We start from the raw sequence: 57,671 nt of genomic DNA, 5'->3' as shown, positions 1-57,671 counted from the left end.
TCAGGGTGGCGCTGCTGTCGCGTTCACTGTTCCCGGTCAGGGTGGCGCTGCTGTCGCGTTCACTGTTCCCGGTCAGGGCGGCCCGGTCGAAGGCCTCCTGCGTGTGGGACAGCATGCCCAGCAGGTCATCGGCCCGCAGCCGGTCGCGTCCTGGTGCGGGTACCGCCCGGATCGGCATCGCCCCCGTGGCGTGCCACTGCAGGCTGCCGCGCGCGTCGATGTAACTGCGCGACCGCTGGGCGTTGTCGGCGTGCAGGCAGTACGGGACGTCGAGGATGCCCCGGCTGAACGCCTCCGTCAGGGCCCGTCCCGTGTCCGGGTGGATCTCCAGGACCGCTTCGACCAGCGCCCGGGCCTCGGCCAGCACTCCGAACTCCTCACCGGCCGCCGCCCGCTGCCCCTGGTGTGCGGCAGCTGTCCGGGCGGCCTCCTCCAGGGCGTGGATGTTGTCCTCGATGGTCGGGATGCGGTGTGCCTCCGCCGGCGTCTTGACGATCATCCGTTCGGTCCCGGTGAGCGCGGCCAGCCGTGCACTGTCGCGCAGCAGACCGAGCGCGCCGCCGGTGGTGCGGGGGAAGACTCCCATGTAGGTGTAGAGGACCACGTGCCAGTCCAGTCCGGCCAGATGCTCCTCCGCCAGGGTGCGCAGGGCCGCCAGGGCCTCCACGTCCTGGCCGTGATGGGTCTGCTGGGCGTAGCTGAGGGAGACGCTCGCCAGTCCGTGCTGCCGGAAGAAGATGCCCTCCAGTACCGACAGCGCGACGAGCAGGCCCGGAGGGCAGAGCTGGCCGAGCATGCAGCCGCCGAAGCTCTCCAGATGGGTGCCCGGCCGGGAGGCCAGCAGTTCGCAGCTGCGTGCCCAGGCGTCGACCGATTCCCTGACGGGAGTCCTGGAGTAGGGCAGGCAGTAGGAGACGGGGCCGCCCTCGGTGGCGTCCAGCCCGGCGTCCAGCAGCGCGCGGATGATGCCAAGCGGGTTGGCCGAGCCGTGCCGTACCTGGACCGCGAAGCGGCCGTCGGCCAGCCCGGAGACCAGGTCCCGGGTGGTGTCGGCGCCGTGGGCGACGATGGGGTAGCCGTTGAGGTCGGCGCCCTCGGCCAGCGCCAGGCGTGCGGAGTCGTTGTCTCCGACCCGGGTGTAGCTGTCGATGGTGAGGGTGCCGACCGTGCGTGCCCGGGCCTGCTTGACGGCGTGCAGCCCGTCCCGCATCCGGGGGAGGTCGGCGAAGCCCATCCGGGGCTGCACGACGAGTTCCCCGGCACGGCCGGCGGCGGCGACCGCGGACGCGAACGAGCCCAGCGGAACCAGCGCGGTCACCGGGCACCCGACGGGGCGATGGCGCGGGCGGGGGCCTGGGCGAGGTACTGGCGGAACTCCGTGACACCGGCGGCGTCCTCGAAGACGGCGTCGAACCCGGCGGCGAGCAGCTCCGGCCCGTAGGTGCCCGCTTCGGCGCCCCGTACCCCCAGCTTGCCGCCGATGACGACCCGCAGGCCGGCCAGGTCCGGCTGGTCCCGCAGACGGCGCACGGCCCGCGCCCCGTCCAGTGCGCCGTGACCGTTGACGCTGCTGATGACGACCAGGTCGGGCCGCACCCGCCGGCACTCCTCGATGAGCAGGTCGTCCGGCACGCACGAACCGATGTTGGTCACCTCGTGCCCCATCTCCTCCAGCAGAAGCTGCAGGAACACCAGGTTCCAGGTGTGGGAGTCGGAGGACACGCTCGAGACGAGCACACGGTGACCGTGACGTTCCACAACGCCCCCGGCGTCGCGTTCGGCAGCTGCCTGCTGCCGGCGGTGGAGGGGCTGGACATGCTGAGTGGACAAGGCAGGGCTCTTTCGGTCGGCGCTCGGGTGCGGGCACGGCGGGACGGGAACAGACGGCGACGCCGCGCTGGGGGCGCAGCCGTCGTCCGGCCGGGGGAGAAGAAGACGCAGACGTGCACGGACCGGGGCGGGGCGGCAGGTCAGGGCATGGACAACTGCCCCGCCCCGGCCGGTCAGGGGGCGGCGGTGACGCCGACGGGACGCACCGGCTTCTGCGGCGTACGGGCAGAGGCCGGACGGGTCCGGATGGCCAGCACGGTGCACCCGGTACGGCTCGACATCTGGTGCTCGGTGCCCGGCCCCTCCACGACGAGGTCGCCCTTGACGTAGGACATCCCGTCGCTGTGGTCCAGCACCCCGTCCAGCACCAGCATCAGCTCATAGCCGAGGTGTTCGTGGAAGTCCCCGTGCGCGCCCGGGGGGAAGCGCAGCAGCAGACCGACCGAGTCCTCGTCCTTGGACTCGTCCGGCGCCCACAGGACATGGTGCTCCACGCCCACCCGGCCGGGCTCGGCCCACGTCACCCAGTCCAGGCCGTCGAGTTCGAACCCGCTGCGAAACGCGTTGGGGATGTAAGCGATGTCGGACACTGAATTCGCCTCTCGTCTGCGGACGTGTCGGGATCCGGCCAACCCGCCGCTCAAATTTCTTATTTCCTGTGAGAAGACTACGGAGACCGAATAGGCTCCGTTGCATGTATCCGCCGATGGTGGGTATCACTGTTTCCGATGGGCCCCGCCGCAACCGGCCGATGCCCCCCGTTCGTCCCGGGGCGGAAAAAGGCGGAGGCAGGCCGCCCGGAAAGCCGCAGAACCGCTTCCCGGACGCCTGCCTCTTATTTCTTCCCCTGCCTCTTCCGCCCCGCAGCAGCGGGCGGAAGGGTCAGACCAGCTCGCCCACTTTCTCCCGGCCCACCCGGGTCGCCACATCACACACCGCGCCGACCGCCGACATCGCCAGCTCCCGCCCGGCCCACAGCGCCCGCACCCCCAGCCGCACCCGCGGCAGCCCCGGCAGCACCGCAAGACCACTGCCCGCCTCGGCCGACCCGACCGACTCCGCCGGCAGCATCGCGATGCCGTAGCCCGCACGCGACAACTCCCGCGCACCGCCCATCGAACCCGCCTCGATGACCGCCGGCTCGATCCCGTACGCCTCCCGCAGCACCGTCACCAGCACCTGGTGCGACGCACAGTCCGGATCCACCGCCAGCACCCGCACCGAGGCCAGCGCCGCCGCCAGATCGGGCGCCTGAAGAAGAGCCGCCGAACCCACCGGCACCACCTCCAGATCCGGCAGCTCCTCCACCACGATCCCCGCCCCCGACAGCTCACCGGCCGCGAAGTCCCCGTGCACCAGCGCCAGATCCACCTCACCCGAGCGCACCGCCTCCTGCGCACGGCTGATCGACAGCTGCCGCGGCGAGACCTGCACCTTCGGATACCGGTACCGGCAGTCACGGATCAGCGGACCGATCCGCGTCTCCAGCAAAAGCGCCGAAGCGCCGACCGTGGTACGCCCCTCCGTCTCACCCGACGGATGAAGAGCGGTCGCCATCTCATCGACGATGTGAAAAATACGCTGCGTGTATTCCTGGAAAATCTCCCCCGACGCGGTCAGGCGGACTCCGTGCGGTAACCGCTGCACCAGCTGCATTCCCACCCGGGACTCCAGGGCACGAATGTGTGACGTCACGCTGGATTGTGCGTATCCAAGGCTGCGAGCCGCCTTCGTGAAACTGCCCAGCCGGGCCACTTCACGAAAGGTCCTGAGCTGATAGAGAGCAATGTCGAACGTCACGTTCTCCCCCAAGAAAAACTGAAACGCTTTCACCCCGGGCGAGCCGGCGGCGGCCTGAAGCCCCCGCGGCCGGTCCCCTGGGATGGTCGACCCCCCGACATCGACGGCGCCTTCCCCAAGGGCCTGCGTGCCGGACCGCCACCAGACTAACGGTACTGAAAGCGGTAATACGTTAGGTTGAGGATCCTGCCACGTGGCCTGCGCCTGCGACAAGCCCCGGCCGGCGCCTCCCATGTCCCCCCAACCACCGTCCCCAGCTCACCGGATGAGGATCGACATGTCCCACGACGCACCCACCCCGGCGCCCGCCGACGTCCCCCCGCTCCACGGCGAGCCGCTGCCGCTGGAGTTCGCCAACACCGTCTTCCCCGTACGCGGCGTCCTCAGGGACGGCATCGGCACCCCCGACCAGCTCGCGTGGTGGCTGGGCGCCTGCCGCAGCCGCCTGGCCACCCAGCTGCCCGACAGCGCCCTGCGCGCGATCGGCCCCTCCGACGTCCAGTGCTACGTGATGCTCCGCGACGCCGCCCGCCGCCTGATCGAGGCCTACGTCCACCACCGCGCCCCCGACCCCTGGGACGTCGCCCAGATCAACCGCGCCTCCAGCCTGGGCCGGCCCTGGCCGCTGCTGCGCTGGAACGACGACGCACGGCCCGCCTCCCTGCAGATCTGCACGGCACCGCCCGTCGTGGCGGTCCAGACCGAGATCGTCCACGCCCTCATCGGGCTGCTCGCCGGCGCCTCCGGCACCGAACCGCGCGCCTGCAAGGCCCCGGGCTGCGTCTTCTTCTTCGACCACGCACGCTCCCGGCGCGAGTGGTGCTCCACCGGCTGCGGCAACCGTGCCAGAGTCGCCCGGCACTACGCCCGCCGGCAGGGCGTCAGCCTGCCGGCCGAACACCTCCCCTCTAACGAGCAGACGTTGAATCTCCATTAGGAACAGGTGGACGGCCTGTGAATCCGGCCGGCGGATCGGGCTCATCGGACTTTCCGATCGCTGCCATCTGCGAAGCCACAGGTGACAAGCCACGGCGGCGCAATACGTTCCATGGCGAGAACGCACCGCCGTGGCGTCAGCCCCCGCTCCCGGGAGGCCGCCAGGGCCCCGACAGACAGGGATCACCCCATGCTCCGCACAGCCCGTCCGCGCAGCACCGCACTGAGGTACGCCGTGGCCACCGTGGCCCTGGCCTCCCTCGCCACCATGGCCCCCGCCCAGGCCATGGCCGTCGAGGACCCCTACCCCGAGGCCGCCGAACTCGACCACGCCCGGGGAGCCAACGACCACGTCCTGTACTGGAACAACGCCCTGCTGGACATCTTCCGCCACAAGGGCGGCACCCCCGGCCCGCTCAGCCGCGGCGGCGCGATGATGGACCTGGCCATCTACGACGCCGTCAACTCCATCCGCGCCATAGGCAAGCCGTACCTGACCAAGGACACCTCGGCCGCCGGCAACATCGGCGCGCTCAACTCCGCGATCGACTACGCCGCCTACACCGCGCTCAAGGACGCCTTCCCCGCCTTCCCCGTCATGCACCTGGACGAGAAGCTCGCGGCCGCCCAGGCGATGCCCGACCGCTCGACCCCCGAAGAGCGCGAGCAGGGCCGCGCCCTCGGCGTCAAGACCGCGCAGGCGATCATCGCCAACCGCACCGGCGACGGCTCCGCCGACGCCACCCCCTACGTGCCGACCGAGGCCCCCGGCCACTGGCGGCCCGCCGAGGGCAAGCCGGCGGGCGCCCCGAACTGGGGCAAGGTCAAGCCCTTCGCCCTGAAGTCCGGTTCCCAGTTCCGGCCCGGGAACATCGGCGGCTTCTCCAGCGCCGAGCAGATGCTCAAGAGCCCCGAATACGCCCAGCAGGTCAACGAGATCAAGCGGATCGGCGGCCGGGACTCCACCGCACGGACCGCCGAGCAGACCCAGATCGCCCACTACTGGGCCAACGACCTGGACGGCACCTACAAGCCGGTCGGCCAGCAGTACGACCACACCACGGCCATCTTCCGCAAGCACCGGCCCAACGGCACCTCCTTCCAGAGCGCCAAGCTCTTCGCCCTGACCTCGGTCGCCCTCGCCGACGGCGCGATCGCCGTCTGGGACTCCAAGTACGGCTCGGACTGGGACGTCTGGCGCCCCGCGGACGCCATCACGCGTGCCGACGAGGCCCCCAACCCCGGCATCGTCGCCGACCCGGCCTGGCGGCCGGAGGAACAGGACACCGCGGGCAACAGCTTCAGCCCCAACTTCCCCACCTACGTCTCCGGCCACTCCGGCATCGCCGCCGCCTGGGCCGGCGCCGTCCGCCGCTACTTCGGCACCGACTACATCGCCTTCACCGCCGGCACCGACGACCCGCTGGCCAAGGGCGTCACCCGCTCCTTCAAGACCCTCAGCGGCGCCGCCAAGGAGAAGGCCGACAGCCGCAAGTACATCGGCGTGCACTTCGAGTGGGACAACCAGGCCGCGCTCGACCTCGGCTACAAGGTCGCCGACAAGGTCGCCGGCACCATCATCTACTGACCCGCGCGCACCCCACGGGCCGCGCCGGCCTGCCGGACACCGTCTCCGGCAGGCCGGCCTCCGGCACGGCAGGACCGGACCCCGCCCGCACGGCAGGACGTCCTCGGCGAAGTCCAGCTGTCCGCTTCCTCCGCGAAACCGGTGGGCTGCGCGGGCGGCCGGCAGGGCGCCACGGGTGAGGAACAGGGTCTTGTGGCTGAAAGACGGTTCCTTCTGGTTGCGGCCCCGGGCAGGGACGGGCAGGCCGCTGCGCGACCCGGCGACGGCCGCCGGCTCCCGGCCGCCGGGCCGGTACTCCAGGGTGCCGTCGGCACGGGTGCGGAACGAGCCGCCGCGGCCCACGGTCAGGGAGGGCATCACATCGCAGAAGGAGAGCCCCATACCCCGGACTGCCACCGCGCCGTGTGCGGGAACGCAGTCCTCGTCCGGCGGCATGCCGGCCGCGGAGTCCCCGGACACATGGCAGGTACCCGGCGTACGGGCGGCGACGCCGGGCATCTCGCGCTCGAAGCCGTCGGGGGCGTTGGACGGATGGCCGGTGACCAGTACGACACGGTCGGCCTCCGGCGGGTGCGGGGCCGTGTCGAGGCCGAGCGGACAGCCGCTGTCCGCGCCGGTCCGCAGCGTGGTGACGCGTCCCCTCACGGGCCCGAGTCCGGCGTGGTCCGGCAGGCTGCGGGCGAGGGTCCGGTGGACGTCGGCGAGGTACTGGCCGTACCGGACCCGCGGTGCGCAGTCGTCGGGGCCGGGCGGTTCCTCGCCCGACCGGGCCCGCCCGGTGATCCACTGGCCGGGGCAGGGGCCGGCACCGGGGCCGCCGGAGTACATCGTCACCTGGCTGATGACCGTGTTCATGGTGAACCAGTCGTCCCGGCCGGTGCGCCGCACCCGGCCGGCGCCGACTTCCGCCGTGTCGATGAGAGGGATACGTACCGGCCGGGGCGCGGTACCGCCTGCCGCTGCGTCGGCTCCGCGGGCCGTACGGACGGCGAGGCGCTCCAGGACGGAGATACCGCGCGGACCGCTGCCGATGATGGCCACAACGAGTGGAGGCGGGCCGGATATGTGTCCGGGCACGGGAGCTTCCTGATGGGTGTGAAGGAACACCGTAAGGCGGAGGGCACGGGACAGCGGAGGGCACGGGCCGTTCGGCGGCATGTGCCGGATCGTCGGCGGCGTACGTCAGCCGGGCAGCGAGTGTTTCCGCCGCGACGCTCGGCGCTCCCGGCCGGGGCGGCCCGGTCGAGGGCCTCCTGGGTGTGCGACAGCATGCCGGGCAGGTCGTCGGCCCTGAGCCGGTCACGTCCCGGCACGGGCGCGGCACGGATCGGCATGGCGCCGGTCGCGTGCCACTGCAGGCCGCCGCGTGTGCCGAGGCAACTGCGCGAGCGCTGGGCGTTGTCGGCGTGGAGGCAGTAGGGGACGTCGGGGATCCCGCGGCGGAAGGCTTCGGTGAGGGCCCGTCCGGTGTCCGGGTGGGGCTCCAGCACGGCTTCGACGAGCGTCCGTGCCTCGGCCGGGACGCCGGACTCCCCGGTCGCGACGGCGGTGAGGTCCCGGTGGGCGACCGCTGCCCGCGCGGCCTCCTCCAGGGCGTGGATGCTGTCCTGGACGGTGGGGATCCGGTGCGCCTCGGCCGGCGTCCTGACGATCAGGCGCTCGGTCCCGGTGAGCGCGGCCAGCCGTGCGCTGCCCCTGCGCAGTCGCAGCGCGCCGCCCGTGGTGCGGGGGAAGACACCTATGCAGGCGTAGAGCACCACGTGCCAGTCGAGCCCGGCCGGTTGCTCCGCCGCGAGGGTAGGCAGCGCCAGGAGGGCTTCCACGTCCTGCTGGTGGTGGGTCTGCCGGGCGTAGCCGAGTGAGATGCTGCGCAGCCCGTGCTGCTTGAAGAAGACGCCCTCGAGGACGGACAGGGCGACGAGCAGACCGGGCGGGCAGAACTGGCCGAGCATGCAGCCGCCGAAGCTCTCCAGATGAGTTCCGGGACGCTCGGCCGGCATGGCGCAACTGCGTGCCCAGGCGTCGACCGGCTTCCCGGAGGGTGTTCTGCCGTACGGGAGGCAGTACGAGACGGGACCGCCTTCGGTGGCGTCGAGTCCGGCGTCGAGGAGCGTGCGGATGACGGCGAGCGGATCGGCCGGGCCGTGACGCACCTGGACGGCAAAGCCGTTGTCCACGAGCCCGGAGACGAGGTCGCGGGTGGTCTCGGCGCCGTGGGCGACGATGGGACAGCCGCTGAGGCCGGTGCCCGCGGCCAGTGCGAGGCGGGCGGACTCGTCGTCGCCCGTGCGGCTGCGGCTGTCGATCGTGAACGTACCGACGGAGCGGGCCCGGGCGCGTCTGACGGCGTGCACTGCGTCCCGCATCCGGGGTAGGCCGGGGAAGCCCATACGGGGCTGTACGACGAGCTCCTCGGCCCGGCCGGCGGCGACCGCCGAGGCGACGGCCGGCGTGGCGGCCCGGGCGAGGTGCCGGGTGCCGGGAGCCTCCACGACGAGGCCGCCCCTGGCGCGGCCGGCTCCGTCGCGGTGAGCCGGGGTGCCCTCGAGCACCGGCATCGGCTCGAAGCCGAGGTGCTCGTGGTGGTCGCCACGGGCGCCGGGCGGGAAGCGCAGCAGCAGGCCGGCCGAGTCCTCACCCTGCGTGCTGCCGGGAGCCCACGGCACACGGGGCTCCACGCCCATGCGCCCCGGCCCCCGCCACGGCACCCGGTCCGCCTCGTCGATTTCGAAACCGCTGCGCAACACATTCCGGATACAGTGAATGCCGGTCATGTCAGGTCTCCCGTTTCCGGAACGCGCCGGTCGTGTTATTGCGCACATCACCCTAGGGCGGTCACCGGCACCGGTTTCCGCGGGGAACCGATGACAGGAATCGGTATCTCCGAGAACACCGGTCCGGGTCGGCGCAGATCTACGGGGACGGAAATAGCGGCGGCCGGTGCGCCGCCCTTGACAGGGGTGGTGCACCGGCCGGAGGCCCGGAAGAGGCCGGGGTCAGACGCAGACCGCCTGCCGGGCGGCCGCGCCCGGGGCCTTGCGGACCATCTCCAGGAAGGCGGACACGGCGGGCGGCAGCCAGGTGGTGCCGGCCCACAGGGCCTGGACGTACGCGTCCGTGGACGGCAGGTCCTCGGCCACGGCCAGGCAGTCCCGGTCCAGGTCCTGCTCGACGGCCACCCGCGGGACCATGGCGACGCCCAGGCCCGCCCGGGCGAGGCTGATGGCACTGCGGGTCGACCCGGCCTCCAGGACCTGCGGGCTGATGCCGCGCTCGGCCGTGAGGTGGCGGAGCAGGACGTCCTGGGAGACGCAGTCGGGGTCGACGACCAGCACCCGGTCGATCTCCGAGGCCGGACCGGGCACCGGGGAGGCGCCCCCGATCGGCACGAGCGGGACCTTGAACAGCGTCTGCCGGCTGACGCCGGGGACGCGCGGGACCTCGTCGTCGGGGTCGATGGTGAGGGTCAGGCCGATGTCGACCTCGCCGGCCGCCACGGCACTCTCCACGCGGGTGGCCGTCATGACCTTCGGGGAGACCTGGACACCGGGGTAGCGGTACCGGCATTCGCGCACCAGGTCACCCATCTCGTACTCCATGAGGAGTGCCGTCGAACCCACGACGACCCGGCCCGTGGCCTCCCCGTTGGCCGTGAGCGCGGCGGACATCTCGTCCATGACCGAGAGCACGCGTCCCACGTAATCGCGGAAGACTTCCCCGGCCGCCGTGAGACGTACTCCGTGGGGCAGGCGCTGGAATAACGAGACGCCGACCCGGTTCTCAATAACACGTATATGCGTCGTAATGCTCGACTGCGCGTATCCCAGATTTCTGGCGCTCTTGGTGAAGCTCCTCGTCCGGGCGACTTCCCAGAAAGTTCTGAGCTGGTACATCGTAAAATCCATGTATCCCCCCATGGCAAAGGCCTCAAGTCTCCAATCTAATGATTGGAACAACTTCTTGCCGTTAGGAATGCTGGCATGGTGGGGCGTTCCTTGGCAACACGCGACGCGCCGGACGCCCTGGGGCGGAACGGTTCCGGATCGACTACCTTCGGTGAGCGGTGCCGGGCGGGTGACGGTCCCCGCGGGGCGGGGCGCGGACGGATTCGAAGGTTCCGTGCTTGTCAAGGCCGTTCTCGGGTGACGGCCGAAATGTGTGCCTGCCGGCCCGTCACACTTCACGGAGCGTCAGGAGACGCCCGGGCCCGGGGGGTCGGGTACCCTGCGTGGCCGAAAAGAGTTCATGAAGACGTCGTATTCCCGCCATCGGCGGCAGGTGGCCGCGCGGAGCCGCAAATCGGCCTGTCCGATGTCAGCCATCTGAGATACGGGCGGTGGTGCTCGCGGCGGCTGGCTAGCGTCCGAGGGGGGAGGGCGCAGCCTGTCCCGGCGGGACCACCCGGCTTCCCCGTCCGGCGGATCGGCGAAGCGGCCTGTCGGTGTGCCGCCCCGCGGGCGTGTCGGCGTGTCCCTCCGTTCCGTCCAGGTGCGCACACGCGGCCGGGGGCCGCGCGGTCCGGCCGGCGCCAAGCCGTCCTCCCGGCTCCCGGTTCACATCCAACGACCGAAGGACGGGTCTTATGAACTCTGCCCTGGAACGTTTCCGCCGGCGCGTGGTGGAAGGGGCTCTCGATCTGGGTGCGCGGTACCGCCCCCACAGCGACTCCGCCCTGCGGATCAGCGTGGGGATCGTCTTCGCCTGGTTCGGCGTACTGAAGTTCCTCCCCGGCATGAGCCCGGCCGAGGACATAGCCACCCGGTGCATGGACGTGCTCGCGTTCGGGCTGGTCCCCGCCGACGTCACCCGGCCCCTGCTGGCGTGCATGGAGGTGGCGATCGGCCTGGGGCTGATCACCGGCTGGCTGCTGCGGACGGCGCTGACGGTGTTCTTCGTCCACATGACGGGTGTCTTCGCCGCCCTGCTCATCGCGCCCGACGTGGTGTGGACCAATGGTTCACCGCTGCTGCCGACGATGGAGGGGCAGTACATCATCAAGAACATCGTGCTGGTCGCCGCCTGCCTCACGGTCGCCACCCGGCTCCCGTCGGTGCCCGTGTCCCGGCACCCCTCGCCGCCGGCGGCACCGGACTCCAGGCCGGCGGGACCCGCTCACGAGCACCCGGCCGCCGCCTCCGTGCCCGCTCCGCGCGCCCGGGCGGACAAGGCCGTGTCGGGTCACGAGGCCTTGCGGTTCCGTTCGTAGTGCCGTGCTGCTCGGGCCCGGTTCCCGCAGCCGGCCGAGCACCACTCCCGCCGCGGATGGTCCTTGAGGAAGTAGAGCACGCACCCCGGCGCATGGCAGGCCCTCAGCTGCGTGATCTCGGTGCCCCCGAACAGGTCGACGGCCTGCTGCGCGATCTCCGCGCGGGCCGTCGCCAGGCCGCCGGCCGCAGTGCTGGCCAGTGATCGCGGACCATCGTCCCAGGACAGCTCACGCCAGCGCGGAGCCCTCCGCACCTGCTCGTTGATCGTTTCCACCGCATCCCGGGGCGCGCCGCCGCCCCTGACCGCCACCTCGTTCAGGGCGCGGACGGCGTCCCGGAGGGCGCGGGTGGCGGCCAGGTCCCGCTCGCCGGTGAGCATCAGGTCCTTGTCGGTGAGCGGCACGGCGAACCGGTCCCTGTTGTCGCGGAACCACGCGGTCACGTGCTCGACCGTCTGCAGACCGTCGACCAGCTGGCCGCGCACCGCGTACGTCGCGTTCCCCAGCTCGATCGGGAGGGGCTCGCCCAGCAGGGGGGCGCCACCGCCCTGCAGATCTTCCAGTTTCATCTCTTGATGGTAAGGCGAGCTTGCAACCGTGAGAAGTGTGTGCCATCGTTCTAACGCAAAGGACGCTCAGCAACCAATAGAAAATCGGGTTGCCTACCTCTGGAGGACTGCATGTCCCGCCTGCCGATCATCGAGCCCGACACCGCCCAGGGCTCCGCCGCTGAGCTGCTCGCCGCAGTCCAGAAGGCACTCGGCGTCACGCCGAACATGACCAAGGTCATGGCCAACAGCCCGGCCGTCCTCAAGGGCTACCTCGAGTTCTCCGGCGCTCTCGGCGCCGGCTCGCTGCCGGTCGGAATCCGTGAGGCCATCGCCCTTGCCGTCGCCCAGGAGAACTCCTGCGACTACTGCCTCTCGGCGCACACCTACATCGCCACCAACCTCGCGGGCCTGAGCGAGACGGAGGCGAACGGCGCGCGCCACGCCCAGTCGGCCGACCCCAAGACCGCCGCCGTCCTCAAGTTCGCCACCTCCCTCGTCCGCAGCCGCGGCAGCGTGGAGGAGGGTGACATCAAGACCGCCCGCGAGGCGGGCCTGAGCGACGCGGAGATCACCGAGGTGATCGGCAACGTGGCCCTCAACGTCTTCACCAACTACATCAACAAGGCGGCCGACGTCGACATCGACTGGGCGGTCGTCAGCCACCTCGACTGAGTGGACCACCGGTACGGATCCGGCCCGCCCGACTCCGTGCCCTTCCGGGCGGCCGGCCTTCCCCCGAGGCCGACCGCCCCCTCGTCGTCCGACCCGCCCGCCGGAGAAGAGTCATGCCCGATCGGACCGCCGTGGCCACCGAGGCGACAACCCTCGGCCAACGCCTGCTGAGCCGGGCACCCAAGCGCCCGCAATCCGCCGTCATCGCCGTCGCCACGACAGGCTCCACGCTCGCCCTGATCGCACTCGTCGCGGTGGGCGCCCTGCTGGACCAGGTGTGGCTGATCCCCCCGCTCGCCGCCAGCGCCGCACTGGTCTTCGGCGCCCCCGCACTTCCCCTCGCCCAGCCGCGCAGCGTCATCGGGGGCCAACTGCTGTCGGCCCTCACCGGGTTCGCGGTGGCCCCCCTGGCCGGACACTCCGCGTGGGCCGCGGCCCTGGCCGGCGGTCTCGCCCTCGGCGTGATGACCCTGTGCCGGACACCCCACTCACCCGCCGCCGCCACGGCGGTCATCGTCGTCGCCGCACAGGCACCCCTGCTGCCCTTCCTGCCGATCCTCGCCGCCGCGACCGTGCTCCTCGTCGCAGTCGGGGTGCTGGCCGGACGCACCGGAGTGACACCGCGCTATCCCACCTACTGGTGGTGACCGTCACCACCTGCGCGTTCCAGCCCAGGAGGACACAGTGACCAGCCGCTACGCCCAACTCGCCTTCACCCCCGCGGTCCGCGACCGGCAACGGGTGCACGGCAGCCGCACCGCCTACGCCAGGATCGAGCAAGGCCCTGCGCGCGCCGACCGGCTCACGCCCGACGAAGTCGGCTTCATCACCACACGCGACAGCTTCTACCTCGCCAGCATCGGTGAGAACGGCTGGCCCTACGTGCAGCACCGCGGCGGTCCGCCCGGATTCCTGCACGCCCTGGACGACAGCACACTCGCGTTCGCCGACTTCCGCGGCAACCGGCAGTACATCACCACCGGCAACCTCCAGGGCAACGACCGGGTGGCACTGCTGCTCATGGACTACCCGCAGCAGGTACGGCTGAAGATCCTCGGCACCGCCGGCTTCGACGAGGACCCCGACCCCGAACTGCTCCGGGCCCTGACACCGGCCGGCTACCGGGCCGTCGTCGAACGGGTGGTCCTCATCAGACTGGAGGCCTACGACTGGAACTGCCCCCAGCACATCACCCCCCGCTACACCGTGCGGGAGATAGAGGAGACCCACGCAGAACTCCACCGGCGCCTCGCCCGGCTCGAACAGGAGAACGCCGCACTGCGCGCCGCGCGGTGACACCGTACGCACCCGAAGGGCCCCGCGCCGACGCGCGGGGCCCTTCGGCATGTCCGCCGCGTCCGTGTACGCCCGGCCGCAGGCGGCACACCGACGGGACGTCCATCAAGAGTGCCGATTCCTCGCATCGAGGAGGCCCCCGCCGTCCCCCCTGGCGGGCAACTAGCTTCGTTCACGGGACGGCGGCCGACGTTCATCCCGGCCCAGCCTCAGCCTCCTCTCCGCCCGCGCCGAACAGACACGTCCGCGGGCCCACCCTGTTCAGATCTTGGAAAGGAACCGGTATGCCCAAGCCCAGTGGCTCCCGCCGACACGGCAAGGTCGCCCTGATCGCGGCGATCGCCATCGGCAGCCTCGCCGCCCTCGTGCCCGGACAGGCCGCCACCGCCGTGGAGACGACACCGGAGGGCTACGACAGGATCAACTCGGTCGAGTCCGTCCCTGCCGCCGTCGCCAACAAGCGGGGACCGGACCACGTCCTGTTCTGGGAGCGGGCCATGCTCCAGGCCACCCGTGAGGCGGGCGGCATCGCCGGCCCGATCACCCGTGGCGGTGCACTCCTGAACATCGCGGTGTACGACACCGCCAACTCCATCTACCCGGTGGGCAAGCCCTACCTCAGCCGCTCCCGTGAACTGTACGGCCGCTACGGCGCCCTTGACCCGGCGATCGACTACGCCGCCTACACGGCACTGAAGAGTGCGTTCCCGACCGTCAACCTCGAGGACGACCTCGCCGCAGCCCTGGCACTCCCCAGCTCCGCCTCGGCCAGGGACCGGGAACTCGGCAAGACCCAGGGCACGAAGATCGCCAACGCGCTGATCGCGCACCGGGCGAACGACGGCTCGGCCGACGCCACCCCGTACACGCCGGTCATGGCCCCCGGCCACTGGCGGCCGACCACCCCGGGCGTGGCCGCGGGCGGCCCCAACTGGGGCAAGGTAAAGCCCTGGGTGATCAGCTCCGGTGACAAGTACCGCCCGGCAAAGCCCGGCGGCTTCGAGACCCCCGAGACGCTGCTGGCGAGCGACCTGTACGCCACCGCGCTCAACGAGGTGAAGACCCTCGGCGCCGCGAACTCCACCGCCCGCACCGCCGACCAGACGCAGATCGCACGGTTCTGGGCCAATGACGTCAACGGCACCTACAAGCCGACCGGCCAGCAGTACGACCACACCATGGTGGTCCTGCAGAAGTACAAGCCGAAGGCCAGCTCCTTCTACACCGCCAAGCTCTTCGGCATCCTGTCCGTGGCCCTGGCCGACGCCGCCATCTCGGCGTGGGACACCAAGTGGAACACCGACTTCGACCTGTGGCGCCCCCAGACGGCGATCCGCGAGGCCGACACCGACTACAACGACAAGACCGTGGCCGACCCGGCCTGGGTGCCCACCTCCATGGACGCCAACGGCGTCCACTTCTCGCCCCCCTTCCCGGCCTACCAGTCCGGCCACTCCACCTTCGGTGCCACGTGGGCCGGCATCATGAAGAACTGGTTCGGCACCGACAGCATGCCCTACGAGGGCACGACCGACGACCCGAACGCCCGCGGCGTCACCCGGCACGTGAGCTCCTTCAGCGCCGGCGCCGCCGAGAACGCCATCAGCCGCCTCTACAACGGCGTGCACTACCGCTTCGACACCGTCGCGGGTGTCGCCGGTGGCCAGAAGATCTCCGCCGACGTCTGGAACGCCCGCCCGCTGGGCTGAACCTGAGACACCGGTTTGCCCCCGTCCCCCGCCGGACGGGGGCGGACCGCGTCACAGACCCGTACCCAGAGGCCTGACACCTCTCGTCCACGTGACGCGGAGGGCCCGGGCCGGCCCGACCACCACCAGCAGCCTCGCCCACGCGGCCGCGGTGCCGGTGCCGACGACCCGCTCGCCCGCACGAGCGCGACGGCCGTCTCCTCGCAGGCGCGCACAGCGGGCAACAGAACCAGGGCAGCCACGACGAGGCGGAACCGACGGGGTGCACGGCATACGGCCACGCCCCGCACCTGCGTACCGGAGGCACACGGCATCGGCTGCGTGACGGCCGTCGCCTCCTCCACCCGGGTCCGGATCAACCAAGGCCGCACTGCCATCCGCAACGATGCCACCGCCCACCCACCGCCTGCCCACCGCGCCCCGGCAACGGTACAGCGCCGGTAACAGCACAACGGCCCACGCCACTGCGGCCGGGCCTTTGACCCGCAACGGCACCGGTCACCACCGCCATCTGCTGATCCGCCGCACCCCGACCACCGGCGAGCTCAGCCTTCCACCAGTACCGGTCGCCCACGGCGGTGACACCCGCCGAGCCGGTCTGCGTCGCGGCAGCGACCCGATCGCGTCGACCGTCCCGGAGATCCGCCACCTGCCCGGGGCCGTCTTCAACCCACCGGCCGTGACTGCCGCCAGGCTCCCGTACGCGTCCATCCGGCGCAGACACCACCGGACAACAGCCCGAGGCAGCCTCTACCGACGGCGATCCGCCGACGAACCCGCCGGATCGATCACGAAACCGCACCGGAGCGCTCGTCCGTGCGGGCACGGCGGCTGTGCCGGGCGACCCGCACCCGGTTCCCGCAGCCCTTGGTGCACCACTCCCGGCGCGCATGGCTCCTGACGAAGTACAGGATGCAGCCGGGCGCCGCACAGGCCCGCAGCCGGTCCGCCTGCTCCCCGGAGAACAGTGTCACCGCCGCCGCCGCGACCTCCCCGAGCGCCAGCCGCCGCGGATCACCCTCCAGCCACCGCGGGACCGCACCGAAGGACGGACCGAGCTCCTGCCACTGCGCGGCCAGCCGGGCCGCCGCATTGACCACCGCCAGGTGCTCCGGCTCCGGCCCCCGGCCCGCGGTCCGGGCGGCGGCCAGCTCCCGCAGCACGCCCCGCAGCTCCACGAACGCCGCCACATGCGCGTCCCCGGCCGCCCCCGGGCCCTCAAGGGCCCGCGCCACCGCCGGACCGAACTGCTCCCGGTGAGCGGCCAGCCACCGGTCCAGATCCTCCGCACCGGTGAGCGCGTCCACCAGGTGACCGCGCACCCCGCCCTTGATGTACGTGGTGTTCACCAGCTCCAGGGGCAGCGGCTCGCCGGCCAGAGGGGAGGGCTCCACGGCAGGCCGGAGCTGCTCCCGGTTCGTGCTGTCGTTCATCACCCCATCCTGCCGTCCCGGGGGAACCTTCCCCCAACTAATGCTTGAATACCCTCTGCATGCGTTAGTATTCTTTCAGCGGAAGGAACCCCTGTGTCCGACTCCCCGGTGACCGGGCTCACCCCCCCGCGGCGCCTCGCCGCCGTCCTGGCAGGCAAAGCCCCGGCCCGCGCGGCAACATCCGCGATCAGCGTGGCCACCCTCGGCGGGGTCACATCGCTCGTCCTCCTGGTCCTCATCGGCGTCCTGATCGACCAGACCGTGCTCATCCCCCCGCTCGCCGCCAGCGCCGCCCTCGTCTTCGCCGCCCCCGCCCTGCCCCTGGCCCAGCCCCGCAGCGTCATCGGCGGCCAGCTCGTCTCCGCCCTCGTCGGATTCCTCGTGCTGGCCCTCGCCGGCAGCTCCACCTGGGCCGCCGCAGTGGCCGGCGGACTCGCCATCGGCGCCATGGCCCTGGCCCGCGCACCCCACTCGCCCGCCGCCGCGACCGCGGTGATCGTCGTCCTCGCCAAGCCGTCACCCGCCGGCTTCCTGCTCCTGCTGTTCCTGGCCACCCTCGTCCTGGTCGGGGTGGGCGTCATCGCCGGACGCGCCGGCAAGACCGCCCGCTACCCCAGCTACTGGTGGTAGGCCGCCACCGATGACCAGCAGATACGGGCAACTGCTCTTCACCCCACCCGTCCAGCAGCACCAGGAACGGCACGGCAGCCGCCGCAACTACGCCCACATGACCCAAGGGCCCGCCGAACCCGACCGGCTCACCACGGACGAAGCCGCCTTCGCCGCCACCCGGACCAGCTTCTACCTGGCCAGCACAAGCTCCACCGGCTGGCCCTACGTCCAGCACCGCGGAGGACCCCCCGGCTTCCTCAAAGCCCTCGACGACACCACCCTCGCCTTCGCCGACTACCGGGGGAACAAGCAGTACATCACCACCGGAAACCTCGACACCGACAGCAGAGTCGCCCTGCTGCTGATGGACTACCCCTCCCGGTCACGGCTGAAGATCCTCGGCCGCGCCCGCACCGCCACCCCGCAGGAGTGGCCCGAAACCGCCGGCCCCCTGGTACCCGGCGACTACCGGGCATCCGTCGAACGGATCGTCCTCATCGACGTCGAGGCATACGACTGGAACTGCCCCCAGCACATCGAACCGCGCTACACCGCGGCCGAGCTGGAGGAGGCACTCGGCCCGCTGCACCGGCGCATGGCCGAACTGGAACGCGAGAACGCCCGGTTGAGGGAGAGCATCCGCGACGGCCGCCGGCCGCCGCGGCAGCCCGGCACCCACCCCTAGGACCGCCGGTCCAGCCGGTCGGCCGCCGCACACACCGGGCCCCGGCCGACGAACCGAGGTACCGCCATGAAACCCATCCGATTCCCGCGCCACGGATACCCCGCCTGGCTCTCCGCCCTCTCCCGGGGCCACCAGCGCCGCGAGACGACCGCCTCACGGGTCAGCGTCGGCATCCTGTACGTGTGGTTCGGCGTCCTGAGGTTCATCCCCTCCCTCAGCCCCGCGGAGGACGTCGCCACCCACGTCATGGGCATGATCACCTTCGGCGCCGTCCCGAGAACAAGCCCCGCACCGAAAAGCCAAAACCCCTCACACGAACGGCACATTCCCGCCCCTCGCACCCGACCCGCCTCGTACCGGGCCGCAGCCGGGAGGACGACATCCGAGCCCCACCACCCCCGGCGGCCCACCCGACAGGTGCGGGCAGCACCCCAGGCGTCATCCGACGCACGGCAGCATCCCGTCCGGCCCCTGGCAGCCGCCCGCGACAGCCGCTAGCGTCCAGCCCGTGACCGCAAGCCGGCCCGACCCGCAGGAGGCCGCCATGCCGGCCGGACCCCGGACCAGGACACCACAGCTCCCGCCACGCTGGTTCATCCGCCTGGCCTGGTCCGCGCACCGCGGCGCATACCGGCTCCTCGGCCGCCGGATCGGCCTGTGGCGACCGCGCGCCAATGGCTGGGGCACGCTGCGGCTGACCACCACCGGACGCCGCACCGGCCGCCCGCGCAGCGTCATCATCGCCTACGTCGAGGACGGCCCGAACCTGGTCTGCCTGGCCATGAACGGGTGGGGCGAAGGCGAACCCGTCTGGTGGCTCAACCTCCAGGCACACCCGGACGCCACCGCCGACCTCACCGACGGACGACGACTGGTACACGGCCACGCCGCAACAGGCGACGAGCGGTCCCGGCTATGGGCCCGCTGGCGCGCGACCGACACCAGCCTCGACGCCTACGCGGCCCTCAGGCCAACCCCGACCACGGTCGTCGTCCTGCAGCCCAGACCCGGCACCCCGGACCCGGGCCGGCCGGCCCACTGACCCCCACCACCCCACGACCCCCACTCCACGGCCGCCGCCTCGGCACGCGACGCCGCCCCGGGCACCGGCCCGCCGACACCACGAGACCCCCGGGACACGCATCCCCCCGGGGGCCTCGCCGTTCCTTCGCTTGACCACCCGGTACAACGACCAGCCGGCCCCGGTGTCACGCCCCCACCACAACCGGCTCCCCGAGCTGCCCCCCGGACCCGGCCCACACGGCCTGCGCTAGGCGTCCGCGACACGGAGGGCCCGGGCCCGCCGGACCACCACCATCAGCCTCGCCAGCGCAGCCGCGGTTCCGGCGCCGACGGGAACGAGCGGCCAGAACACGACACGATTCCCGAAAGCCGCCCACACAAGGAGCACGAAGACCGCCGCCACCCCGACCAGGAGCCCGAGCCCGAAGGGCCCGGTCCGGTCCTGTCGCTCCAGCCGCACCACACCGCCGAGACCGGTCAGATACGCGGCAGCCGCCAGGGCGAGGGCAATCAGATACCCCATGATCAGCGGATACAGCACGAACAGCGTGGTATCCGACGCCCCCGGATGCCAGCCGGGCCACACATCACGCCCGTCGATCTCCACGACCCGCCCGTGCCACAGACCCGCCACGACCCGCCGGCCCTCCTGGAGGCCGCGCGCGGAATCATCCGGGACGCCCTCCACCGTCTTCGGCTCGTCGCCGACGCGCAGCCCGACCGTGTACTCGGTATGGACGAACCATTCGCCGCCGCCGCCGTCCTGGCCCCCGCCGTCCCTCCCGGACTCCGTGTGGGACGTCAGCCGTGTAACGGTGGCCTCGGCCCTGTCCAGCGACCCGTTCGACCGCGCGAACGCGACAGCCGTCTCCTCATAGGTGCGCACCGCGAGCAGCAGCACCAGGGCAGCCATCACGAGACGGAACACCACACGCCCCACCCGGGCTCCCACTGCCGCCGCCCGTCTCGTGCCCGGTCGCGACCGCGACGTCCCGTCCCCCGCCGGCTGCTGCATCATCAGGCCCCCCAGCCATCCGACCGGGACAGCCCAAGCGCTGCCCTACCGGATCACACGCCGCACACCCGACGATGGTTGCGGGCCTCCCTCCTCGAAGACCACACGGCCCGGAAGACGCGACGGCCACGGCCCGGCAGCCCGAACCGACGCCAGGTAGATCCCGCACCTGGGCGCCGGGCGTGCACGTGACGGTCTGTCATGACATGGCCACGGATCGCTGATCCGGCTGGTGAGCCTTTCGGCCGGGGAAGCAGAAGGCAGCCGGGTTTGTCCGTCCCGGCCGGCCGGCACCCGCCGGCCACGGCTGCGGCGGCTACGCCCGGCGCCGCTGGTGCTGCCAGGTCGCGGCCGCCTCGATCTGGATCACGGTGAGCCCGGTCCCCCCGCAGAGGCCCTCGATGCTGACCCCGTACGGGTGCCGGCGCATCACACGGTCGATCTTCGCCGCCCAGAGTTCCGTTTCGACGAACGGCCGGCTGCTGTAGCGCATCTGGAGATCGGCGAGGTGCGCCGGGGTGCAGGCGAGCAGTGGCCGCTGCCCGTCCCGGGCGGGGTCGAGGGGATGGACGAAGGAAGAGTCGGCGGCGGCCCCGTACACCGCGGTGCCGGCCGGAACGGCCGCCCGGCACAGGTCGCACACGTCCGGCAGCAAGCCCTCGGCCGGCGGCGGGTGGCGGCCGGGGCCCTTGGGGCGAGGTGCTTCCTCGAACCGTTCCTCAGGCATGGAGGCCGCCCCGTACGGTGCGGGCGGGGTCTGCTCGCCGGTCGTCGGCGGGTCGGACTCGGTGTGGGGATGGTCACGGATGGTGAAGAGCCGTTGGGCATCGGTCACCTTGAGCAAGCGCGCGAGGGGACGACTGGGGGCGGTCAGTACGAGGGCTTTGCCGGTCTCCGCAGCCAGCCGGTTCAGATCCAGCAGGATGTGCAGGCCCGAGCTGTCGCAGAAGCCGACGCCGCTGAGGTCCACGTCAAGGCCGGTGTGGCTGGCCCTCAGAGCCGCGGTGAGGTCTTCACGCAGACCAGGGGCGTCGTCCATGTCTATCTCTCCGCACACCTTGGCCAGCACCCGCTGCGGGCCGGGCTCGAAGACGACGGCGACGCTGGAGGGCCCCAGGGGGGCGCTGGCCTTGTCCGCGGGAGGTGCGGGTGGGCGGGGCGCGTCAGGCGCTGGTGGCTTGTCCATCGTGGTTCCCGTCGGGGTGGGATGGGGCGGCCGCCGGGCCCGACGGGCCGAGGTCGGCCAGGAGTTCCAGGAGGTCCGCGACCTGGTGGCGCCCCTCGGCCGGATGGCGGAAGAGGGTACCCGGGGTGACCTCGTAATGGTTGCGGCGGCCGCGGCGTGCCCGGGTGAGGTAGCCGGCGCTCTCCAGGTCGGTAACGATGGCCTGGGCAGCGCGTTCGGTCAGCTGGCAGGCAGCGGCCATGTCCCGCAGCCGCATCTCCGGATCACGCAGGATCATCGCGAGGATCCGGGCGTGGTTGGTGACGAACGTCCAGCTGGTCCGAGGCTCGACCGGTTCCATGTCCGAAATTATATGATCTGCGATTCCTGTTTCGCCAGACTGGAATGCGGGATCGTCACAGACGGGCCCACAGTCACTCCACGTGGCGCCCCGGGCACTCAGGGGCCCGCGACCCCGGCAGGGCGCCTCTCGCAAACCTTCCTTTGCGCGAGCAAGATCGATCACGGCTGCCGGACCCCTGCTGATCCCGGATTCGCCTGCATAACCCGTTCTCACTCAAAAGCGGGACGGACCCCCTTCCGGGACTTGCATCGTGCGAAAACCCGGCCCATGACGGACCCTCAGCAGCTGTCCCCGACCGGCCGGTCGGACGCCGACGACGTCGAACAGCACACCTGTCCGAAGTGTGACGCCCGGCCCGGCTCACCCTGCCGCTCACGCGGCGGCGCGGTCGGCGTACAGCACAGCTGTCATGCCACACAAGTCACCAGGGCGAAACGGAAGTCGACGCATCGGCACACGACCCCACCGGACACCGGCGAACCCTGCCACGACACGTCTGCCCCGAGCGGGATGAACAGGACCGCCTCGCGCACGAGGCCAGGACCGCCCTGTGCACAGGGACAGTTGGGGCGCCGGCACTCCTCTCAGCGCGATCGGCGTCGCGGCAGGCGGAGGCCGCCTGTCCGACTTCGCCACTGCGATGGAACGTCAGTGGGACGGACTGGCAGGGTGGGGGATGTGCGTGAGTCCGAAGAACAGACGGCCCAGGTCACGGTCGGTGAGCTTGTCCGGCGACGCTGGGGGACCGTCCTCGACGAGAAGGACGTCCTGGCCCGTTTCCGGGAACCGGGATGGTCCTACCAGGAACAGGTGCTCCGCACATGCCCCGCCTGCCGGACACCCCTGCATTCGCTGCGCCGCCCGTACGAGTCAGCAGGTCGTCAGTATCGCTACGTTGCCGTGGTCTGCCCGGCCTGCCCGCGCGCATACACCCTCGCCGACCTGGGCGTGAAGACCTACGACAAGCTGACAGCCCTCCCCAGGGCCCGTGCCGCCGTGACCGCTGCGGCGATGCCCATGCCACCAACGCGCGCCACCTCCACCCCGGCAGCAGGCCTTCCCCCAGGCCCCTGCCCGTCCGGCCCCAGTGTGACGGTGACCGCGACCGGACCCCTCCCACCGGGCACACCCCCCACCAGCCGGCCCGCTCCCGTCTGGCCGCCCGATCTTCTTCTCCCCGCGGCGGCCGAGAAGCGTGCCCTGCTGTGGTGCAAGGTGACCGACCCCGGATGGCGGCCGTCCGAGCAAGCCCTGGCCGCAGCCCAGGACATCCGCGTCATCACCCCTGCAGAGCCGGAATTCGACGCGCTGCGTACCTTCCTGACCGACCACGGCGGCCAGATCCGCTGCGCCGCGCACTGGGTCGAGGCCGAGCAGATCAGCACAGTCGGAGACCTGGGCAATCCCACCGACCTGATCACCCGCCCCCTCAACGCCGGCACGCCGGCGGCAGGCCCGGCCGCATATGCCGCCCGGGACGCCTTCGCCGCGCAGTGGGACGCCCTGGCCGACCTGCCCTCCAACGAGGCGGCCCCCTACGTGCCCGTCACCGACCTCGTCCCCGCGCACTGGCAGCAACTGCTGCCGCACCCCACCTTCAACCCCGTCCAGGCCGCCGCCGTCCCCGCCGTCCTGGAGGACGACCAGCACACGGTCATCGTCGCTCCCACCGGCGCGGGCAAGACCGCCATCGGCATGGTCGCAGCCCTGCGGACCCACACCCGCGGCCGCAAAACAGCCTGGCTGGTACCCCAGCGCTCCCTGACCGACGAACTCGACCGCGAACTGGAGACCTGGCGCAGCGCCGGCCGCACCGTCGTACGCCTGACCGGCGAGTACGCCGTCGACGCCGACCTCATCCGCACCGCCGACCTGTGGGTGGCGACCACCGAGAAGTTCGAGGCGATCAGCCGCACCGGCTCCCTGCGAGCCGCGCTGGCCGAGGTGGGCTGCCTGATCGTCGACGAGATCCACCTGCTGGGCGACCCCACTCGCGGCCCCGTCCTCGAAGCACTCCTCGCCCGCGTCCGGGAAGACAGCACCCAGGTCCGGATCGTCGGCCTGTCCGCCACGGTCGCCAACGCCGAGCAGGTCGCCGACTGGCTCGGCGCCCGCCTCATCCGCTCGCCCTGGCGCCCCACCCGCCTGACCTGGCAACTGCCCGTACTGCCCGAACCCGCCGACGACCCGGACTGGAACACCCGCGCCCAGACCCGCACCGCGCACGCCGTACGTCTCGCGCGCCGGTTCACCGAGACCGACGGCAGCGTCCTGGTCTTCTGCGGCAGCAAACGAGGCGTGCGTGCCACCGCTCTCGCCCTGGCGGCCGACCGCGGCGCGCAGGTCAAAGGAGCCGACGCCGACGACAGCGAACTCGTCGAGCGCCTGTGCACCCGCGCCGGTGTACGCCTCCACTACCGCGACTGGCCCTACAAACGCGAAGCCGAACAAGCCTTCCGCTCCCGTCAGGCCGACATCCTCGTCGCCACCTCCACCGTCGCAGCCGGCGTCAACCTCCCCGCCCGGGCCGTCATCATCCGCGACACCCAGGTCGGCATGGACCGCATCGAGGTCTCCATGGTCCAGCAGATGTTCGGCCGGGCCGGCCGCGTCGGAGCCGGTGAACGCGAGGGCTTCGCCTACCTGCTGACCGGCCCCGCCCAGCGAGCCGAATGGCAGGCCCGCCTCGCCGCCGGATACACCGTCACCTCACGCATCCGCGACCACCTGCCCGACCACGTCCTGGCCGAGGCCGTCCAGGGACGGCTGGCCGGCCTGGACCAGGCCGAGATCTGGTGGACCAAGACCTTCGCCCACCACCAGGGACACCACCACCTCGACCCTCTCCACGACGCCCTCGACTTCCTCCACGACGCCGGATACCTCCACCGCACCCCCGACCCCGGCGGCAACGACGGGCTGACCATCACCGAGACCGGCAAACTCACCAGCCGCTTCATGGTCGAATCCGACATCGCCGCCACCCTCACCGACGCCCTGCACCTCCTCCCCGCCCCCCAAAGCCCCGACGACGCCGAGAACACCCTCATCACCCTGCTCGGCACCCGCCTGCCCGTTCTCGAACAGGCCCCGTTCACCGACCGTGCCAAAGCCGCCCTCCACCAGGTCCTGCGCACAGGCGGACACACCGACGCGCCCGACACACCGCCCACCCCGGAAGACGAGGAAGAGGACAAACCCGCCGCCGGCGACCTCGCCCGCGCCGTCCTGCTCCTGGTGGCCAACAGCCCCAAAGCCTTCCGCACCCGAAGCAGCTACATCCTGGGCGTCCCCGTCGACTCCATGGCCCAGATCCTCGACGAAGCCCGCCGCTACCTCGCCTGGCTCGCCGCCCAGGGACACCTCGGCACCATCCACCCCTGGGCCGCCGTCGTCGCAGCCGACCTGGCCCAGCGCATCCGCTGGCGCACCCTCGGCCCCCGCCGCGGCTCCGGCCGCCTGCTGTGGATGTGCGAACGCATGGCCACCCCCGCCCACGCCCACCACCTCGTCCCCGTCATGTGGCGCGCCGCCCGGCAGCGCGGCATCGACGCCCCCGACTGGCCCGGCACCACACCACCCGACACCTGCCGCCTCCACCCCGCCGACTACCGCGCACTGCTCGCCACCCGCACCACCGGAATCGACCTCGACCACCACCCCGACGGCATCCGCATCCGCGCACCACGCGGCACCCAGGTCCACCTGTGGACCGACACCCTGACCACCCGTCACACCAGCGACGGCACCACCACCGACCTTCCCTACCCCCTGACCGGCCCCGGCTCAGCCCCTGGCGGAGACCACCGCGGGGGAGCGGTGTTCACACGGGGCGACCACCTCGGCATCGGCTGGCTGTCCGCCTACAACGCCATCGGCCCCCGCACATGACATCCCCCGACACCCGGCCGGCCCGGCACACCGCCGATACCGGGCGTGCCGGCAGCCACGCCCCGGCCCCCGTCCCGAGGCCGGAGAGACGCGGGGGCCGACGGACCGGACCGGGTGGCGCCAGGCGAGCCCTGGACTCCGGAGAGCGACTCGACACGCAGAGCACGCCTCAGGGACACCGCGCCCGGCCACCAGCTCGAGCCGGCCCGCGGCGTTGCGGCCGACCGCCCCCGGACATACGGACGGCCGTCGTGGCGGCGTCGGCTCCGAGCAGGGGCGAGATGCCGATCCCGGCCACCGGACGTACGGCAGTCATGGTGCCGGCCCCAACACCCGGCCGACGCGCGCGGGGCAGGACCCCGGCCGGGGACGCCGCACCCCCTGCAGCCGACGCGCACGGTGCGCGCACTCACGCGTGCGGTGCACCCGGCGGCCGTGCGGCACGGGAAAGACGTCTTCCGGGGGTGCCCCGCCCCTGCGGATTGCGGGGCGTTGAGCATCCGCGCGGGCACTGGTGAGTACGCGTACTCAGGCACCGACGGCAACCGACAGCGAGAGTGAGGGCACCACGACCAACGGGAGACGTTCATGCCCAAGTCCCGCAGCACCAGCCGACCCACCACCCCCGGCAGGTTCCCGGCCCTCGCCGCCGCCCTCGCCGGCGCGGCCGCCCTCGCAGCACTGACCGGATGCTCCTCCCTCGAGTACCGGGAGGACGTCTGCCAGAGCAGCGAATACCCGGTCCTGACAGTGAACGGCACCGGCTCGGCGTGCGTCACGAACGGACAAGAACCCCCGGCGGGATTCACGCGGTACCCGGAGGACAAGATGCCGCAGCAGGTCGACGACAAGTGGGACGTGTACTGGCGCACCCACACACTCGACAAGAACGGCAACATCATCGACGCCCCGGACGCCGGCTGACCGCACGCCGCGCCCCGAGGCATCCCACCCGTGAAGCAGGGGCCACCACGTGAAGCCGGAGACCGAGACCGCTCAAGGCGGCTGCGGCATACGGTCCGTGCCCACAGCCCGGTGAACGCGGCATGGCCGACCGTCCGAACGGCAGACCCGGTTCCTCACCGCGCTGCGCAACCGGACCGCGGACCACGCCGGGACACCGTCCACGCGGGAGCCCGGCCGCACAGCCGGCCTGCCCGGCGCACGGCCGGCCGCCTGCCCGCGGAACCCGCCGTCGAAGACCACGTGGCACCGGCCCGGACGCCGCCGCACCGTCCGGACCGGCATCCCAACGGCGCGTCACCAGGCCTTGACCAGCGGCTGCCGAACACGGATCGAAGCCTTCGCCGCGACGCTTCAGGTGCGGTCAGTCGCGGGCCACGACATCCATGAGGACGGAATCGGGAAGCGGCATCGAGGCCGCTGACTCCCTCGGCTTCCTGCCCGGCACCGGCCGCAGCTTCCAACGAGCGAGAACGGTCGCCAGCGCGATGGTCGCCTCCGTCCAGGCGAACGCGTCCCCGATGCACTTACGGCTCCCGGCCCCGAAGGGGATGGCCGCCTGGCGTGGGACAAGGGCCCGCCGCTCCGGCAGCCACCGGTCGGGGTCGAACCGATCCGGATCCGGATACAACGCCGGATCGCGGTGGAGCGCGTAGAGACTGAAGGCGACTTCGGCACCGGCGGGTATGAGGTGACCGCCGATCTCCACAGGCTCGGTGGCCCGCCGCATGACCAGGACAACCCCGTGCAGGCGGATGACCTCGTCGAGGACACGCTGAATGCTCACGAGCTTCGGCACGTCGGCGGCGGTCACCGGCCGGTCACCCACGACCTCGTCGATCTCGGCCACAACCTGCTTCTCGACGTCCGGGTTCTCGGCGAGGTGATGGAACGCCCAGGCGAGCGTCGAGGCAGTTGTCTCGGTACCGGCGAAGAGGAACGTGACGAGCTCGTCCCGCACCTCTTCATCGGTGAGAGTCTCACCGGTATCGGCGTCCCTGGCCGCGAGCAGCAGCGACAGCAGGTCCGCCTGGCCTGAATCGCCCGCCTCGCGCGAGTTCGCCACCACCTCGTCGATGATCCGGCGCATGCTGGCCGCTGCATTGTCGAAGTCGCGCCAGATCGGCAGGCGGTCGAGGAACCTGGGGGATGCCGTCCGCAGCAGCATCTGCTTCAGGATGACCGGCATGTCCCGCCGGACTGCCTCCACGGCGGGCCGGCCGATGTCGGTGGAGAACAGCGTCGCTGCCAGCACCTCGATCGTGAACCCGCCCATGGCCTCGACGAAGTCCACACGCTGCCCAGCGGTCCACGAACCGGCAAGCGCACCGGCTCGTTCGCTCATCACCTCCGCATACCAGGCGATGCGCTCCTTGTGGAACATGGGCTGAATCAGACGACGATGACGACGATGCACCTCACCGGCAGCCGTGCCGATCCCGTTCCCCACCAGAGGACGAAGACGGTCGAAGAGCCGGCCCTTCTCGAAGTGGCGGCCATGGGTGACCAGGACGCTGTTGATCACCGAGGGGCTGGTGGCCACGTAGACCGGCATCGTTCCGATGTCGACGCGGACCAGCTCACCCGTCTCCCGAAGGGAGCGGAGAAAACCGAGCGGATCGCTGACGAGGTTCAGGACATGACCGAGGAGCGGTATGCCACCCGGGGCACGGGGGACCGCCGTCTGTTCGAGTGCCACAGGAGTCCTTTCGCGACGCGTTGACTGCACATCCGGCCCCTTGTGCGAGGCCCGACGGTGAGTTCGACCCACCGTGATCAACCAGTGGCGCATGCTACAGAGCCCTGGCCCGGAAGCACCCTGCGCAGGGAACCCCGAGCCGACGCCCACATCATGACGAAACATCAGCAAAGTGCCGGCGGGAAGAAGCGACCCGGCATCGCAGGCCTCCCCGGAGCCGACAGCACAAACTCCGCCGTACTCCGCGGCCGTCGGCCATGAAAAGCCCCTGTGCCCCAAACCCGCCGGGAACACGGACCGTTACGACCGCCGCCCAAGCTGATGATGTGTCGATTGAACGCGCGGGCAGGGATATGCTGCTCCAGGCCCGGATCCCGTTGTCGGCTGCTGTCGGGGCCTGCAGCCGGGCTGCGGCCGGTCCGGTGCCAACAGTGAGGTTCGTGAGCGCTCCACTGGGCATTCGTGGCGGTGGCCGCTCCCCATGTTTCGGAGGCCTTGTGACCACCCCCCACCCAGAGACGACTCCCGGCCGGTCCATGCAGATGGCACCGCCTCCGGGCTGCCCCGCACACGGCATGAGCCCTACTGGACTGCGCCGGCTCTACGGGCCCGAGGCAGAGGCCCGATCCACACAGCTGTACGAGGAGCTTCGCAAGGAATACGGCCCGGTCGCCCCCGTACTGCTGCACGGAGACATACCCGCGTGGCTGATCCTGGGCTACCGCGAGAATCTCGAAGTCATGCGCACGCCCTCCAAGTATTCGAAGGACTCACGGAACTGGAGCGCCTTCAAGCAGGGCTTGGTCGCGCCCGACTCCCCGCTCCTGCCCATCGTGGGCTGGCAGCCCCTGTGCGCCTTCGCCGATGGCGAGGAGCATGCCCGGCTCAGGGGCGCAGTCGTGGCCGGCCTCGACCAGTTCGACCGCCACGGCGTCCGCCGCTATGTCACTCGCCACACCAAGGAGCTCGTCAGCGCCTTTGCCGCGAAAGGCGAGGCAGACCTGGTCCGGGACTACGCCGAGAAACTTCCGATGCTCGTGGTCAGCCAGTTGCTGGGCATGGCACCCGACCAGGGCCCCGAGCTGGTGGAACCCACGCTCGACCTGGTGAAGGGCTCACCGACGGCCGCAGCCAGCAACGAACGAGTCACCCGGACCCTGCAGGACCTGGTCGCACGCAAGAAAGCGACGCCCGGGCGAGACCTCGCCTCCACGCTGATCGCCCACGAAGCACGCCTGACCGACACCGAGATCGTCGAGCACCTCAGGCTCACCCTCGTCGCGGCCCACCAAGGCACAGTCAACCTCATCGCCCACACCCTCCGGCTCATGCTGACCGACCCTCGCTTCCGCGGGAGCCTGTCCGGCGGACAGATGACCCTTCCCGACGCACTGGAACAGGTGATGTGGGACAACCCCAGCATCTCCGTGGTCCCGGGCCGATGGGCAACGGGAGACACCACGCTGGCAGGTCAGTACATCAAAGAGGGCGACATGCTCCTCCTCGGCCTCGCGGCGGCCAACGTCGACCCCGACATCCGGCCCGACCTCTTCAGGCCCATGCACGGCAACCGGTCCCACATCGCCTTCAGCAGCGGTCCCCACGAGTGCCCCGGCGCCGACATCGGCCGCGCCATCGCCGACACCGGCATCGAAACCCTGATGACCCTGCTGCCCGGACTTCAACTCGCCGTCGACGAATCCGAACTGAAGATGGAAGCAGGATGGGTCGCCCGTCGGCTCATCGCCCTGCCCGTCGTCTTCCCACCGCAGCGTCTTGCCCGGGAGTCCAGCAGCCGACCGCCACTGGAACCGCAACCCCTGCCCGCCCCCGCGCCGGGCACGCCCCCTGCCCCCCAGCTCCCACAGCCCGCACGCGGTCCCTGGTGGAGGCGCCTCTTCCAGAGCTGACACGCCCGCCACGGCATCGGTGAGGAAGCCCAGTCCTGTCGGCTCGTCACATCTACCGGAGACCAGGAGGTCCTGGCATAAGGCGGTGGAGGTGCCGGTGAGTGACCGGGCAGGCGGCGAGGCCGAGGAAGGCCTCGCAGACGTCGTCCCGCCGCTCCCAGCGGATGCGCAGGCGGCGGAAGCCATGTACCCAGGCGAGGGTGCGCTCCAGAGCCCGGTTGCAAGAAGCTCCAGGCCAAGGGCACCAAGTCCGCGAAGCGCCTCCTCGAGAAGCGCTCACGCAAGGAAGCCCGGCACACCGCCAACATCAACCACATCGTCTCCAAGACCATCGTCACCACCGCTGAACGCACCGGCTCCGGTATCGCCCTGGGAGACCTCACGGGCATCCGCAGCTGGGTACGGCTCCGCAAGGACCAGCGGACCTCTCTGCACTCGTGGAGCTTCCACCAGCTCGCCGCCTTCGTTGAGTACAAGGCGCGCCGGGCCGGGGTGCCGCTGGTGTACGTCGATCCGGCGTACACCAGCAGGCAATGCTCCCAGTGCGGTCACATCGACCGGCGCAACCGCCAGTCACAAGCGACGTTCGCCTGCCGGTCCTGCGGGGTTCTCATGCACGCGGACGACAACGCGTCCCACAACATCGGCCGCAAGGGCGAGACCGTGTGGACCGCGGGGCGTGAGTCACGCGTCCCTGCCACCCCATAGGGGTGTCCGGACGGAGGAGCCCACCCAGCAGCCAGTCGGGCGCTACCTCCAAGCCCGGTCCTTCAGGACCGGGTCAGTTGACGAGAGCCGCGAAGCAATACACACGCCGGCGAAAATCGGCTGGGAACGCCCGGACGACGGTGGCATGGTCCGGCGACGTGATCACGCAGCGGGGCTCCAGAGCCCGGCTGCCGTGCACGCCGGCGCCGGAGACGGCGACCGAGACCGGCAGACCGTTGCAGCCGAAAACCGGAACACGCCAAGCCCGCCTGCCAGTTCCGACACACACCACCCCAGAACCCCACCCGGTTCCGGACCGTGACGTGACGGACGCGTAACCGCGGCAACGCCGTCCACCATACGGACACCCGGCAAGGACGCCGAGCCGTCTCTCCTACCCTCACCCACCAGGTGAAGACCTCACAACGAGCCCTCCTCATACCGAAAAGGCCACCTTGCGGGGGCAACAGCGTCTCGTCCGCCACGCCCGGCAGCTGCACCGTCCGCTTCTTGAGGCGGCAGGGGGTGACAGTCTCGGCAACGGCAGCAAGGAGCAATTGCTGATGCGGACCAGCCGGCGATGCCAGGGCAACCTCCCCGCCGATATGACAAGCTTCGTGGGCCGTCGCGAAGAACTCGCCACCGGGCGTGCCGTGCTGTCGCGCACCAGGCTGCTCACCCTGACCGGTGCCGGGGGCATCGGAAAGACACGCCTGGCTCTGCGGCTCGCCGCCCAGGTTGCCCGTGCGTATCCCTTCGGAGTGTGGAGGGTCGACCTCGCAGCTGTGGAACGGCCCGACCTCGTCGGACCCGCCGTGCTGGAGAGCCTCGGCCTCGACCACGAGGCGGGACGGCCGCCGCTGGACGCTCTGGCCTGTCACCTGCAGGGCCGGCGGATGCTACTGGTCGTCGACAACTGCGAGCACCTGCTGGAGCCTTCCGCCACGGCAATCGGCACATTGCTGGCGGCGCTGCCCGACCTGCAGGTGATCGCCACCAGCCGGCAGGCCCTCGCCGTCGAGGGAGAGCACCTGCTGACCGTGCCGCCGCTTCGGGCACCCCACCCCGACGCCCTCGTACCAGCCGATGCGACCGTGCTCAACGAGGCGCTCGAGCTGTTCACCCAGCGCGGCGCCGCCGCGATCGGCGAGTTCGCGCCCACCGAGCCGGACGCCCGCGCCGCCGCGCTCATCTGCCACCGCCTCGACGGCATCCCCCTGGCCGTCGAACTCGCCGCCGCCCGCCTTCGGACGATGACCTGCCAGGAGATCCTGCAGCACCTGGACGACCGCTTCCGCCTGCTCTCCCGAGGCACCCGGACCGCCCTGCCCCGCCACCAGACGCTGCTCGCCGCACTGGACTGGAGCTTCGACCACTGCACCCCGGAGGAACAACTCCTGTGGGTACGCATGTCCGTATTCGCCGGCAGCGCCGATCGCGAGGCCGCCGAAGCAGTGTGCACCGACAGCCTGGTGTGCGCTGCGGATCTCCTCGACCTGGTGGCCGGCCTCGTCGACAAGTCGGTCCTCATCCGCGAGCACGGTGACGCCGGTGCGCGCTACCGCATGCTGGAGACCGTCCGCGCCTACGGCCGCCGGCAACTGGAGACACAAGACGGGCTCGCTGCCTGGCGTCGCCGCCACCGCGACTACTACCAGCGCGTCGTCCTGCGCGCCGACGAGGAGTGGTTCACCCACCGGCAGACCTCGTGGATGGCACGCCTGCACGAGGAACGGTCCAATCTGCGCGCCGCCCTGTCCTTCTGCCTCGAAGAGCCGGGTGAAAGCGAGCCGGGCCTGGACATGGCCGCCGCCCTGTGGTGTCACCGGCTCGGCGCCGGCGGCCTGGAAGAGGAACGCCACTGGCTCGCGCAGACCCTCGCCGCCTCTCCCGAACCCAGCAGGGCCAAGGCATCCGCGCTGTGGTCCGACGGCTGGCTCGCCCTCCTGCGCGGAGACCACGCTGCCGCCGCCTCACGAGTGACCCAGTGCCGCACCCTCACACAGACCCTGGGCGATGAACGCGGCAGCACGGACGCACAGCAGCTCGCCGCCCTGGCCGCCCTCTTCCAGGACGACTTCACCGCCGCCATCCCGCTGCTCGAGGACACCCTCTCCCGCTACCGGGCGCACGGCGCGCTCGGTGAGACCTGGTCCACGCTCTTCCTCCTGGGACTCGCCTGCTGCCTGGCCGGCGACCCACGTGCCGCCGACCTCAGCCGTGAAGGCCTCGAGCTGTGCGAGAGACACGACGCCCGCTGGTCCCGCTCCTGGTCGCTGTGGCTCAGCGGCCTGCTGCACCTGCTGCACGCCGAGTACAAACCGGCCGCCGATCTGCTCCAGGAGAGCCTGCGCCTTGGCCGGCCCGACCACAACCGCCTCGGTGTCGCCCAGTGCCTGGAGGTCCTCGCATGGACCAGGACACAGCAGGGCCGAGGCCCGGAAGCGGCTGAACTCCTGGGCTCGGCCCAGCGGTTGTGGCGGCAGATCGGCAGCACACTGCCGGGCGTGGGATGCCTGCTCCACCACCGCACCGAATGCGAGGCGCGGCTGCGCCGGGAACTGGGGGAGGACCGCTTCCTGTCCGGGATGCAGGCCGGCGAGGCATTGACGATCCATCAGGCCGTGGAGCGCGCCCTCGGCGCTCCCAAGAGCCCCGGAAAGCAAGGGCAGGAGCCGGTGGCCTCGCTGACGGCCCGCGAGCGGCAGGTTGCCGAGCTGGTCTCCCAGGGACTGGCCGACAAGCAGATCGCCGCCCTCCTGGTCCTGTCGCCCCGCACGGTTCACGGTCACGTCCAGCGGATCCTCGTCAAGCTCGGGTTCACATCCCGCACACAGATAGCGACATGGGCCGGCAGCCGGCCCGCAGCCTCGCCCTGACGCAGAACCAGCAGTGCAGCACCCAGGGGCAGCAGCGCCACGGCGGTCAGGACCCGCCCACGGCGAAGCAGCCGTTCCCCGCCCGGCAACACAGGGAGCCCAAGAGGCCTTCGCCCGGCTGAGCCACAGCCAGTAGCGGACTCGCGAGGCGAAAACAGGCAACGCAACGGGCAATTGTGCGCAGTCGCCCGCCCCGCACGAACACCGATGCTTCTTCCGCCCCCTTCCACGGCCGGCACGTGGCCGGCCGGGAGGGAGCCCGAGAAGAAAGGGGGAAGCCCTCGTGGCACCGACCATGACCGCGAGCCGGAGCGCGCCGTCCGCGCCCGCGTCTCGCCTGATCGCCATGCTGGCCGTCGCTTTCCTGGCCCTGGGAATCTCCGTGTCGCCGCCGGCCGTGGGCCAGGCTCATGCCGCGACCTGTACGCTCGCCTCCTCGAGCCTGGACTGTCTGAGCTTCGTCGCCATCAACGGCAGGAACGTCGACGTGGAGGGCGCCTCCACCAGCGACGGGGCCCGCATCGTCACGATCGACTCAGGACGCCCGCCCACGAGAAGCACGGCGAAGTGGCGCTTCAACGTCAACCAGGACCACACGTTCCAGATCGTGAACGTGGGGACGGGCAAGTGCATCGACGTGGGGTGGCGGGACGACGGCCTGCGCCAGTGGACCTGCCAGGGGCAGGCCACCCAGAAATGGACGGTCCAGCCCTCCTCCATCGGGTGGAGACTGCGCCACATCAACTCCGGCAAATGCATGGACCTGCTCAACCGCAGCGACTACGACAACGCCTGGGTCGGCCTCTACAACTGCCACAGCGGCGACAACCAGATGTTCTTCTTCACCGGCAGCAACCCGGCCGACCAGGCCAAGGCCGTGGCCGTGAAGTACGCAGCGAACAGGTGCCAGACCCAGACATGGTCGTGCTACTGGACGGAGGAGAGCGAGTCGGAGGCGGCCCCGCTGCCCACCAAGTGCATCTCGTCGCAGTGGCACAACCCCTACGACAGCCCCTACAACTACACCTTCACGGTGTCGACGGCGAAGGGGTTCAATTCCACCCTCGGCGTCACCGTCACGGCCGGATTCGAGACCGGCGCGCTCTCCTCCCTCGTCGCAAAGGTGACGTCTTCACTGAGCGTCTCGAACGAATTCACGTGGACCAGCTCCACGACCACCACCAACAGCGTCACCCTGCCGGCCCAGCCCCACAAGTACAACTGGGTGGCCCGGGCCGTCCAGGCGAAGACGGTGACCGGCACGTTCACCTTCGACGCCGACGGGTTCCCCTGGGAAGCCCACGACACGATCACCGTCCCCCTCAAGGACGGCTCCAGTGACACCGTGTTCTACAGCCCGATGAGCACGGCCACTCCCGCCTCCGGCTGCTCGGCCCTCTGAGGCCTCCCCGGCCACCGGCCGCCTGGCACCGCCAGTGCCAGGCGACCGGCATCAGCCCGGGACCGACCGCCGGCCCGGGGGAGCCCGCCCGTATGGCCGGCCCGCCCAGGAACGCATCGGCCGCCCATCGGCCCGGCCGCCTGGGGAAACGGCACCGGGCTGCCGGTGACGGAGCCGACAAAGAACGGCATGTCGTCGGTGACGACATGCCCTGGGCGCCCCCGGAAAAGGGCGCGGCCGGCCAACATCCAGGTGATCAGACCGTGATCGGTCGTCACGCCTGTACCGTCCGCCGCCCGGCAGGGGGCGGACGGCCCCACAAGCCCCTTGCTGCCTCGGGGTTCACCGAAAGACCCGATGAAAGAGATCCGTTGACTGCCACACGACAGCGCGAGGCGTTCCCTCTGACACCTCCCGGCGGCCCGCTACCGCACAACACTGAGAAGCCGTCGGGCCCGGACACGCGGCAATGGGCGCTGCGGTGGGCCCGCATCCCCGACGCGACCGGCGCCGTCACCGTCCCGGTCGCGTTCTACGACCACGACCGACAGGTCACTCATCGCGCACGAAGACCTCAGGATCCGCAGCATGAGCAAGGCACCGGCTCCCAGGCCCGACCCCGGCCGGCGCGAAGGCCGGGCTGAACCGTTCGATCGCTGATGCCGGATGGGGGGTGTTCCTCCAGATACTCACCGCCAAGGCAGCATGCGCAGGACGGGAAGTGATGGCCGTGGACCCCCGCAACACCTCCCGGCGGTGCCCCGCATGCGGGCACACCGCCAAGGAGAACCGGCCCACACAGGAGAAGCTTGCTGTCCCGGCGGTCCGGCGCGCACACCGACAGAGCCGAAGGTCTTCGTCCCGGATCCGAACGATTCGTACGAGACGATCGCACCCAGGAGAGACGCGGCTGGGACGCCGCTGGGACACAGCCCCCGGACCGTCTCCCGCTTCCCCCGCCGCGGTACGGGCAGAGGCCGGCCAAGAAGCCGACCGCCTCGCCCCTGGAGCGGGAGGCGCCGGCCCTCCGGTCCGGCAATGCTGCCGCTCCGGAGACCCCCGGCCTGTTCCCGCGGTTCTCGGACGGCACCGGCACACCGCCAAGGCCGCCCCCCACGCCCGGCCCCCGCACGCCCGGCCCGGCCGCCCGAGGACACGGTGCAGCCAGGCGGGCGGGTCCTTCACCCCGCTGATCGGTTCCCACCCCTCCGCGGAACGCCCCCCGCGACGCTCTCCCGCTCACCCAGAGGCGCTCTGCCTCCCCTTTCCTGAGGCGGAGGCCGCAGCGAAAAGGGGGGCGCGGCAGCGGCCAGGTCCGGCCCGACGCCTCCCGGCAGTCAGGCCGTTCCCGCCGGCCCGCAAGACACCGGGCGCCGCGTGTCGCCGGCCGGGCCCGGCCAAGCCGCGTCGCCCTCGTGACCTCACCCTTCGCCCGCGGCCCCGATGTCAGTACCGCGATCTAGGGTTTGACCCGACGATCACCACGACGGGAGAACGACATGGGCCGGCGTGCCGAGAAGGACGGCTACACCGCGGAACTGACAGACGATCTGGACATCGTCTACCGCAATCCGCGGGGACAGCGGCTCAAGACGTTCCCGGACCGGATCACCGGAGCCCCCGGCCTGGACACACTGCTCGTGGCGCGCCGGGAGCTGCGCAAGCACCGCGAGGCCTGCCGCCTCCGGGCACAGGAGTGGGCCGCGGCGGGGACGGCCGTGCCGCGCGCGCTCGCGGACACCGACCCGTGGTGGCGGGAAGCCCTGGAGACCGAGGGCGTCCGGCTCACCGAAGAGCTCGGTGACGGCGGACTGTTCGTCCGCGTCTACAGCGGGTGGGACGGACACACCCTGGCGCAGACGATGCCCGAACACGTCATCCCGTACCGGGATCCGCTGATGCGTGCGGAGGGACTGGAACCGGAGGGTCTGTTCTCCACCGGCATACCCGACCATTCCGGGGGCGTACTGCCTTTCCCCGAGCGGATCGTCGCCGCGCACCCGGGCCGGGAGGAGACGACGGTCTCCACGATCCGGACGCTGGCCAAGGAGACCTCCGACTGGGCCTACGTCTACAAGAAGGACGTCGACGGCGTCCTCAAGGAGCTGGAGGCGACCGCCCCCGCCCTCCTCGTCACCTTCCTCGACGAGATGGCCGACTTCGCGCTGAGGCAGGACGAACGGGCCGTAGCCGCCGCCTGGTTCGGGCGCGCCCGCACGGCCGAGCGGCTGCAGGCCCGCAAGGTCGACCCGGAGTGGCTGCGGGGGCGCTATCTGCACTACGCCGGGCAGGACGCGCTGTCGGCCACGGTCCTGCGGGCCTGGGCACGCGAGCTGACCGGTGCGGGGACGGCGACCGCGACGGACCTGTCCGGCTTCCGCGCCGTGGCGCTCCGCCGCGCGGAAGCCTCCCGGGAGGTGTATCCGCAGCTGGCGTCCGACGTCCGCAGGATCGCCAGAGCCGCCGGCCTGGACCCGGAGCAGGAACTGGCCGCCCTGCTGGCCGGAGTCTTCGAGGCCGGTGTGGTATCCCTGTCGGACGAGAAGTTCTGGGCGGACTGCCTCAAGGGCCGGGCCCTGGAACTGCTGGGAGACCAGGGACCGCAGGCGGTCCGGCAAGTGCTGAAACTGCGTCCGGGCCGGTTCGGCGAGGGCCGGGAGGTGTGGCCGCAGCTGCTGGAGCGCACCGGTGCGCTGGCCCGGCTCACCGGCCAGACGCCGGGGGCGGCCGCCGGAGAGGCCGCGGCGTGGCTGGCCGGCTCCGTGCTGACGTGCAGCGACCGGCGGGGCCCCTGGCCCGTTCTGTACGAGCTGGCCGAGAAACTGGCGCCCCGACTCGCCGCCGACGCAGTCCCCGTGAAACTCCGCTACTGGACCGTACGCGAGCGGGCCGACGGGACGACACCGCTGGACCTGATCGACGTCCTCCTGGAGCACGGCGCCCCGGTCGCCGACCCGCCGGAACACCTCGGGCCCTGCCGTCTGTACGCCCTCCACGCCGCGCGTCGGCCGGAACTGAAGCACCTGCTGGCCGACGAGCGCTTCGCGCGCGAGCTGCGCGCCCGGATCCGCGCCGACCTGGAGATGACCGTCGAGGACGGCACGTCCAACAGCTGGTACCAGCCGCACCAGACCAAAGGCTGGGAGCAGGTGCCCCCGCTGTTCGACAACCCCGCAGGGCACGAGGAGCTGCGCGCCTGGTGCGACCGCGAACGTGCCCGGCTCCGCACGGGAGTGGACCTGCAGGAGCTGGTCCTGCTGCTCGGCCGCTTCGTACATGTGGGCGGGGCGGTGGACCAGCTGCTCAAGGACGCGGACACGGCGGCGGAGTTCGCCGCAGTGGACGTCCTGCCGCTGCTGATGGCCGAGATGCCCGAGAGCATCACACGCGCGCGGGTCGAGGAACTGCTGCCCCGGCTGCAGCCCGACTACGTCACCGAAAGGGACCGCGTGGCCGGGCCCAATCGCGGGCCGATCACCGAGGCACTGCCCGAGCTTGCCGGGCCGGAACTGGACCGGGTCTTCTACGCCCTGGTCATGGCGGTCAACTGCCGGGCGGGCCTGGAGCGGCTGGTCCGGCGCTTCACCCCGGACGAGACTGAGACGCAGCCGGTGCCCGAGGCCCCGCAGGAGGACGCCGAGGTGCGGGCCGGCCGCCTGCTCAAGGAACTCGCCGAGTCCGGCACCCCCGTCTGGGACGGCGACCTGGCGTGTCCGAGCGCTGAGTTCGGGCCTCGCCTCGGCTCCCACCGGTTCCGCCGCACGCACGCCGACGCCGCCCCTCTCGCCCTGGCGGTCGCATCGTCCAGGAACGGCTCGCTGGTGGGACGCCGGGCAGCCGAATCGCTGACGGACTACGCGGCGTATCCGTTCGTCGCCGGAGAACCCGGCCGCTGGCGAGTGGTCCACTGCGACCTGCCCGAGGACCGGGCCGACGCCCGCCTCCCCGCCGCCGGACAGGCTTTCAGAACGGCCACGTCGGCCGCCTACGTAATGGACGACGCAGGGGCTCCGCCCCATCGGACGCTCCTGGAATACGCCCCCGACGGCGTCTTCCCCGACGAAGGTCCGCTGGCCGCCGCGGGAGCGGGACTCACCGGCGCCTATGTGCTGGAGCCGGTGCGGCCCGCAGGCTGGTTCGCCCGGTTCGCCGAGCTGTACGGCACCCACGGCTTCCCACCGGCCCGCCCCGAGCTCGCCGGCGCGTTCGCCGAGCAGCTCGGCCTCTCGGCCGCGGAGGCGACCGTCCTGCTCATGGCCTACGTTCCCGCCGCGCCCCACCAGGTGACGCGGGCGAAGGCCCACCGTCCGGACGGCCGGTCCTTCGACATCGTGCCGTGGAACATCCGGGCGAAGGACGCCGACCGCGCCGCGGCCGCGATGGCCTCGGCACTGGGACCCGAACGCCTCAGGACGCTCTACGACAAGCTGCTGCCCGACGACCCCGAGCGGCTGTGGACCACGGGACCCGACGTGGAGCGGGCCGCCGCGTGGTGGCGGGCCGAACTCGGCGACCCGCTCCCCACGCCCACCGCGCTCCTGCCACTCCTCACCAAGGAGACCGCACCGCCGACGGGCGAGGCCGCGCTGCCACGCGGGCCACACGGGAAGGGCACGTCCTGGTGGCCGGCCCTGCGACTGCACGCGCTCGCCGGCCGCGTCGCCGCCGGAGCGGACTGCCTCGCCTCCCTCCCGCAGGGCCCGGCAGGCGAGCCGCACCTGCTGGCGCTGCCGAGGATCGCCGCCTGGCTCGCCCACCGCACCCCGGCGGGCGATCCCTTGCGCCCGGCGATCGGCGCGGCGATATCCCGGCTGCGCGAAGAGCTGGCCGCAGGACCCGGGCCCCTCACACTGTTCTCGCTGCAGAGCAACTACCTCATGGGCGCGCCCCCGCCGACCGGCGCCCTGACCGCACACCCGGCGGTCACGGAGACGGACGACGCGTCGCACGACGTCCGTCACCTGCGGGTCGATCCCGCCCTGCTCAAGGGCGCCGACGATCCGCTGCTCGACTCCCTGGACGCCTACCTCGACTCCGCCCTGCCCTCCCAGTGGCTGCCCGGCCCCTGGGGGTTGCCCGGAGTGGCCGATCTGCGGCTGCTGCTGAGCGACGACTTCGCCGCGCTCGGGGAACATCTGGCCGACGACGCGGCGCGGGAAGCCGGCTGGGAGCAGCACCCCGCACGCTCGGTGCCGCATCTGGTCGAAGAATGCGCCAGTACCCAGGGGCTGGGCGAGGACGCCGCCGCGCTCTTCCTGATGCTGCTCGCCCTGCCGGATCCGACGGACCGCAACGTCAGGGTGTGGACGGGCTGGAAGCCGGCCCGTTTCCAAGCAGCCGTGGCCGAACTGGGCGCATCGGGGCTGGTGGTACGCGCGACCCGGCCCCGGTCGGGCCGTTCCCTCTTCGCGCCGGGCGCCTGGCAGGAGCGCAAACCGCCGCGCCTGCCCGTCGAGGCGCCGAAGCTCTCGCTGCTTCCGCTGGCGGCCGGGCACCGGTCGACGTCCCACCTGGCGGCGGTGCCCTCCGGCCCACTGCCGGCCCTGTTCACCCGCGCGTGGGAACGCCGTCGGGCCCAGGGGGCTTTCAGAACATCCGATCGCGAGTCTGGGCGTGTCGCTGACTGATGCCCAGTGGGCCGGGATCTCGCCCCCCGGGGCCGGACCGGCGCAGCATCGTGGGCGGCCCGCCGTTTCCTGACGATGACGCGGGTGCCCGGCCGGCTCGGCGCCAGGTGAAGGAGACGTTCTCCAGGGCGATGCCGCCGACGGCGGGGGCTGCGCCGATGCCGCCGGTCTCCAGGATGGGGAGGGCCGCGTCACGGCGGATCCGGGTGCCGGCCGGTCGGACAGGCGCCCTGTCCGGCTGCCGCGAGCCGCCCGAGACGGAAGACCAAGCGCTGCCACCCGGGCCGGCAGGAGGAGCGGGGGAGGCGACCTTCGACCGTCGGCAGGACGCGGATACCCGAGCGCCGGAACGCAGCACCGGTCTTCTGCCCCCGTCCATCGGGCGGCCGGCCGGGAACCGGCCGATGCCGAACGCCGGGGACCCGGCGGCCTCCTCCACCTCCTTGCCGCAGGCCAGGAACGCTCGCGTACGCCGATCCGCGGCTCCCGGGTCGTTGCGAGAGGGGTCGACGGGGTGGGGGGCCTTGGCACCGACGGGGTAGGGCCCGCTGGGCGCCGGCAGGTGCAGCCGCGGTGCGGCTGACGGCTGAGGAAACGGTCCGACGCTCGGCATCTGCGGCATGACTGGTGCCGTAGCAGGTCGCCCAGCCAGTCCGGTGCCGTCCCGTCCGCCGTACTCCCAGGCGTCATCGGCAGCGCGGCCCCGCAGCTTCGATCTTCAGCGGCGGACTGCTCCTCGGCCGGGCGGGGAGGCCCACCACGGGACCCGACCCCGTAGACTTGCAGAGTTCTGCAATTCAGTAGGTGTTGAAGAAGTGGATGGATGGGGGTTGCGGTGGCCGGTTTCGCCGAGGCGGCGCGGGAGCGTGTTCGTATGGCGCGGTCCCGGCTGGCGGCTGCGCAGCAGGCCGGGGATGCCGTTGAGGAGGCCGAGGCCACCGAGGAGCTGGATGACGCGCTGCGGATGGTCCGCGAGCACGGGGTGGACTCCGACGGCGGGGCGGATCCGTGGTGACCGGGGCAAGTGCGCCCTGCGGGCGGGGGAGCCGATGAGCCGCCGGCTCCGTCACAGCCGGGCCGTGGCCCGGCAGGTGCCGTCGGAGTGCCGCGCTGCGCGGACGGTTCCGCCGACGCCGGCGCCGGGGGCGGTGCGGGTGGCCAGGGAGCATGCAGAGCGGCCGCCGCCGGTGCCGTCCGGGCCGGAGTCCGGTTCCTTGCTGTGCGGGGCCGCACCGCTGATGGCCGCCGAGCCGGGCGCCAACGCCGTGCCGCATGCCCGGCAGTCCCCGGACACCGAGGCCACCCCTGCCCCGGCCGGTCGGACTCCGGTGACCGCGGCCGCAGACCGGGACCCGCGGCCGATGGCGCCGGCGGACCAGGTGTCGGGCCACGGTCTGCGGACGGTGGCCGGTCTGGCACAGTCCTCTGCCGGCGACGTACGCGTCGAGCCCTCTTCCGGTCGGCTGGGCAAGACCGTCGTCGTGCAGTTCGCCCTGCCGGACGGCAGCCGGTGACCGGTGAGGAGCGGTGGCAGTATGAGATCACCCGTCCCGGGACGGAACCAGGGAGCAGGGCGGTGATCGCCGATCAGGCCGCCGGCATCCTTGCCGAGACCGGCCGGAAGGGCTTCAGCGTCCGGATCCGCCCCTGTCGGCCGGAGAGCAGCACATCGGGAACGCGGAAGGAGCGTCGATGAAGAGCAACCAGCACGAGGACCCTTCGGGGACGGATCACGAGAAGTGGAAGGAGAAGGGCATCGCGCTGCGCGTCTTCTTCTACATCTTCGGCACACACCTGTTCGCGGGGTTCGTGTGGCTGTTGTTCTATCTGGGCGAGCACGCCCAGAAGTGACCGCCTCCCCGGCCGGACGCCCCGGCCGGACGCCCCGGCCGGCCGTGACGGGACCCGGCGAGAGGGCCGACGGTCTCTCTCCGGTACCGGGTGGGGTCCTGCGCCCGGGAAACGGCCGCCGGAGCCCGAGTACCCCCGGTCCTGGTCAGGCGGATGCGGCGCGCAGGTCGGCCAGGAGTCCGGCCTGGCCCTCAAGGACACCGGAGAGGATGCTGCGCGCGACGCGCAGCAGGCCGACGAGCTCGTCGTCGGCGAGCCGGTAGTAGACGTTGGAACCCTCGCGGCGGGTGAAGACGAGGCTGGCCCTGCGGAGAATGGCGAGCTGCTGCGAGAGGGCGGCGGCTTCGACGCCGACCTCGGGCAGCAACTCGGCGACCGCGTGCTCCCGGATGCTGAGGAGCTCCAGGACACGGATACGGACGGGGTGACCGAGAGTTTTGAAGAACTCCGCCTTGAGCTGGTAGAGCGGGGTGCTCACCTGGGCGCTCCCGCCGGCCTCGGCCGTCCTGCCTGCGTGTATGCCTGGCACCTCGTCGTCCGCCCAACGTTCTGCCGTCGCGGTGACCCTTGTGTTCCCGCGATCGTGCGACCTCCACAGTTGCAGATTTCTGCAACTAACGGTCAACCGTATCCCGTGGGAGCCGGCGCCGACTCCGCCGGGTCGGGCCTTCCCCAGGAATTCTGTCCGCAGGACCAGGCCAGACCCCTGACCGAGCGCGAGCGGCAGCGCGACGACCGCCACCGTCAGCCCGGCCGGCACATCACGCCGCCGGGCTCACAGCCATCGCCGCCAGATCCGCCCGCGCCGCCCGCACCCGGCCGGCCAGGGAACACACCAGGCTGCTCACCAGACCGGCACCCCGCTGCTGCGCAGCTCCCCGAGCAGGCCGCTCCGCTCTGTGGGCATCGGGGTCAGGACCTGGATACGCATCCACCCTTCTGCTCGCCCAGGCCCGGGAACACCGAAGGCGGTACCCGCGGCTACCGGCAGGCACAGCCGACTCAGGACGTACGTAATCGCAGATCTCTGCAATTTGTGCCGGGGGCTCTCCGGACTCGCAGGCTGATCCTGGAGCGAGGACGGCCGCCGGTGACGCGGGCCGCCGCCCTGCTCTGGCGGGCAGCCTTCCGTCAACAGCACCCGCATACGCCCGGGCGCCGGTCACGGCAGCCGTCGGCCCGCAGACCAAGCGGCACCTTCAGCACCCCCTGCAGGGAAGGCATCACCCCGGCCGCTCATGGAGGGCGTACTCTACCCGCGACCCCCACGAACCTTCCCCCGAACCGGGATTCCGGCATGCCGGCCAGCCCACAGAGCGTAATCTCACCGTCACCCGAACAGCAGAACTTGCCGCATGCAAGTGCCGTGACGAGGAGTGAGAAACCGTATGGCCAACATAGAAGTCTCCCTCAAGGAGACCATGACAGCGATCGAGGGCAGCCTGGGAGCAGCCCTCGTCGACTACACCAGCGGCATGGCGCTGGGCACCATCGGCGGCGGCAAAGACCTCGACCTGACCGTGGCCGCAGCAGGCAACACCGACGTGATCCGCGCCAACGCCCGCACCATGGAACTCCTCGGCCTCAAGGACGAGATCGTCGACATACTGATCACCCTGGGCAGCCAGTACCACCTCATCCGGCTGCTCACTGGGCGCAACGGCAGCGGACTGTTCCTCTACCTCGTCTTGGACAAGGCGAAGTCCAATCTGGCCATGGCCCGCCACCAGCTCGGCCGCATCGAAGCCCAACTGGAGCTCTAGCCATGACCACTGCCCGGGCTCAGCACGACCACCAATTGAAAACTTCTTCAATTGGACACATGCAGAATCACAGCAGTCGCTCCTACGTGCCTGCGGAAGGCCCCGGGCGCACCTGATGACCGTGTGCGGCGGCCACCACAACCGCCGCACCGGCACTCGCCCGTTGCGGAGTTCCTCCGCCGAGCCGGAGAAGAAGACGTCCCGCGCCCGGTGGGGCTGCGAGACTCCCGTCGGGACTGAACCCGAACCGCCGAAGGCATCCCGAGCCTCCGGCACCTTCCGACGCCGTGTGTTCTGGCTTCTGCCGCACGGCCGGGATACCACACCGGACGACCGGTACGCCGTCGGAGCACCAGCAGAAGCCATCGATGTTCGCCCTGGCCGCCTGCTCCTGCTCCTGCTCCGGCGGCTCCGGTGCCGCCGACACCCGGCAGTCGGCGCAGAGCGCGGGCGGCGCGCCGAGGCGGCCGGCGAGGCCGGCGGTGACACCGACGACAGGAAGGAGCCGCCGCTGACCGGTGAGACCAAGCAGAAGGCCGAGGCCGCCGCGCTGGCCGCGTATCCGGGCACGGTGGTGAAGCCCGAGGAGGACGCGGAGAAGCCCGGCATGTACGCGGTGGAGGTCAGGCAGGCGGACGGCACCTCGATCGAGGTGTGTCTCGACACGTCCTCCAAGGTCACCGACACCAAGAAGGAGGGCACCGAGGAGGCCGGCCGACGGCCACCGGCTGAGCCGCTCGAAAGGCGGGAGAGCATCGTCAACCGTCGCCGGCAGATGACGCTGCAGGCGAGGCTGAGGAAGGCTGCATGGATGTCGTCGCGTATCTCCCGGCGGATACGTCAAGCGAGGGAACCACTGCGGATGGGCAAGCGCCGCTCCACGACCCAGGCCTCGGCCACTGGGGTGTTTCCTCGTACGACGCGCCGCAGCCTGCCGAGCAGATGATCCCCCGTGATGCATTGGGCCGTGATGATGTGTGAGCCGCTCTCGCGGCCAGCCTTCCCGGACCGCCGTGTGCGCCGGATCGCGACGTGCCGACGGCTGACTGCCGGGCAGGCTTCCTCACGGTGCAACACAAGGGGACCTCTTACATGGGCTCACGTCTCAGGCGCGGTTTGGCGATCACCGCGCTCACCACTCTTGCCGGCATGTTGTGTTCCGCGTCGCCGGCCCAGGCCGCGCTTCCCTCGCCCGTCTCGCATGCCTACGTCGTGTCGGCTGACGCGATCGGCTCCATCGTCGCTGTGGCGCCCGTACCGGTCTCCGACTACCCGCCCGGTGGCACGACGACCCAGGTCGGCATCAACGCGGGGCCGTTTGTCACCAGCTCGACCCTGACCGCGATCACCGCCGGGGATCCGGCGGCGGGTACGTCCAGTGCTTCAGCCACGGTGCAGACGCTCGCCGTCGGCCTCGGCCCCATCGGCTCTCTGAGCCTCACGGGTGTCCGCTCCACCTGCAATGCGACTTCCGGCGGTGCGACGGGCTCGGGCGTGATCGCTTCGGGCACTGCCACGGTCGACGCCCTGCCGCCGGTCGCCCTCCAGGCGAACGCCGCCCCCAACACCGTCGTGAACCTGGTGGGCCTCGGCACGCTGACGCTCAACGAGCAGACGACGGACGCGAACGGCGTCATCACGGTCAACGCGGTGCATCTGGAGCTGCTGCCCCAGTTCGACGCGGCCGACGTCATCGTCGGCCATGTCGAGTGCGGAGGTGCCGACCCGGCTCCGACGATCACCAAGACGGCTCAGGAGGACTCGTTCGTCCAGGGCCAGACGCTCCACTACACGTTCACCGTGCGGAACAACGGAACGGAGCCCCTGACCAACCTCCAGGTGACGGACAACGGCCCAGGCTCGCCGACGGTCACGTGTCCCGCAGGACCGCTGGCTCCAGGCGCCACGGTGCAGTGCACCGCGAGCTACACCGCGACCGCCGCGGACGTGGCCGCCGGCCGGATCACCGACACCGGTACGGTGACGGCCACTCTTCCCGACGGCGGGACCGTGACCGCCACCAGCCCCGAGGTCGTCGTCCCGCTCAGAGCGCTGTCCCTCACCAAGAAGGCGACCGACGCAGACTTCCAGGCCCCCGGGGAGACGATCCACTACACGTACACCGTCACCAACACCGGCCAGGCACAGCTCAATGACGTGACCGTGACCGACCTGACCCCCGGCGTCGACGTCTCGGGCTGCGGCACCGACCAGCTGGCGCCCGGAGAGAGCACCACCTGCCAGGCCACCTACGTCACCACCGCAGCCGACGTCGAGGCCGGCACGGTCACCGACCAGGGTCAGGTGAGCGCCACCACCGAGGGCGGCGCGGCGGTGACCGCGACCAGCAACACGGTGAACACCCCGCTCGCCGCGCTCACGGTGGTCAAGGCCGGCGAGGCCCAGTTCACCGGCGCCGGGCAGACACTCGACTACACCTACACGGTGACCAACGGCGGCACACAGACCATCACGGACATCAGCGTCGAGGACAACGGCCCCGGTTCGCCGACGGTCACCTGCCCCGACACCACGCTCGAGCCCGGCGAGTCGGTGCAGTGCACGGCCAGCTACACCACCACCGCCGCCGACGTCGCCCGCGGTGAGGTCGTCAACGAGGCGACCGTCTCCGGCAGGACGCCCTCCGGCGGCGTCCTCAGCGCCGACAGCAACGGTGTCACGGTGCCACTGGCCGGCCTCAGGGCCCAACTGAGCGTCGAGGAAGCGGCCTTCACCGGCGCGGGCCAGTCCCTGCACTTCAACCTCCAGTTGACCAACACCGGTGGGCAGCCCCTGGACTCGATCGACGCGGCCATCGACTCACTCGACGTGGCCTGCCCCGACACCACCCTGGAACCCGGTGAGTCGGTGACCTGCACCGCCACTTACACGACCACCGCAGCGGACGTCGAGGCCGGGAAGATCACCTTCGTCGCAGAGGCCACCGGCACGACCCCCGACGACACCACCGTGACCGCCACCAGCAACCCGGTGACCATCCCCCTGTACCCGCCGTGTGACGAGCGCACAGACAACGGCGGATGCGAAGACGGCAAAGAGCCCAAGCCCGGCAAGCCCGGCAAGCCTGGAAAACCCGGCGAGGAGCCCGGAAAGAAGCCGGGCAAGCCCAGCAAGCCCGGAAAGAAGCCGGCCAAGGACTCCCGAGCAACCCGCTGATCCCGGTTTCACCGTCTCGTTGCGGTGAACAATGATTCACCTGGCCACACAGATGCCCTCTGACCTGGGATGATCGCGTCACTGAAAACGCATCGTCCCGTGTCGGAGGGCATCTGACGAGCGCGCGGCCCGCGTCCTGTCCAGGTGAGCTTCCACGAGCCGTACCGATCGCGGTGGCTCTCCCGTCCCTCACCCCCCGGCTGTGCCGAAGCTGCCCGGTGATGCGGGTACCACACGGCGAGCACCCGGCTACGACACCGGTCAGCGAGATCGGTACGACGATGCCCTTCGCCTCGTCGTCCGGCTCGGCGACCTGCGCCTGGACGTAGTACGTGCCGGGCACGTCGTATCCGTCGGAGTCGGGGCTCTTCGCATCGTCCTGCTCGGTGATCTCCCAGGGCCCGCGGACCCGCTCGATGTGCCCGGTCCCGCCCGCGAAGAGTCCGGTCACGTCGTGCTCCTCGTCGCACAGCGTCAACTCACGCTGGGCGTTGTAGACGGTGCCGCCCCACCCGGTGGCGGCGGATCTGGGGAAGTCGTCCGGGATGTCCACGCCCCAGAGGCCTTGCATGCGGGCCGGGGGTGGCGGTGTGCGGGAGCGGGGGTGCCGTCGTTGCGTTGCTGTTGTGGCTTGCCGCCCTCCACTGCCCCCGCAGGGCTCCCTGGGAGGATCCGGTCATGAAGATTCTCTGGGAGGGACTCGAAACGTGGGCGCGGACGCACGCCGACCGCTCGCTTCGCCTCCGGCCCGGCGTATCGCGGGAACGCATCGCGAAGGCGGAAAAGGCCATCGGGGTGGACCTTCCGGGTGACCTGCGCGACTCCCTCCTCCTCCACGACGGCCAGGATGCTTCCTGCGAAACGCCGTTCGAATGGCTGCCCGGGTGCAGCCCGCTCGCATCGCTGGACGCGATCGTCGAGGAATGGCGCGACGAACAGGAATGGTTCGACGAGAGCGATGAGGAGGACCATACGATCAGTGGCGATGGACTCCTGCGCGAGATCGTGAGGCATCCCCGGCGTATCCCGATCGCGGGAAACGAGTGGTGGGACGGTGACAACACGTACGTCGACCTGTTCCCGGGGCCCAAGGGATCCCCTGGTCAGGTGATCACCTTTGTTACCGAATGTGACCTGGTGGTCATGGGGGCAAGCCTTCGCGACGTACTGGAGGGCCATCTTCACGGCCTGCAGTCCGGCGCTTGGGTGCTCGAAGAAGGGTGCGTCAGGCCCAGGGGCGCGACGCCCGGTGAATTCCCCAACAGGGCCGAGCTGTTCTCCGCATGGATGACGCAGCCCCGCCACCTGTGACACGCGGTCGGCCCCGCGCCTGCAGCACGGGGCCCTTTTCTGCACGGCGACCGGGTGCCGCTCCCGCGGCGTGACGACCGGCGCACGTCGACGAGCAGATGCGCTCCCCGTTCGGCCCACGGCCACGGGACCGGTCCGGCCGGACTGCGGCCGCCGGGCTCAAGCCACCGCGGGAGCGTCCGAGTACGTGACCCTCGGGCTCGGACCGGCCAGGCGCCCCGTTACCGTTTTCGTGGCCCCGCGACGGGGTTCCCGGCCTCGGGCCCGGTATGACCCGGTCCCCCTGTCTGGTCACTACCGCCGCATTACAAGATCGGCGGAGAGGAAGCCGGTGGTGGACAGCCGGGGAAGGCGGCGGATTCCAACACGGGTACCGGCAGCCGTGGATTCGGGGAAGCCGTCATCGAGATGCTCGGCTTCGCATGTCACTGATGGGTCGACACATATGTGCTGATCAGCGACTGTTCTATTAGTCGATCACGGGGTCGGTCATCCGGATCTTTGCGGTGACATGAAGCCGCATCGGTCAGTGTCACCACCGAACCTCCTCTTGCTCGGTCCTCGAGATCGGGAGGCGGGCAAGGCGTCAGCGGGGTCCGGGGAAGCCGGGCAGGCCGACGGGCGGCTCGGTACCGGTCCCGCCGGGCCTCAGAAGGAGCCGAAGCGTTCCCCGTCGGCGGGTCGTTCGATGATCTCGGAGCCGCCGGCCCGCCCGGCTTCCCGCCCGGCGCCGCTTCGGCCCGTCCCCGCCGGGCGCTGGGTGGTGTCCCTCAGCCGTTCGCCGTCGGGCCGGTGCGGACGACGGCCTGATCGCCGTGGGGGCCGAACAGGTGCAGGATCTCCACCGCTTCGGCGCCGACGGGGCCGAACCAGTGCGGTTGGCCGGTGTCGAACTCGGCCACCTCACCCGGCCGGAGGGTGACCTCGCGTTCCCCGAGGATGAGGCGGAGCTCGCCGGCAAGCACGTAGAGCCATTCGTAGCCGGAGTGGGTCACCAGTCTCGGTTCGCGGTAGCCGAGCACCTGCTTGAAGACCTGGACCCGGCCCGGGTACTGCGTCAGTGGCACGAGGACGCTCCCGCGCTCCCGGCTCCGTGGCTTCAGATGGACCCGCGGATCACCGGTGGCCGGAGCCGCTACCAGCTGGTCCAGCGCGACGCGGTGGGCGCGGGCGAGCGGGATGAGCAGGTCGAGCGTCGGACGCCGTCGGCCCGACTCCAGACGCGACAGCGTGCTCACGGAGATCCCGGTGTCCTCCGCGAGGGTTTCCAGGGTGAGCCCGCGGTCGCGCCGCAGGGCGCGCAGCCGTGGCCCGATGCTGTCGAGGAGTTCCGCGAGTTCGGCGTCCATACGGACATTTTGCGGTCTTCGCAAAGTCCCTGGGCCTGGACCCTCCCCCGGTCCGAGCCTGGGCGGCAGCCGATCCCGTACCGAAGGGGAACCTCCCGTGACCACGACATCCCAGGCCGCTCCACCCTCCTCGCTGAGCGGGCGCCGACGCTGGACGGTATTGGCCGTCTGTGCGCTCAGCATGTTCCTGGTGGGTGTGGACACCACCATCGTCAACGTGGCCCTGCCCGGGATCGGACAGGGCCTGGGCGTGGGCACCCGCGGTCTGGCATGGGCCGTCGATGCCTACACCGTGGTCCTGGCCGGCCTCCTCATCGTCTCCGGCGCGCTCGCGGACCGCTTCGGACGACGCCGCATCTTCCAGTGCGGACTGCTCGTCTTCGGCCTGGCCTCCCTCGCGTGCGCCCTCGCCCCGTCGCTCGGCCTGCTCGTCGCCGCCCGGGCCGTCCAGGGGGCCGGCGCCTCGATGCTGAGCCCCGTGGCCCTGGCGATCGTGGTGAACGCGATGCCCGACCCACGGGAACGGGCCCGGGCGATCGGCGTGTGGGCATCGGTCTTCGGACTCAGCATGGCGGTGGGCCCGGTCACCGGCGGGGCGCTCATCGCCGCGTTCGGCTGGCGTGCGGTGTTCTGGATCAACGCACCGGTCGTCCTCGTCGCCCTCGTCCTGGTCGCCGTGTTCGTACCGGAGTCCCGTGCAGAGCGCACCCGGCGAATCGACCTGCCCGGCCAGGTGCTCCTCACCGTGGTCCTCGGCCTCTTCGCCGGCGTTCTCATCGAAGGACCCCGCATCGGCTGGACCTCGCCCGCGGCCCTCACCGGCTACGCTGTGATCACGGCGGCGACGGCCGGGTTCGTCCGGGCCGAGCTGCGCCGCAGCGAACCCCTGATGGACCTCGGTCTCTTCCGCCGGCCTCCATTCGCGGCGGCGGTGCTCGGCGCCATGGCGGTGTTCATCGCGCTGAACGTGAGCCTGCTGCTCAACACCCTCTACCTCCAGCACACCCGCGGCTGGACACCGCTCGCGAGCGGCGCCGCGACCCTGCCCATGGCGCTCGGGGCCACCCTGTGCGCGCCCTGGTCCGGCACCCTGGTGGGACGCCTCGGACCCCGGCGTCCGCTGATCCTCGCGGGCGGGTTCACCGCGGCCGGCGGTCTGTGCCTGGCCGGCCTGGGCCAGGACACGAGCGTGCCGCTGATCCTCCTTGCCCACCTGCTGACCGGCGTCGGGTTCGGCTTCGCCAACGCCCCCCTCACCAATACCGCGGTCAGCGGTCTGCCGCCGTCACGGGCCGGTGTGGCAGGGGCGATCACCTCCACCGCGCGCCAGGTCGGTGCAGCGGTCGGCATCGCCGTCGCCGGGGGCCTGGTCGCGGACGCAGGCCCCGCCGGTCTCGCCGCCGCGACGCATCCGGGGTGGCTGCTCGTGGCGGCCTGCGGGCTGTTCCTCTTCGTCGTGGCCCGCGCCTCGCAGCCGGCGGCCGTCGGCACCCCATAGGCCCGCAGCACCGGCCGGTGGCCGGCAAGGTCAAGACCGTCAGCGTCAAGCGCGAAGGGCACCAAGTACCTGCCGCGCTAGGACCGTTCCCTCGCGAACCACGCGAAGACCGCGATCGGCGAGGAGCCGACGGCCCAAAGGCCTGCCGGGAATCAACACGTCGGTTTGGTCTTGGTTCTGTCCGGACCGAGGAATCCGGCGACGTCGTCCGGCGTGTGGCAAGACGACCGGGTCGGTGCGGCGAGGATCCGGCGGATGGTCGTCTCGCACGGCGCCTGCCGGCGTCCGCTGAACGGACGACGGCGGGCCCCGGCCGTTCCGGCACCGCATGGGGGGTCCGGGGTGCGGGGCGTTCACCGTTGTCGGTGTCGGCAGGTGCGTGGGGGAGGACGAAGGGTGGGCGAGAGGGAAGGACTTCCGGCGGCGTTGCGCAGGGCGCTGCGCGGTGTGACGGTACGCCGGCTGAACTCCGCCGGGCCGACCCCCCCCCGGGCCGCTGGGCGGCAGCTTCAGCGATCGAGGACATTGGCCAGACGCCCGTCGATCGGAGTTCTGCCCCGGGAAGCGGCACGCTTTGCAAGAACGCATAGCTGTGCGGGGGTGAGTCCGGCCAGGTCGCGGAAGTCACGGTTCATGTGTGCCTGGTCGTAGTAGCCACACAGAGCCGCCCGGTCGGCCAGCGACCGGCAGGCGTCGGACGGCAAGGTGAGCGCCCGTTGAAACCGCAGGATCCGGCTGGCGGATTGCGGCGGCAGTCCGATCTGCTCGCGGAAGAGCACCTGCAGCCGCCGGCTGCCGCGGCCCGTGGCGGCAGCCAGGTCTTTGGCGGATAACCGCCCGTGACAGGCACGCAGCCGGCTCCACGCCTCGGCAACGACTGGCGAGGGCGGCGGAGCGTCCACCATCCGCCGCGCCAGGGCGTTCTCGATGACGGCCCAGCGCCTGTCCCAGTCCGGCACCGCAACGAGCTGCTCGGTGAGCCTGGCTGACCAGCCGGCGCCCAGCACCTCATCCGGGTGCACGTGGCCGTTGGCCAGGTGGTGCAGCGGCAACCCCAGGCACATGTACGCGCCGAGCGGAGTGAACTCCACTTCGACCGCCTCGGCGACACCCGCGTAGCCTCCCCTCACCGGCGACGTGCGCAGACCGGCGAGCATCGCATGCCACGTCGTCCGTACCGCCGGAACGCTCCGGGCCTCGTGCAACAGATGCAGGGGATCACCCCAGCCCAGGATCAACGTCACGGTGGCCGAGGGAAGAGTGAGCCTGACCGGTCCCCGCCCTGCAGTGCGATGACCTCGGTACATCACCACCTGAGCCCGCAACCGCCCGGAGGCACGACGCTCCACATACTCGCCCCTGCTCCTCGACTCCATGGACGTTTCAACCTCCGTCTGCGACCCCGTACCGGCGCGCGTCAGCCGACTCCCGTGAAGAGAGTGCGCCTTTGGACAAGGCGAGGGGCCAAGCTCCGCAGCAATCTGGACACACGCCGCATCCGGCGCTCGTCATCTCCGTGCAAACCAGATGAGAGAGGTACAGAAGGTGCTTTGTCCTCGTACCATCCTGATGCCCTTCGCCATGGCAGTTGCCGCCGGAACACTTGCCGCCACCGCAGCGACCCCCGCCGGGGCCACGGCCCCCGCGTCGGCCGGAACCACCTTCGTGCATCTCTCGGCCCAGATCTGGGGCACAGGTCACCTCCGCCGGCTCGTCCTCATACATCGATCCCGCAGACGACCTCGCCGACGTCGTCCTGCACAGCGATCGAGTCGTCGCGGGGCTCCGGGCGGCCAAGTTCTTTGAGCCATCCAACGGCGACACGCTCACAGCCATCCCGAACCCACGGGTCGTCCCGAAGGCCGTCGTGGTGACGCAGCACGGTGGAGATGGTGCTGTCGATGTGGGCGAGCCGGACGAGCCGCTGGATCCACGTGCAGCCGGTGACGTCCGGGGGCGCGGGCGGCATGCCGGGGTCGGAGCGTGGGCAGCCCCCGTGTTCGGAACGGGAAGGACTCCACGTTCTACTGGCCCAGCAAGCAGAGCGAGTACGTGCACATCGACGCCGTGTTCGGCGAGCCGGGCGGGAGCGTCATCGACTGGGATCCGACCGAGTCGCAGTTCCGGCACCCGATGCGGGTGGCCGTCTCGGTGCGGGAGGGGGGCGATCTCCTCGTCCACGCTGCTGAAGCGGCTGCGGCCGGGGTCGCGGAAGAACGCCACTTACACCGCGTTCTGCGAGGTCGGCCGCGTGATCCGCATCGTGCAGCTGCTGCGCCATCTCTCGGATGCCCCGCCGTGCCGGCGGGTGACGGCGGCGACGAACAAGGTCGAGTCGTTCAACCGGTTCTCCCAGTGGGTCGGGTTCGGCAACCGCGGCGTCATCGCCGACAACGACCCGGTCGAGCAGGAGAAGGCGATGAAATTCAACGCTCTGCTCACGAACGCGGTCTTCTCTTCACAGTGCCCTGGACATCACCGAGATCGTCCGCCAGTTGCTGGAGGAGGGGTGGACGAGGAGCCGGAGGACCCGGCGCACATCTCGCCGTACCTGACCGAGCACATCAACCGGTTCGGCGAGTACAGCCCCCACGAGCTGGGCGTCCGGCCCGAGGCGTACGACCCGAAGCCGGACGTGGGCTTCACCCCGCTGCGCGAGCAGGACCCGGCCGCGGCCGGCCTCGGACAGGCCGCCTGAAAGGCCAGGGCCGGTCCGCAGCCTGGCACGAACCAGCGCCTCGACACCCTGGCCGCCAACTGAGTCCACCCCCGTCCGGGCCCTGCCCGGTGCGGGAGCACCGCCAGGTGGGCCCGCAGACCGGCCGCGTTGGACTCCAGGAGTCCCCCTTGTTTGCCCGGTGGCGGACGCTGACCGGGCTGCCGTTGCGGTACGCCGGGCGGGGTCAGGGAGGCGTGAGGGTGTCGAGCCGGGCGGTGAGGTCGGGGTGGGCGGCGGCCAGGTGCGGGCGGGCGGCGGCCAGGGGGGCGATGAGGTCGGCGGGGTCGTCGTGCGCCAGGGCCGCGTCGAGCTCGCCGAGCGCGCGGCGGGCGGCGGGGGGAAGGTCGGTGAGTGCGGTGATCTGGCCGGCGATACGGCGCAGGTCGGCTGCGTTGCGGCGGGCCCAAGCGGCGGTGCTGCGGTCGGCGGCCCGGGCCTGACGGGTGGCCTGGACACGCTGCTCGCCGGTGGTCCCGACCGGGCCGGGACGGCCGCGCAGGTAGCGGCGTTCGGCGGCCTGACGGCTGGCGACGCCGAGGGGGTGGGCGAGGTCGGCCCAGCTGGCGCCTGCGTCGCGGGCCGTTTCGATCAGGCCGGTCTCCCATCCGGCGAGCTGCTCGCGTACCTGTCGCAGCAGCGACAAGGAGGCCAGGGCCTGTTCCGGACCGGGGGCGGGGGCGTCTGGGGCCTTGTGCCGGGCCTCGCGCAGAGCGTCGTCTATGGCGTTGAGGGCCGCCGCGGCGGCAAGGAACGACACCGGGCCGTGGGCGTCGGTGCTGGGCGAGGACGGCTGGTCGGCCGGGGTCACGGACACCTCCCTCGGGTTGTCATCAGGCAGACGACATCGTGTTTGTCATCCATTGGATGACATGTTACAACGGTGTCAGTGAGGCGCATTGGCAGCAACTGCCTGAACCTGCTGGAGGTGTTTTCACGATGTTGATGCGCACTGACCCCTTCCGTGAGCTGGACCGGCTGGCACAGCAGCTCATGGGCCCGGGCACCTGGTCGAGGCCGTCGGCGATGCCGATGGACGCCTACCGCGAGGGTGACGAGTACGTGGTGGCCTTCGACCTGCCCGGCGTCACCGCGGACGCGATCGACATCGACGTCGAGCGGAACATGCTGACCGTCAAGGCCGAGCGCCGGCCTGTGGCGAAGGCCGACGACGTGCAGATGGAGCTGTCCGAGCGGCCGCTGGGCGTCTTCTCGCGCCAGATCGTGCTCGCCGACACCCTCGACACCGAGCACATCCAGGCCGACTACGACGCGGGCGTGCTCACCCTGCGCATTCCGATCGCCGAGCGCGCCAAGCCCCGCAAGATCTCCATCGGCGTCGGATCCGGCCACAAGGAGATCTCCGGCTGATACCGGCCGGACCGGTGCGGAGGACGGGCACCTGATCTCCCCCTCACCCCGCCCTCCGCACCCCCGTGGGCAGTCCGAAGGACAAGAAGGGGTGGCGGCCGAGATGACTCTGCGACGCGAAGCGTTCCTCGACCACGTGAAGGAACGTGGCGAGTACGGCACCGTGGAGGAAACAGAGCGCGCGGCCCGCGTGGTGCTCGCCCTGCTCGGCGCCCACCTGGTAGGCGAAGTCCGCTCCCAGCTCGCAGCCCGCCTGCCGGAGGGCTTCGCCCTGATCCTCCTCAACCCGCTCCCAAGCGCCGAACCGCTGTCGCCGGAGCGGTTCGTGCGGGCGACCGCAGCCTGGATCGAGGGCGCCACCGAGCAGACCGCGACGTGGGACGTCACGCCGTGCTGTCCACGGTCGCCGACACAGCCGGCGACGATCTGCTGGGGCAGATCCTGCTCCAGCTCCCCGCCGGCTACGACCTCCTCTTCGGCCGCCCCCAGCCCACCTGACGCGGCTGGACGCTGGTCTCCGAACTGCGCGTCGGCGACCGCCTGCGTACCCCGGACGGCCGCGTCCGGACGGTGGCGGCCCTCCGCGACCGCACGGGCCTTGACCCGAGCAGGGTCTACGACCTCACGGTCGACGGCACAAGAGGGGGCGCCCGTGTCGTAGGAGGCGGGCCCACGCTCAGGCCGGCCGGACGCTGCCGTAGATCGGCATGCAGTAGATCGACCCCTCGCGGAGGTTCGCGCCCGGCTTGGGGGCGTGGATCATCTGGCCATCGGCCTCCACCGGCAGGACGGCCAGAAGAACATCGCAGCCGCCCTCCGGCACGCGGCCCGCCACTACCGTCGGCCCCTGACCCTCTTCGGCCTCACCGGATGAAACGGGACAAGATCACTTCACGCAAAGACCTTGCGAGGGAAGCCGTCTGTGCTTTCGGCGCTGCTCAGTGTCCTGGCAGGTCTGCTGCTGCCCGTCGCCGTCCTCATGCTGATCGTCGGCAGACGGTTACTCTGGGGCACTGAGGCGCTGGAACTGCCCTGGCGCCTCCTCTACGTGTCGGTCCTCGCCGTGCTCTTCCTGGCGATCGGCCTAGGGTTGTGGGCCGATGCCGCGGGCGGCGCCGACTGCCAGTCGGTGGTGACGCCCGTATTCCTCTGACAGGGACCCGTGAAGGAGCCGAACGCGCGCTCTGCGTCGGCTATACGAATGCCGCTGCGCTCTGACACGGTCATCAACTTGGTCAAAGACCAACTGCACGGTTGTAGTGGTCGTTTGGGGGCCAGAGGTGCTGGGGACTCACCGTGGCAACCCTGTTCGGGGCACCGGCCGCGCGGGTATGCGATGCTCGGATCCGGCTTCGGCCGAGGGGGGCGTCAGTGCGAAACAGAGTGGCTGATGTGGGGCTCGGAGAAATCCGCGGCGATTACGCCATCATCAACCCGGCGATAGGCGCCATGGTGCAGGTGCTGCGCGGATTCCTGCTCATACTCTGGATCGCCCTGCTCGTCGCTACTGTCGTCAACCCGTCCGCGGTCGACGACAATGCCGCTGTCGTGACCGCCGTGGTGGCCGCGGTGTACGCCCTGAAGTTCGGATGGCGATGGTTGACCGCCCGGCTTGGTGTTAACAGGTGTTACCTGAACGCGGACGGCGTGGCCGTCACCGGACGGTTCGGT

The 57,671-nt window shown here is 71.2% G+C and carries 43 protein-coding genes and 7 pseudogenes (2 of these 50 running past the window's edge); 31 read left to right on the top strand and 19 right to left on the bottom strand.

Translation table 11 applies throughout. From position 1 onward, the window contains the following. The 4 genes from ACZ4Z5_RS17965 to ACZ4Z5_RS17950 form a co-directional block, all read right to left on the bottom strand. Nucleotides 1-1,309 carry the 5' portion of a methylaspartate mutase gene (locus ACZ4Z5_RS17965; RefSeq protein WP_468263798.1) on the bottom strand. 158 nt of this gene lie to the left of the window's left edge, so 1,309 of the gene's 1,467 nt are visible here — the first part of the coding sequence; it begins with the start codon at nucleotides 1,307-1,309; its stop codon lies beyond the left edge, outside the window. A gap of 5 nt (nucleotides 1,310-1,314) precedes the next feature. Beyond that, the gene (locus ACZ4Z5_RS17960) at nucleotides 1,315-1,737 is read right to left on the bottom strand and encodes a cobalamin B12-binding domain-containing protein (RefSeq protein ID WP_468263502.1); all 423 of its coding nucleotides are present in this window, start codon (nucleotides 1,735-1,737) and stop codon (nucleotides 1,315-1,317) included. A 266-nt stretch (nucleotides 1,738-2,003) separates the two neighbouring features. Beyond that, nucleotides 2,004-2,420 carry a cupin domain-containing protein gene (locus ACZ4Z5_RS17955; protein ID WP_468263499.1) on the bottom strand — a complete coding sequence of 139 codons (417 nt, stop codon included), beginning with the start codon at nucleotides 2,418-2,420 and terminating at the stop codon, nucleotides 2,004-2,006. 292 nt (nucleotides 2,421-2,712) lie between these two features. Next, nucleotides 2,713-3,630 carry a LysR family transcriptional regulator gene (locus tag ACZ4Z5_RS17950; protein WP_468263496.1) on the bottom strand — a complete coding sequence of 306 codons (918 nt, stop codon included), beginning with the start codon at nucleotides 3,628-3,630 and terminating at the stop codon, nucleotides 2,713-2,715. 277 nt (nucleotides 3,631-3,907) lie between these two features. Between ACZ4Z5_RS17950 and ACZ4Z5_RS17945 the strand changes: the two genes are divergently transcribed. Both ACZ4Z5_RS17945 and ACZ4Z5_RS17940 read left to right on the top strand, forming a co-directional pair. Further along, nucleotides 3,908-4,567 (top strand): CGNR zinc finger domain-containing protein, encoded by a 660-nt coding sequence (locus ACZ4Z5_RS17945; RefSeq protein ID WP_468263493.1) that lies wholly within the window; start codon nucleotides 3,908-3,910, stop codon nucleotides 4,565-4,567. Between the two features lie 189 nt (nucleotides 4,568-4,756). Continuing rightward, on the top strand, nucleotides 4,757-6,154 hold the full coding sequence (locus ACZ4Z5_RS17940; protein WP_468263490.1) for a vanadium-dependent haloperoxidase: 1,398 nt from the start codon (nucleotides 4,757-4,759) through the stop codon (nucleotides 6,152-6,154). Nucleotides 6,155-6,745: 591 nt separating this feature from the next. Here the strand turns inward: ACZ4Z5_RS17940 and ACZ4Z5_RS17935 are convergent. The 4 genes and pseudogenes from ACZ4Z5_RS17935 to ACZ4Z5_RS17920 form a co-directional block, all read right to left on the bottom strand. Further along, nucleotides 6,746-7,312: pseudogene (locus ACZ4Z5_RS17935) on the bottom strand (FAD/NAD(P)-binding protein); the annotation flags it as partial. Between the two features lie 173 nt (nucleotides 7,313-7,485). Continuing rightward, nucleotides 7,486-8,712: pseudogene (locus tag ACZ4Z5_RS17930) on the bottom strand (methylaspartate mutase); the annotation flags it as partial. 438 nt (nucleotides 8,713-9,150) lie between these two features. Then, nucleotides 9,151-9,831 carry a LysR family transcriptional regulator substrate-binding protein gene (locus ACZ4Z5_RS17925; protein WP_468263796.1) on the bottom strand — a complete coding sequence of 227 codons (681 nt, stop codon included), beginning with the start codon at nucleotides 9,829-9,831 and terminating at the stop codon, nucleotides 9,151-9,153. A gap of 48 nt (nucleotides 9,832-9,879) precedes the next feature. Beyond that, a pseudogene (locus ACZ4Z5_RS17920) lies at nucleotides 9,880-10,047 on the bottom strand (helix-turn-helix domain-containing protein); the annotation flags it as partial. A gap of 689 nt (nucleotides 10,048-10,736) precedes the next feature. Between ACZ4Z5_RS17920 and ACZ4Z5_RS17915 the strand changes: the two are divergent. After that, nucleotides 10,737-11,360 (top strand): DoxX family membrane protein, encoded by a 624-nt coding sequence (locus ACZ4Z5_RS17915; RefSeq protein WP_468263487.1) that lies wholly within the window; start codon nucleotides 10,737-10,739, stop codon nucleotides 11,358-11,360. Here the strand turns inward: ACZ4Z5_RS17915 and ACZ4Z5_RS17910 are convergent. Beyond that, nucleotides 11,333-11,929, bottom strand: a complete 597-nt coding sequence (locus tag ACZ4Z5_RS17910; protein WP_468263485.1) for a CGNR zinc finger domain-containing protein — start codon at nucleotides 11,927-11,929, stop codon at nucleotides 11,333-11,335. The genes ACZ4Z5_RS17915 and ACZ4Z5_RS17910 overlap by 28 nt on opposite strands. Nucleotides 11,930-12,040: 111 nt before the next feature. On the opposite strand from ACZ4Z5_RS17910, the gene ACZ4Z5_RS17905 reads away from it, so the two are divergent. The 4 genes from ACZ4Z5_RS17905 (at nucleotide 12,041) to ACZ4Z5_RS17890 (ending at nucleotide 15,588) form a co-directional block, all read left to right on the top strand. Then, a complete protein-coding gene (locus tag ACZ4Z5_RS17905) occupies nucleotides 12,041-12,583 on the top strand; it encodes a carboxymuconolactone decarboxylase family protein (RefSeq protein WP_468263482.1) in 543 nt (180 codons plus the stop codon). A gap of 113 nt (nucleotides 12,584-12,696) precedes the next feature. Next, a complete protein-coding gene (locus ACZ4Z5_RS17900; RefSeq protein WP_468263480.1) occupies nucleotides 12,697-13,230 on the top strand; it encodes an HPP family protein in 534 nt (177 codons plus the stop codon). Between the two features lie 37 nt (nucleotides 13,231-13,267). Then, nucleotides 13,268-13,879, top strand: coding sequence for a pyridoxamine 5'-phosphate oxidase family protein (locus tag ACZ4Z5_RS17895; protein WP_468263477.1), 612 nt, complete (start codon nucleotides 13,268-13,270; stop codon nucleotides 13,877-13,879). A 284-nt stretch (nucleotides 13,880-14,163) separates the two neighbouring features. Continuing rightward, nucleotides 14,164-15,588, top strand: coding sequence for a vanadium-dependent haloperoxidase (locus ACZ4Z5_RS17890; protein WP_468263474.1), 1,425 nt, complete (start codon nucleotides 14,164-14,166; stop codon nucleotides 15,586-15,588). Between the two features lie 788 nt (nucleotides 15,589-16,376). Here ACZ4Z5_RS17890 and ACZ4Z5_RS17885 read toward each other — a convergent pair. Then, entirely contained in the window at nucleotides 16,377-17,021 is a 645-nt protein-coding gene (locus tag ACZ4Z5_RS17885) for a CGNR zinc finger domain-containing protein (protein WP_468263471.1), read from the bottom strand. A 93-nt stretch (nucleotides 17,022-17,114) separates the two neighbouring features. Between ACZ4Z5_RS17885 and ACZ4Z5_RS17880 the strand changes: the two genes are divergently transcribed. The 3 genes from ACZ4Z5_RS17880 (at nucleotide 17,115) to ACZ4Z5_RS17870 (ending at nucleotide 19,360) form a co-directional block, all read left to right on the top strand. Next, a complete protein-coding gene (locus ACZ4Z5_RS17880) occupies nucleotides 17,115-17,651 on the top strand; it encodes an HPP family protein (RefSeq protein WP_468263468.1) in 537 nt (178 codons plus the stop codon). A 10-nt stretch (nucleotides 17,652-17,661) separates the two neighbouring features. Continuing rightward, nucleotides 17,662-18,318 carry a pyridoxamine 5'-phosphate oxidase family protein gene (locus ACZ4Z5_RS17875; RefSeq protein ID WP_468263465.1) on the top strand — a complete coding sequence of 219 codons (657 nt, stop codon included), beginning with the start codon at nucleotides 17,662-17,664 and terminating at the stop codon, nucleotides 18,316-18,318. A 508-nt stretch (nucleotides 18,319-18,826) separates the two neighbouring features. Next, the gene (locus tag ACZ4Z5_RS17870; RefSeq protein WP_468263463.1) at nucleotides 18,827-19,360 is read left to right on the top strand and encodes a nitroreductase/quinone reductase family protein; all 534 of its coding nucleotides are present in this window, start codon (nucleotides 18,827-18,829) and stop codon (nucleotides 19,358-19,360) included. A gap of 228 nt (nucleotides 19,361-19,588) precedes the next feature. On the opposite strand, the gene ACZ4Z5_RS17865 is transcribed toward ACZ4Z5_RS17870, so the two are convergent. The 3 genes from ACZ4Z5_RS17865 to ACZ4Z5_RS17855 form a co-directional block, all read right to left on the bottom strand. Continuing rightward, nucleotides 19,589-20,272, bottom strand: a complete 684-nt coding sequence (locus tag ACZ4Z5_RS17865; protein ID WP_468263460.1) for a hypothetical protein — start codon at nucleotides 20,270-20,272, stop codon at nucleotides 19,589-19,591. A gap of 400 nt (nucleotides 20,273-20,672) precedes the next feature. Then, nucleotides 20,673-21,542, bottom strand: a complete 870-nt coding sequence (locus ACZ4Z5_RS17860) for an STAS domain-containing protein (RefSeq protein ID WP_468263457.1) — start codon at nucleotides 21,540-21,542, stop codon at nucleotides 20,673-20,675. After that, the gene (locus ACZ4Z5_RS17855; RefSeq protein WP_468263454.1) at nucleotides 21,520-21,882 is read right to left on the bottom strand and encodes a helix-turn-helix transcriptional regulator; all 363 of its coding nucleotides are present in this window, start codon (nucleotides 21,880-21,882) and stop codon (nucleotides 21,520-21,522) included. The genes ACZ4Z5_RS17860 and ACZ4Z5_RS17855 overlap by 23 nt, the downstream gene beginning before the upstream one ends. 681 nt (nucleotides 21,883-22,563) lie before the next feature. On the opposite strand from ACZ4Z5_RS17855, the gene ACZ4Z5_RS17850 reads away from it, so the two are divergent. Both ACZ4Z5_RS17850 and ACZ4Z5_RS17845 read left to right on the top strand, forming a co-directional pair. Beyond that, nucleotides 22,564-25,776, top strand: a complete 3,213-nt coding sequence (locus ACZ4Z5_RS17850; RefSeq protein ID WP_468263452.1) for a DEAD/DEAH box helicase — start codon at nucleotides 22,564-22,566, stop codon at nucleotides 25,774-25,776. 588 nt (nucleotides 25,777-26,364) lie between these two features. After that, nucleotides 26,365-26,700, top strand: coding sequence for an SCO0607 family lipoprotein (locus ACZ4Z5_RS17845; protein ID WP_468263449.1), 336 nt, complete (start codon nucleotides 26,365-26,367; stop codon nucleotides 26,698-26,700). Nucleotides 26,701-27,103: 403 nt separating this feature from the next. On the opposite strand, the gene ACZ4Z5_RS17840 is transcribed toward ACZ4Z5_RS17845, so the two are convergent. Further along, on the bottom strand, nucleotides 27,104-28,603 hold the full coding sequence (locus ACZ4Z5_RS17840; RefSeq protein WP_468263447.1) for a cytochrome P450: 1,500 nt from the start codon (nucleotides 28,601-28,603) through the stop codon (nucleotides 27,104-27,106). 371 nt (nucleotides 28,604-28,974) lie between these two features. Here ACZ4Z5_RS17840 and ACZ4Z5_RS17835 point away from each other — a divergent pair, with 371 nt between their 5' ends. From ACZ4Z5_RS17835 to ACZ4Z5_RS17795, 9 genes and pseudogenes are all read left to right on the top strand, one after another. Continuing rightward, on the top strand, nucleotides 28,975-30,348 hold the full coding sequence (locus tag ACZ4Z5_RS17835) for a cytochrome P450 (protein ID WP_468263794.1): 1,374 nt from the start codon (nucleotides 28,975-28,977) through the stop codon (nucleotides 30,346-30,348). 225 nt (nucleotides 30,349-30,573) lie between these two features. Further along, nucleotides 30,574-31,056 (top strand): annotated as a pseudogene (locus ACZ4Z5_RS17830) (RNA-guided endonuclease InsQ/TnpB family protein); the annotation flags it as partial. 605 nt (nucleotides 31,057-31,661) lie between these two features. Beyond that, nucleotides 31,662-33,935: an ATP-binding protein gene (locus ACZ4Z5_RS17825; RefSeq protein WP_468263444.1), complete on the top strand. Its 2,274-nt coding sequence runs from the start codon at nucleotides 31,662-31,664 to the stop codon at nucleotides 33,933-33,935. 346 nt (nucleotides 33,936-34,281) lie between these two features. Next, on the top strand, nucleotides 34,282-35,337 hold the full coding sequence (locus tag ACZ4Z5_RS17820) for an RICIN domain-containing protein (protein ID WP_468263441.1): 1,056 nt from the start codon (nucleotides 34,282-34,284) through the stop codon (nucleotides 35,335-35,337). A gap of 555 nt (nucleotides 35,338-35,892) precedes the next feature. Next, nucleotides 35,893-36,145 (top strand): annotated as a pseudogene (locus ACZ4Z5_RS17815) (zinc ribbon domain-containing protein); the annotation flags it as partial. Nucleotides 36,146-36,836: 691 nt separating this feature from the next. Next, entirely contained in the window at nucleotides 36,837-40,964 is a 4,128-nt protein-coding gene (locus tag ACZ4Z5_RS17810; RefSeq protein WP_468263439.1) for a hypothetical protein, read from the top strand. An 823-nt stretch (nucleotides 40,965-41,787) separates the two neighbouring features. Beyond that, complete coding sequence (locus ACZ4Z5_RS17805) at nucleotides 41,788-41,979, top strand: hypothetical protein (RefSeq protein ID WP_468263437.1); 192 nt, start codon at nucleotides 41,788-41,790, stop codon at nucleotides 41,977-41,979. A 139-nt stretch (nucleotides 41,980-42,118) separates the two neighbouring features. Continuing rightward, nucleotides 42,119-42,478: a hypothetical protein gene (locus ACZ4Z5_RS17800; protein ID WP_468263435.1), complete on the top strand. Its 360-nt coding sequence runs from the start codon at nucleotides 42,119-42,121 to the stop codon at nucleotides 42,476-42,478. Nucleotides 42,479-42,656: 178 nt separating this feature from the next. Beyond that, nucleotides 42,657-42,815, top strand: coding sequence for a DUF6126 family protein (locus ACZ4Z5_RS17795; RefSeq protein WP_468263431.1), 159 nt, complete (start codon nucleotides 42,657-42,659; stop codon nucleotides 42,813-42,815). Nucleotides 42,816-42,960: 145 nt separating this feature from the next. Here ACZ4Z5_RS17795 and ACZ4Z5_RS17790 read toward each other — a convergent pair whose 3' ends face one another. After that, complete coding sequence (locus ACZ4Z5_RS17790) at nucleotides 42,961-43,293, bottom strand: ArsR/SmtB family transcription factor (RefSeq protein WP_468263428.1); 333 nt, start codon at nucleotides 43,291-43,293, stop codon at nucleotides 42,961-42,963. Between the two features lie 910 nt (nucleotides 43,294-44,203). On the opposite strand from ACZ4Z5_RS17790, the gene ACZ4Z5_RS17785 reads away from it, so the two are divergent. The 4 genes and pseudogenes from ACZ4Z5_RS17785 to ACZ4Z5_RS17770 all read left to right on the top strand — a co-directional run bounded on the left by ACZ4Z5_RS17785 (nucleotide 44,204) and on the right by ACZ4Z5_RS17770 (nucleotide 49,066). Continuing rightward, nucleotides 44,204-44,578 carry a hypothetical protein gene (locus ACZ4Z5_RS17785; protein ID WP_468263425.1) on the top strand — a complete coding sequence of 125 codons (375 nt, stop codon included), beginning with the start codon at nucleotides 44,204-44,206 and terminating at the stop codon, nucleotides 44,576-44,578. Nucleotides 44,579-44,831: 253 nt separating this feature from the next. Beyond that, nucleotides 44,832-44,954: pseudogene (locus tag ACZ4Z5_RS17780) on the top strand (DUF6009 family protein); the annotation flags it as partial. A gap of 716 nt (nucleotides 44,955-45,670) precedes the next feature. After that, nucleotides 45,671-47,755, top strand: coding sequence for a choice-of-anchor P family protein (locus tag ACZ4Z5_RS17775; protein ID WP_468263422.1), 2,085 nt, complete (start codon nucleotides 45,671-45,673; stop codon nucleotides 47,753-47,755). A 678-nt stretch (nucleotides 47,756-48,433) separates the two neighbouring features. After that, the gene (locus ACZ4Z5_RS17770) at nucleotides 48,434-49,066 is read left to right on the top strand and encodes an SMI1/KNR4 family protein (RefSeq protein WP_468263419.1); all 633 of its coding nucleotides are present in this window, start codon (nucleotides 48,434-48,436) and stop codon (nucleotides 49,064-49,066) included. 770 nt (nucleotides 49,067-49,836) lie between these two features. Here the strand turns inward: ACZ4Z5_RS17770 and ACZ4Z5_RS17765 are convergent. Beyond that, nucleotides 49,837-50,415 (bottom strand): helix-turn-helix domain-containing protein, encoded by a 579-nt coding sequence (locus ACZ4Z5_RS17765; protein WP_468263416.1) that lies wholly within the window; start codon nucleotides 50,413-50,415, stop codon nucleotides 49,837-49,839. Between the two features lie 97 nt (nucleotides 50,416-50,512). On the opposite strand from ACZ4Z5_RS17765, the gene ACZ4Z5_RS17760 reads away from it, so the two are divergent. Further along, a complete protein-coding gene (locus ACZ4Z5_RS17760) occupies nucleotides 50,513-51,913 on the top strand; it encodes an MFS transporter (protein ID WP_468263413.1) in 1,401 nt (466 codons plus the stop codon). A 509-nt stretch (nucleotides 51,914-52,422) separates the two neighbouring features. Here the strand turns inward: ACZ4Z5_RS17760 and ACZ4Z5_RS17755 are convergent. Continuing rightward, on the bottom strand, nucleotides 52,423-53,157 hold the full coding sequence (locus ACZ4Z5_RS17755; protein ID WP_468263411.1) for a helix-turn-helix domain-containing protein: 735 nt from the start codon (nucleotides 53,155-53,157) through the stop codon (nucleotides 52,423-52,425). Nucleotides 53,158-53,630: 473 nt separating this feature from the next. Further along, complete coding sequence (locus ACZ4Z5_RS17750) at nucleotides 53,631-53,882, bottom strand: hypothetical protein (protein ID WP_468263824.1); 252 nt, start codon at nucleotides 53,880-53,882, stop codon at nucleotides 53,631-53,633. Between ACZ4Z5_RS17750 and ACZ4Z5_RS17745 the strand changes: the two genes are divergently transcribed. After that, nucleotides 53,781-54,611 carry a Tn3 family transposase gene (locus ACZ4Z5_RS17745; RefSeq protein WP_468263791.1) on the top strand — a complete coding sequence of 277 codons (831 nt, stop codon included), beginning with the start codon at nucleotides 53,781-53,783 and terminating at the stop codon, nucleotides 54,609-54,611. The genes ACZ4Z5_RS17750 and ACZ4Z5_RS17745 overlap by 102 nt on opposite strands. A gap of 205 nt (nucleotides 54,612-54,816) precedes the next feature. Here ACZ4Z5_RS17745 and ACZ4Z5_RS17740 read toward each other — a convergent pair whose 3' ends face one another. Further along, nucleotides 54,817-55,440 carry a type III effector protein gene (locus tag ACZ4Z5_RS17740; RefSeq protein ID WP_468263408.1) on the bottom strand — a complete coding sequence of 208 codons (624 nt, stop codon included), beginning with the start codon at nucleotides 55,438-55,440 and terminating at the stop codon, nucleotides 54,817-54,819. A gap of 128 nt (nucleotides 55,441-55,568) precedes the next feature. On the opposite strand from ACZ4Z5_RS17740, the gene ACZ4Z5_RS17735 reads away from it, so the two are divergent. The 4 genes and pseudogenes from ACZ4Z5_RS17735 to ACZ4Z5_RS17720 all read left to right on the top strand — a co-directional run. Then, the gene (locus tag ACZ4Z5_RS17735) at nucleotides 55,569-56,000 is read left to right on the top strand and encodes an Hsp20/alpha crystallin family protein (protein WP_468263405.1); all 432 of its coding nucleotides are present in this window, start codon (nucleotides 55,569-55,571) and stop codon (nucleotides 55,998-56,000) included. Between the two features lie 103 nt (nucleotides 56,001-56,103). Further along, nucleotides 56,104-56,498, top strand: a pseudogene (locus tag ACZ4Z5_RS17730) (DUF2267 domain-containing protein). 424 nt (nucleotides 56,499-56,922) lie between these two features. After that, a complete protein-coding gene (locus tag ACZ4Z5_RS17725) occupies nucleotides 56,923-57,153 on the top strand; it encodes a hypothetical protein (protein ID WP_468263403.1) in 231 nt (76 codons plus the stop codon). 239 nt (nucleotides 57,154-57,392) lie between these two features. Beyond that, nucleotides 57,393-57,671 carry the 5' portion of a hypothetical protein gene (locus tag ACZ4Z5_RS17720; protein ID WP_468263399.1) on the top strand. The gene runs 201 nt beyond the window's last position, so 279 of the gene's 480 nt are visible here — the first part of the coding sequence; the start codon lies at nucleotides 57,393-57,395; the stop codon falls past the right edge of the window.

The sequence above is a fragment of the Streptomyces sp. NPDC030222 genome (genome assembly GCF_055573115.1).
Note: the sequence above shows the minus strand (reverse complement) of the source record. Positions and strands in the feature narration are given on the sequence as shown.

What these genes read in the sequence shown, in the direction of transcription:
- ACZ4Z5_RS17945 (WP_468263493.1), top strand. Translation starts at nt 3,908, where the DNA reads ATGTCCCACGACGCACCCACCCCGGCGCCCGCCGACGTCCCCCCGCTC.
- ACZ4Z5_RS17940 (WP_468263490.1), top strand. Translation starts at nt 4,757, where the DNA reads ATGCTCCGCACAGCCCGTCCGCGCAGCACCGCACTGAGGTACGCCGTG.
- ACZ4Z5_RS17925 (WP_468263796.1), bottom strand. Translation starts at nt 9,831, where the DNA reads ATGGACGAGATGTCCGCCGCGCTCACGGCCAACGGGGAGGCCACGGGC.
- ACZ4Z5_RS17915 (WP_468263487.1), top strand. Translation starts at nt 10,737, where the DNA reads ATGAACTCTGCCCTGGAACGTTTCCGCCGGCGCGTGGTGGAAGGGGCT.
- ACZ4Z5_RS17910 (WP_468263485.1), bottom strand. Translation starts at nt 11,929, where the DNA reads ATGAAACTGGAAGATCTGCAGGGCGGTGGCGCCCCCCTGCTGGGCGAG.
- ACZ4Z5_RS17905 (WP_468263482.1), top strand. Translation starts at nt 12,041, where the DNA reads ATGTCCCGCCTGCCGATCATCGAGCCCGACACCGCCCAGGGCTCCGCC.
- ACZ4Z5_RS17900 (WP_468263480.1), top strand. Translation starts at nt 12,697, where the DNA reads ATGCCCGATCGGACCGCCGTGGCCACCGAGGCGACAACCCTCGGCCAA.
- ACZ4Z5_RS17890 (WP_468263474.1), top strand. Translation starts at nt 14,164, where the DNA reads ATGCCCAAGCCCAGTGGCTCCCGCCGACACGGCAAGGTCGCCCTGATC.
- ACZ4Z5_RS17885 (WP_468263471.1), bottom strand. Translation starts at nt 17,021, where the DNA reads ATGAACGACAGCACGAACCGGGAGCAGCTCCGGCCTGCCGTGGAGCCC.
- ACZ4Z5_RS17875 (WP_468263465.1), top strand. Translation starts at nt 17,662, where the DNA reads ATGACCAGCAGATACGGGCAACTGCTCTTCACCCCACCCGTCCAGCAG.
- ACZ4Z5_RS17860 (WP_468263457.1), bottom strand. Translation starts at nt 21,542, where the DNA reads ATGGACAAGCCACCAGCGCCTGACGCGCCCCGCCCACCCGCACCTCCC.
- ACZ4Z5_RS17855 (WP_468263454.1), bottom strand. Translation starts at nt 21,882, where the DNA reads ATGGAACCGGTCGAGCCTCGGACCAGCTGGACGTTCGTCACCAACCAC.
- ACZ4Z5_RS17845 (WP_468263449.1), top strand. Translation starts at nt 26,365, where the DNA reads ATGCCCAAGTCCCGCAGCACCAGCCGACCCACCACCCCCGGCAGGTTC.
- ACZ4Z5_RS17840 (WP_468263447.1), bottom strand. Translation starts at nt 28,603, where the DNA reads ATGTTTCGTCATGATGTGGGCGTCGGCTCGGGGTTCCCTGCGCAGGGT.
- ACZ4Z5_RS17835 (WP_468263794.1), top strand. Translation starts at nt 28,975, where the DNA reads ATGCAGATGGCACCGCCTCCGGGCTGCCCCGCACACGGCATGAGCCCT.
- ACZ4Z5_RS17825 (WP_468263444.1), top strand. Translation starts at nt 31,662, where the DNA reads ATGACAAGCTTCGTGGGCCGTCGCGAAGAACTCGCCACCGGGCGTGCC.
- ACZ4Z5_RS17820 (WP_468263441.1), top strand. Translation starts at nt 34,282, where the DNA reads ATGCTGGCCGTCGCTTTCCTGGCCCTGGGAATCTCCGTGTCGCCGCCG.
- ACZ4Z5_RS17810 (WP_468263439.1), top strand. Translation starts at nt 36,837, where the DNA reads ATGGGCCGGCGTGCCGAGAAGGACGGCTACACCGCGGAACTGACAGAC.
- ACZ4Z5_RS17805 (WP_468263437.1), top strand. Translation starts at nt 41,788, where the DNA reads ATGGGGGTTGCGGTGGCCGGTTTCGCCGAGGCGGCGCGGGAGCGTGTT.
- ACZ4Z5_RS17795 (WP_468263431.1), top strand. Translation starts at nt 42,657, where the DNA reads ATGAAGAGCAACCAGCACGAGGACCCTTCGGGGACGGATCACGAGAAG.
- ACZ4Z5_RS17785 (WP_468263425.1), top strand. Translation starts at nt 44,204, where the DNA reads ATGGCCAACATAGAAGTCTCCCTCAAGGAGACCATGACAGCGATCGAG.
- ACZ4Z5_RS17775 (WP_468263422.1), top strand. Translation starts at nt 45,671, where the DNA reads ATGGGCTCACGTCTCAGGCGCGGTTTGGCGATCACCGCGCTCACCACT.
- ACZ4Z5_RS17770 (WP_468263419.1), top strand. Translation starts at nt 48,434, where the DNA reads ATGAAGATTCTCTGGGAGGGACTCGAAACGTGGGCGCGGACGCACGCC.
- ACZ4Z5_RS17765 (WP_468263416.1), bottom strand. Translation starts at nt 50,415, where the DNA reads ATGGACGCCGAACTCGCGGAACTCCTCGACAGCATCGGGCCACGGCTG.
- ACZ4Z5_RS17750 (WP_468263824.1), bottom strand. Translation starts at nt 53,882, where the DNA reads ATGCCGCCCGCGCCCCCGGACGTCACCGGCTGCACGTGGATCCAGCGG.
- ACZ4Z5_RS17735 (WP_468263405.1), top strand. Translation starts at nt 55,569, where the DNA reads ATGTTGATGCGCACTGACCCCTTCCGTGAGCTGGACCGGCTGGCACAG.